Raw genomic sequence first — 48,552 nt, forward strand, 5'->3', positions numbered from 1 at the left:
CTCCTCCGCGCCCAGCACCGAATCCCACAGTCGATTCAGGAAGCCGTGCGGCCCGGTGATGCCCGCCTCGCGGAAGTCCCCTCCCTCCTGGTAGGGGCCCAGGAACATCAGGTAGGTCCGGAAGGTGTCTGCCCCGAACCTTTCGATGTACTCGTCGGGGACCACGACGTTCCCGCGCGACTTCGACATCTTAGCCCCGTCCTTGATGATCAGGCCGTGGGCGCGGAAGCGCTGGAACGGCTCCTCGAAGTCGATCAGACCGAGGTCCTTCAGCGCCATGGTGACGAAGCGCGCGTAGAGCAGGTGCAGCACGGCGTGCTCGTTCCCTCCGATGTAGCTGTGCACCGGCAGCCACATCCGGGTGAGCTCCGGGTCGAATGGCAGCGCGTCGTTGCTCGCGGACGGGTAGCGCAGGAAGTACCAGGCCGAATCCAGGAACGTGTCCGAGACGTCGGTCTCCCGTCGCGCTTTACCCCCACACGAGGGGCACTCCGTTAGATACCACTCACTGTGGCGCGCGAGCGGCGAGATCCCGGACGCGTCGGGCCGGTAATCCTCGACATAGGGGAGCTGCACCGGCAGCTCGTCTTCCGGTACCGGTACGATGCCGCAGGCGTCGCAGTAGAGGATGGGGATCGGCGGCCCCCAGTACCGCTGACGTGAGATGCACCAGTCGTGGAGCCGGTAATTCACCTGCGGTTCGGCCAGCCCCTGACGACCCAGCTCCTCCACGATCGCCCGGGCCCCGTCCTTCCAATCCAGGCCATCGAAGCGACCGGAGTTCACCAGCGTGCCCGGCCCGACGTACGCTTCCTCGAGCGGCGTATCCGCCGTCTCCCCCTCCGCCGCGATCACGCGGCGGATCGGCAGGCCGAACTTGCTTGCGAACTCGAAGTCGCGCTCGTCGTGCCCCGGGACTGCCATGATGGCGCCCGTCCCGTACTCCATCAGCACGTAGTCGGCGATCCAGACCGGGATCTCCTCCCCCGTCGCGGGATTCACCGCCTTGGCGCCGGTGTCTACACCAGTCTTCTCCTTGTCCGTCTTCTTCCGGGTCACCAGATCCATGGAGGCAGCCCGGCTGCGGTACCCCCTCACGGCTTCTTCGCAATCCGGGGTGGTGATCCGGTCGACCAGCGGGTGCTCCGGAGCCAGGACCATGTAGGTGGCGCCGAAGATCGTGTCCGGCCGCGTGGTGAACACCTCGATGACCGGCCGCTCGGGATGGAGCTGCGCCGGTTGGTGCCGATCCTCGGCCACCCGGGGTCGCGCCAGGGGGAAGCGGATTCGCGCCCCCTCGCTGCGACCGATCCAGTTCTCCTGCGCCTTACGGGTGGTCTCCGACCAGTCGATCCAGGACAGGTTGTCGAGCAGCCGTGGGGCGTACTCGGTGATGCGGAAGAACCACTGCGACAGGTTCCGCATCTCCACCGGGGTGCCGCACCGCTCGCAGGCGCCGCCGATCACCTGCTCGTTAGCCAGCACGGTGTTGCAGGAGGGGCACCAGTTCACCGGCGCCTCCTTCTTCACCGCCAGCCCCGCCTTGAAGAGCTGCAGGAAGAGCCACTGCGTCCAGCGGTAGTACTCCGGGCTGGTCGTGTCGACCGTGTGGTTCCAGTCGTACATGAAGCCGACCCGCTTCAGCTGGCGCGTGAACCGCTCGATGTTCTGCGGGATCAGCTCCATCGGGTGGGTGCCGACCTTGAGGGCAAAGTTCTCCGAGTGGATGCCGAAGGCATCGAAACCGATCGGCTCGAAGACGTCGTACCCGCACAGCCGCTTGTACCGGCCGTAGATGTCCGCGCCCGTGAAGGCGTAGATGTTCCCCACGTGCAGGCCTTCAGCCGACGGGTAGGGGAACATCATCAGGTTGTAGAACGGCCGCCCGTTCCTCCCCCGTTCGCGGAGCTCCTCGTCGGTGTAGCTGTTGACCCCGCGCTCGGCCCAGCGCGCCTGCCACTTCCGCTCGACTTCCGCGGGCGAATAGGTAGCCGTCTCCGGATGATCGGTCATGACGATCCGTTCCAACGTGCTCGGCGCACACCTCCCGTACGGAGGGACGCCGCGGGAGAAAAGCAGATAACCCCGCGCCAGCAACCCTGCTGCGCGGCCTGGAAGCTAATCAGTGACGCAACCCGCGTGAAGAACGGGGCCCGTCGTGCGGGACCCTTTCGAGCGGAGCCCTTTTGATACACCGACGTTGAGGCAGTGGTTCGAACCCGGCGATTGGCTGATCGCTCGAGCCACCGATACGCTCCAGCGGGGGGCACCACCGGCGTTCTGCGCAACGTGGCCGGCGGTTCATGCCGGCGATCTGGAGGGTCTAGGGGTCTCCGCCCTCATTTGCGGGTGGATCCGAACTGTCGCCGGCGAGTCCGTCTGAATTGTCGCTGGCGGGCGAATCCGCACCACCAGTCGCGTATGGATCCGTACCGTCGCTCGCAGACGAATCCGCACTATCGCTGGCGGGCGGATCCATCGACCGTATCAGCCGCTCAACCGCGGCGTAGGGGTCGTCCCGCCGTTCCCGAGCGGAGGCCAGGATGACCTCGAGAGTGCGGCGAAGGTCGCCTCCCATCCGCCGGTAGAGCTCCTCGAAGAGGTCGAGGCGGTGATAATATAGCCGGCGTGAGAGTAGCGTGGCGTTGTTGAGCGGGATGCGCAGGAAGCTCTCGTAGCTGAGCAGAGTCAGGCGCGGGCGTACCTCGGTCCGGAACTTCTCTCGCGCACGCTCGAAGATCTCCTCGCGCCGGGCGAGCTTCTCCGGCGTCCCGATATCCGACCGGTTGTAGAGGGAATCGAGCTCCGTCACCAGCCGGTCCAGGAACTCCCCGTATACGAGCTGGTCCCGCCAGGCCGCGCGCGCCTCAGTACACTCCGGGGCCTCCGTCCCCATCCTCGCGCAGAAGAAAGCCACCGCCCCGCGGCTGCCCACGAATTCTGCCAGGCTCTCGTTGAAGGCGGCCTGACCCGGCACGTACATCGTGTTGTGAGTCAGCTCGTGGATCACGGTCCCGGCAAGGGTCACCGAGTCGTAGCGGAGCAGCGGTGAGACCAGGGGATCGTTGAACCACCCCAGCGTACTGAAAGCGGAGGTCGGACGGAGGTAGGTATCCAACCCCTTCCGTTCCAGGTTGCGAATCGCCTCACGGGCCTTGCGTTCGCTGAAGTACCCCTTGTACGGAACGTGCCCGACGATGGGGAACCACCAGGTGTACGGCTCAAAACGGTCGCGGTAGGCGGCGGAGATGATCAGCGCGAGGGTGTCGGAGTCGAGTCGGGAGAAGGTGGTGTAGCTGTCCCCCGCGTCGAGCCCGAGCGAATCTACCGCGAATTGACGCGCCGCGAGCACCAGGCGGAGCTTCTCGCGCGTTTCGGGGGGTGTGGTGGTGTCGCGGACCAGCTTCGCGATCGACTGTCGGCGGCTGAGGATCTTCGCCTCCTCGTACCCCGCGCGCAGCACGTAGAACGGCGAGCAGCCGGCGAAGGTGCATAACCCCACCAGCAGTAGCGCCGTGCTATACCGCCAGAGGGCTCGGCGGAACGGCGTTCCCGCGGTCGCGAACGGCCCGCCAGAACCCGCTGTCCTCGCTTCAGATTTCATCCCCCCATGCCGATCCTGACAGGGTGCATAGAAGTTTGGTCCTGCCCGATCATTCTCGCTGTAATCGACCCATGGCGCGAAAATATCAGAACGCCACTCCCAGCGGCCATACCATCCTGGTGATCGATGACAGCCCGGACATCGTGCAATCGTGCCGGTCGCTGCTCGAGGCCGAGGGCCACCGCGTTCTCACCGCCACGGACGGGCCATCGGGAATCGCCCTGGCGGAGCGCGAGCATCCCCACCTCATCCTCGTCGACTTCTTCATGCCGGGAATGACCGGGGAGGAAGTGGTACGTGCGATCCGCTCCCGCGACCGCCTCGTCCAGATCATCCTGCAGACGGGGTACTCCGGAGAGAAGCCGGCGCGCATGATGCTCCGCCAGCTGGATATCCAGGGATATCACGACAAGGGCGCGGGGGCGGAGCAGCTTCTGCTCTGGGTGGATTCCGCGCTCAAAGCCTATCGTAGCGCTCTTTCTACGGAGAAGCACCGGCTGGGGCTCCAGTACATCCTGGACATCACCCCGGACCTCCATCGCCTGCAGCCGGTCGACGAGCTCCTGCAGGGGCTTCTCTGGCAGGTGGAAGGGCTGGTGGGCGCCGAAAACTGCTTCCTCGCCACCTACTCCTCCCCGGAGCTGGCCAGGGTCGCGGCTACGGCCGCCAAGACGGAGTCGCTCGAGGGCTTCGTGGCGCTCGCCGATCGGGATGAGCAGCGGACGCAGATGGAGATTCGGGTGGGCACCGGCCGCTTTCGGCCGGGAATCTCGACCGAGTCGCTGCCGGAGCCGGAACGCAGGCTCGTGCGAGAGGCGATGGAGACGGGACGGATCAGCTTCAGCGGTGGCGTGAGCGTGCTCCCGCTGCGCCTCGGCTCCCAGATGCTGGGGGCGATCTTCATCGACCGCCGCCCGGACTACGAGCGGGATCGCGAGCTGCTGGAGATCTTCGCCACCCAGGCCGCCTCTGCGCTGCAGAGTGCCTTGCTGTACGGCGAGAACACGATGCTGTACGACCTGGCGACCAAGGACCCCACCTCGGGCGTCTTCCTGCGGGGGTACGCGATGCAGCAGTTCCAGCAGCAGCTCAAGCGGAGCTACCGCAACAGCCTGCCGCTGTCGGTCCTGATGATGGACCTGGACAAGTTCAAGCCCATCAACGACACGTACGGCCACCTCGCGGGTGACCGGGCCCTGCACGTCGTGGGGCAGCTATTGAGCCGCTCCGTCCGGGAAACCGACTGCGTGGCCCGCTATGGCGGCGACGAGTTCATCGCCATCCTGCCCGACACGCCAGCCGAGGGCGCCGAAATCGTCGCGCGGCGGGTCATGGCCGCGGTCAACGGCGCGCTGGTGCGGACGGAGCGCGGGACCTTTACGGTGCACATGAGCGTGGGCGCCGCCACCCTGCTGCCGATGAACGACGGGCCCAGGTACAATCTGCTGCAGCCCGACGTGCTCGACCGGGTCTCGGGCGAGCTGATCGCCCGAGCGGACGCGGCGCTGTACGTGAGGAAGGGGACCGGAGAGCTCGCCGAAGTGGCCCAGATCACCTGGGACGAGGCGGTGCTGGACTGCGCGGCCTGAGCCGCGAAGTGTAAAGACCCCGGGCCCGCCGCAACGCCCGGACGCGGCGCAGACCCCGCCGCACCCCAAGCCGGCCGCAGACAGCCGACGCAGACCGCAGCGAGCTATTCGGGCAAGCCCTCCAGCTCGGCCGTCGCCTCGGTCTGCCGGCGAGCCACCTCCCGCATGAACTCCAGCAACAACTCTAGCTCGCTGTCGTCGTAGCGGGCGTACAGCCCCTCGAGGCGCCGAGCCAGCCCTTCGAAGTAGGCGCCGATAAAGGATCGCGCCGCGGCTTCGTCCAGACGGACCACCACCCGTCTCCCGTCTTCAGGATCCCGCTCCCGCCGCAGCCACCCGCCTCGCTCCAGCCGGTCCAGGATCCCGGTGACCGACGGCCGGGCGAGCCCCGACCGCTCCGCCAGCTCCCCCGCGGTCTGCGGACCGTAACGCTCCAGCAGGCCCAAGGTCTTCCAGTCACTCGGACCCAGACCGAGCTTCGCTGCCATCGCCGTGTGAAACATCACGGCCGCATCGCTCATCGCCCTGCCGGCAGCCGATAGCTCTTTCAGCAGCTCCTCGCGTCGAGACTTCTCGCGAGGCGCCGTTTCGCGACGCGACTTCGGTCGTTCCCCTCTTGACAACTCACCCTCCCGTTAATTAGTTAGTTCGCTCGAACGAAATAAGGTACGAAGCCGTACTCGCAGTCAAGGAGGTTCCCATGCGAGCGATCGTGATTGGAGGCGGCATAGGCGGGCCGGTGGCGGCGGCGGCCCTGCGGCAGGCGGGGCTCGAGGCGGAGGTCTTTGAAGCGGCGGAGGGACCCGCGGAGACGGAGGGGCTCTTCCTCACCATCGCCGTGAACGGCCTGCGCGTGCTGCGGCAACTGGATCTTCTCGATCCCCTGCTGCGGGCGGATTTGATTCCCACGCCCACCCTCGAGTTCATCAGCTCGAACGGGAAGCGCCTGGGAGCAGTCTCTGCCGGGTGGCTCGACGGTGAAGTGCCGAGCCCCACGCTGATGCGCGGCACCCTTCAGAAGGTACTCGCCGACCAGGCGACCGGCCGCGGAATCGAGATCCACTACGGCCGCAGGCTGGTGGATTACCGCGAGAAGCCGGATGGAGTGGTCGCACGCTTCGCCGACGGTAGCGTAGTGGAGGGCGATCTCCTGGTCGGCGCTGACGGGATTCGCAGCCGAGTGCGGGCAGTCATGGATCCCTCTGCGCCCGCTCCGAGCTACACCGGGCTGCTGAACCTGGGAGGCATCGTGCGGAGCTCGGGTCTCGCACCCACGCCGCACACGATGCGGATGATGTGGGGGAGATTCGCCTTCTTCGGCTACACGGTTCGTCCCGACGGCGAGGCCTGGTGGTTCGCCAACGCCAGCCGTGATAGGGAACCCGCCCGCGGCGAGCTGGACGCAATCTCGACGGACGCCTGGAAGGCCCAGCTGCGTGAGCTCTTCGGTAGGGATGCGGCGTTCGTGCTCGAGCTGATCGAGGCGACCCCGCACATCGGGGCCTTCCCCATCCACGACATGCCGAGCCTGTCCACCTGGCACAGCAAGCGGGTCGTGTTGCTGGGAGACGCCGCGCACGCGGTCTCGCCGAGCGCGGGGCAGGGAGCCTCGATGGCGCTGGAGGACGCCCTGATGCTTGCTCACGCCCTGCGCCGCCACGGCAGGATCGACGATGCGCTGGCGGCGTACGAGGCCGCGCGCAGGCCGCGCGCCGAGCGCGTTGTGGCTAGCGGCCGCCGCCGTGGGGCCTACAAGGCGCCGAAGTCCTGGCTTGCCTTGAAGACGCGCGACCTCATCATGCCCGCGGCGCTGCGGCTGTTCGCGCGCGAAGGGGCGATGTCGTGGGTCCACGACTACCGCATCGACTGGGCGGGTCCAGGCGAGTTGGCGCCGGCGGCGGCGTCCAGCACCACCTCCACGCGGTTCCACCCGCGGACCGAATTGACACGGTAGATGGCGGTAGCGCGCTCCAGCTCCTCGGGGCGTAGGATCCTCTCGCGAACGCTGCCCTCCTCCAGCAGCGCGCGACGCATCACCCCGGGGAGCAACCCACAACGAAGCGGCGGAGTCCAGTGCTCGTCCTCGAGCTGGACGACCAGGTTGCCGTTGGCGAACTCGGTGAGCTCACCGCGCTCGTTGACCATCAGCACCTCGTCGAATCCCGGCCGCTCCGAGAGACGACGCTCGTACGGCTCACGCAGGGTCGTCTTGTGGAAGAGGAATACGTCGTCGCTGCGAACCGGCTCGGCCGCGATGCGTGCGAAGAGCGGCTCTGGCTGTGGAGCGAAGGGAGAGCTCTCCACCGACAATGACCCTTCCGACGAGAGGAGCAGCCGCACCCGGCGGGGATCCGGCTGCCCCTCCGTCGCCGCAGCCAGAGCCGCCCGCGCTTCTGCCGGGTCGAAGGGGTAACCGAAGTAGGCGGCGGAGGCGGCCAGGCGGTCCAGGTGCTGCTCCAGCAGACGATACCCGCTCGCCGGATCGTATAGCAGCGTCTCGAGCAGGGAGAATGGGGGGATGCGGTGGGTGGTGAACGCGGCCTTCTGGAGGCACTCCGCGTACTCCGCGGCGGGCGTCGAATCGTAGGTGATGCCGCTCCCCACCCCCATTTCGAGCCGACCGCCCTCGAACATCAGCAGCGTGCGGATCGGCACGTTGAAGACGACCTCCTCCGGCGTCACGAATCCCACCGCGCCCGTGTACACCCCGCGCGGAGTGCCTTCCAACTCTGCGATGATCTCCATGGTCCGCACCTTGGGTGCTCCGGTCACGGAGCCGCTGGGGAACAGCGCCCGGAAGAGGTCGTACAGCGTGAGGTCGGGACGAGTGCGGGCCCGAATCGTCGTGGTGAGCTGGTGAACCGTCGGATAGGATTCGACCTCGAAGAGGCGGGTCACCTGCACCGAGCCGAACTCCGCTACCCGGCCGGCGTCGTTGCGTAGCAGGTCCACGATCATGAGGTTCTCCGCCCGCTCCTTCCCGGAGCGACGGAGCGCTTCCGCCAACCTGCGGTCCTCGGCCGGCCAGCGACCACGCCGGCAGGTGCCCTTCATCGGTCGCAGCTCCAGCTCATCCCCCGACCAGCGGAAGAAGAGCTCCGGCGAGATGGAGAGGACCGAGACGCCGGGGAGCCGCAGCAGGGCGCAATAGGCGGCCCGTTGAGCGTGTCCAAGGGTGGCGTACAGATCGAAATCGGAGCCCCCTTCGGGCGCCGTGCCCTGCAGCTGGAAGGTGAGGTTCACCTGGTAGGTATCGCCCGCCGCGATCCACTCTCGGACGCGCGCGACTCTCCGCGCGTATTCATCGCTCGCCAGGCTCGCCGTCCAGGGTGGTTCTACGGCGGAGAGGGTCGCTGCAGAAGGCGACGGCGGCCTCACCTCGCGGCGCTCACCGAAAAGGCCGAACCAGAGCAGGGGCAGATCGGTCCGCGCGGGCCGCGTCGTGAGCTTTGGATCGATCGCGGAGGCTGCCTCGTAGGTCACGAACCCTCCCGCGTAGGCTCCCCCCGCTACCACGTTCTCCAACGCGCGCAGGGCGGGCTCCACCTCCGTGGACCGCCACGCCTCGATCACCCCCAGGGGTCTCGACAGCTCCCATCCGCGCCCACCTGCATGAAAGGCGTCGAAGCGCGCGTATGGCTCCCTCTGTTGCTGCTTCATCGAAAAACGCTCCGACATCCATGCCACCAGCGAGGGGGGGGAGGAACCAGCTCTCGCCGTTCCGACCTCCGGTAAGTGGCTGATCGGAAGGGTGAAGCGCGCCCTCCCCCGTGCCGATACTGAACACGGTGCGACGCAATTCGCTCGGCCGGAAGGGAAGCTAGCATAGACCGGCTTTCCGCAGTACGCAAACCCTGTCAGCCCGTCGTTCATGACCCCCGCACTGTCCGCTCAGGCGCCCCGCCTTTCGCCCTTGCATGCCATCGAATCCTTCCGGGAGAGAATCGGCGACTGGTCCGACGGCTACGGCGTCGCCGCGGAAGCTACTGCCTTTCTGGCCGACCAGTTGGCCTCCCCGACGGTGCACATCTACCGCATCGAGCCGATCGCCAACGAGCTGGTCCTCCTCGGACGCTCCGGGAACGGGGAGCGTCGAGGCGAAGCCGTCGGGATGCGACGGCGAGCCGGAACCGGTGTGCTCGCGCGCGCCCTCGCGCAGAAGAGCACACAGAAGGTCCTGAACTCGTACGTGGAGGCCGATTTCGTCAGCAGCCTTCCCGGACAGACGCGATCGGAGGTGGCGGTGCCGGTAATCTCCGGGGAGGTGGTGGTGGGTCTCGTCCACCTTGTATACGAGGGCGGTGCACGACCGCAGGGCGAGGATGTCGATCTGGCGGAGATGGTGGCGGTCCAGCTCGTACCGGTGCTGGAAGGGGCCGGCGCCGATGCGGTGCGCGGCCGGGAGGGGATCATTACCTATGCTTCCCGGCTGGCGAGCCTGCTCGCGAGCAGCGAGGACCTTCCCACTGCACTGCAGCTGGTCGCGGAAGGAGTCCTGGAACTGACCTCCGCCGGCGGCGCCCTGCTCCTCTTCCGCCACGGCAGCCGCCAGGCGCTGGAGCTGGCGGCGTCGGCGGGATCGGTACCTTCCCTCCCCGACGGTCTGATCCCGATGGAGGGAACGATCTTCGGCGAGGTGGTGCGCTCCGGCCGCTCCCGCGCCTGGTGCCGCGCGAGCGGTGACGAGGCGCTCTTCGGGGCGGGAGAGGCGGAGGACGAGGTCCAGAATGCGCTGGTCGTGCCGCTGGTCGCCGCGGGCAAGACTTTCGGGGCGCTCGCCGCCATCAATCGACGCGACGGTGGCAGCTATGCTCCCACCGAAGTCGAAAACCTTCACCTGCTGGCGCGCCACGCCGCCCCCATCGAGCCGATGCGGCAGATCGGCCCCCTTCGGCGGATGCTCTCCGACAATTCGTTGATTGCCGAGGTGGGACGGGCGGTCACCGGCACACTCGGTCTGGACGAGGTCCTCGGGCTGGTGGTTCGCGCTGCCGAGATGCTGGTGGGCGCACGCGGAGTGGCGCTGGGTCTGATCACTGAAGACGGTGAGCACCTGAAGCTCGCCGCTACTAGAGGTACCCTGAGCTCCAGCCAGGGCCAGTCGGTTCCGATACAGGGCACGCTCATGGGGTGGAGCGTCGCCACGGCGTCTCCGGCGATCTCCCCCTGCGTCTCCGATGACCCGCGGGGCTTCGTCCACGACATCCGTCACGGGCCAGGCGTGGTGCTGCCGCTCGAGTCCCGAGCGCGCATCTGGGGTGCGCTCATGGTCACCCGCGCCGAGGGCGCTCCGCCCCCTTCGGACGAGGACCTGGACGCGCTAAGAAAGCTGACGGGCTACGCCTCGATCGCGATCGACAACGCCCAGCTCTATCGCGAGCAGACCGACCTCTCCCGCGCGCTGCGGGCGCAGACGGAGGAGCTGAAGCGAGCCTACTCCGAGCTGCGCGAGAGCCAGGAGCGGCTGGTCGTGTCCGAGAAGATGGCGGCGCTCGGTCGCATCACCGCTGGCATCGCCCACGAGATCAATTCGCCGCTGGGCGGCATCCTCAACTGCCTACAGCTCGCAAACTCGTACGCCAGCGAGTACCAGGCGTCCATCGGGGATCCCGAAGTTACCGCCGAGGATCACGCGGCCATCGCGCACGACTTGCTGGAGGCCATCCGCATGGCGGAAGCGGCCACGCGCAAGGTCGCACAGTTCGTGCGCACGATCAAAGGGCAGACCCGCACCGGCGAGGAGACCGTTCACGCCGCCTTCGGCGTGGCCGAAGAGATCGACACAGTGGTGACGCTGCTCGGCCACGAGCTTCGCAATCGCCACGTGCAGGTGCTGACCGAGGTCGAGCCGGACCTTACGCTGGTCGGCGACCGTGGCAAGTTCTCGTTGATTCTCCAGAACCTCATCAGCAACGCGGTCGACGCCTACGAGGGCGAAGCGGGCGACGTGTGGGTGCGAGCCCGTAATGAAGCCGGCTCGGTGGTCCTCGAGATCGATGACAAGGGTTGTGGCATCCCCGAGGCCATTCGGCCGAAGATCTTCGACTATCTGTTCACCACCAAGGACGTGGGCAAAGGGACGGGGCTCGGCCTGTCGATCGTGCACAGCATCGTCACCTCTCACTTCCACGGGGACATCTCGGTGGTCAGTGAACCCGGGGTGGGCACCCGGTTCACCGTGCGCTTTCCTCCCCTCACCCCGGATCAGAAGTAATGGCGCGCAAATACAGCTCGTCTGTCCAGAGCTCGGGTTACACCCTGCTCGTCATCGACGACAGCCCGGACATCCTGGCGTCGACCCGAGCTTTATTGGAGGCTGAGGGGCACCGCGTGATCACCGCGCCGGACGGACCTGCGGGAATCGAGGCCTTCAACCGCGAACCCATTCAGCTCATCCTGGTCGACTACTTCATGCCCGGGATGACGGGCGAGGAGGTGGTGCGGGAGATCAGGAAGCGCGACCAGCTCGTTCAGATCATCCTCCAGACCGGATACTCGGGTGAGAAGCCCGCCCGGGTGATGCTGCGCGAGCTCGATATCCAGGGGTACCACGACAAAGGGGATGGGGCGGAGCGGCTACTGCTCTGGGTGGACTGCGCCCTCAAGACGTATCGCCACGTACTGGCGATGGAGAAGAACCGCAAAGGGCTGCGCTACATCCTGGACCTCACCCCCGAGCTGCACCGCCTGCAGCCGATGGACGACCTCCTCGAGGGGCTCCTGTGGCAGGTCGAGGCGCTGCTCGGCGCCGACAACTCCTTCGTTGCCACGGTCAATCCCGAGGCGTCCACGCCGAGGCTCGCGGGCGGAAGCAGCGAGGGCTTCGTGGCGCTGGTCGACAACACCGACATGCACATCCGCTTCGGCACCGGCCGCTATCACGGCGCCGACAAGACCGCGGCCCTGTCGGACGGTGAGCAGAGGCTGATCCAGGAGGCACTCCAGCGGGGCGCAGCGTGCGTCGAAGATGAGGCCAGCGCCGTACCCCTCATCCTGGGCAGCCGGACCGTCGGCGTCATCTACCTCGATCGCCGCACCGGTCAGGGGCGCGATCGGGAGCTCCTGGAGATCTTCGCCAACCAGGCTGCGGCCGCGGTGCAGAATTCGCTTCTGTACGACATGGCCACGCTGGACTCCCTCACCGGGGCGTACCTGCGCGGCTTCGCCATCCAGCAGCTCCGCCATGCGCTGAAACGTAGCCTCCGACGGGGAGACGAGCTCTCGCTGCTGATGATCGACCTCGACCGGTTCAAGCAGATCAACGACCGGTATGGTCACCCCGCGGGCGACCGGGCTCTTTCCACGGTAGGCCGCTTCCTCTGCGAATGCGTCCGGGAGAGCGATATCGTCGGCCGCTACGGCGGCGACGAGTTCATCGTGATCCTGCCGGATACTACCGCGGCGGGCGCCGCCATGGCGGCCCAGCGCCTGCTGGATCGCGGCGCGGACCTGCGTGTGGAGGTCGAGGGGACTTCGATCCCCATCCATCTGAGCGTCGGCATCGGCACCGTCTCCCTGGCAACCGATGGAGACGAGCCGCTGCTCGGCGACGATACCCTGGTCGAGACGATCGCGGAGGGGCTCATCGCGCACGCGGACCGCGCCCTCTACTCCGCCAAAGGCACCGGCCGCCCCGGCGAGAGCACGCCGATCTCCTGGAAGCAGCTGCTATCGGCGCGAGCCGCCTGAGACAGGCGCAGGTCGGTCCCCGGTACGCCGCTTGCACCTTCGCCGTCCCTCAGCCGGCTCGCACCGATTTCGGACAACCAGAGCCCGGGAGGTTGGTCATGGCCCTCTTCTATGATCGCGACTACGGATACGACCGCGATTACGGACGGCGCTGGGAGCGGGAGCGCCCTCGCGGTTTCCGCGGCTACTCCCCCTGGAGCGACGTACCTGAAAGCCACGAATCCGGCCCGGAATGGGAGCGTTGGCGCTACGACCGCGGCTTCCGCGGGGAGCCCCGCCATCCGCGGATGTGGAGCGGCGAGCGCTACGACGCGGAGTATCGCGGCCGCTGGGAGAGGGATGTCGGTGACCCCTTCAATGACCGCGGCACGCACACTCCGTTTCGTGTGACCCGGGGCCGATTTCGCGGTGCCGATCAGCGGGATTACGGCTGGGACGCCGACTACGATCGCGACTACTCCGCCAACCCGATGGGGTACGATCCCTATGAAGAGCCCCCCGGCCGGCGTGGTCGCAGGTATGGAGGGCGGTGGAGATACGATCGGGGCTTTCGCGGGTACTGAAAGCTAGGCTTCACCGACTCCGAAACCCGCTGCGAAAGAAGTGCCGCCTCCAGTTCACTGAAGGCGGCGCTTTCCTTTGTCGGTACGGCAGCAAACTCGACGGTAAACAGACAACACTGCCCGCTGCGGAGACCAGGCGGACCCGCTCCTCAACTCTTCCCCATCCTCCGCTTCAGCTCCTGCAGCCGGGCCTCAACCTCCTCGGCTGACGGGGCCGAGCTGCCGGGATGCGGAGGAGTGTCATCGAGGTCTTCCAGCGCCTCGGCGTACGCGCTGTTGCCGCCGACCTTCTCGGCCATCCGCTCCCACTCGTCGAAAGAGCGCGCGGCGTCATCCGCGACAGAGCGGATCCGCTCCCCCGCGTAAGCTCGACGTAGCCGAGCGACGAGCTCGTAGCGGTTCGCCTCCGCCTCCTGGTACTGGCGCTTCATGTCCTCGGCTTCCTTGCGACGGAGGGCCAGCTCCGCCTCGGTGGCCGATATCTTCTGCTCCAGTACCACGATGCGCTCGCGGTGGCGGGTCGCGAACTCCTCCGCGACCCGTACCGTCTCCGCGTCGTTGATACGGCTGGCCAGCTGGCCACGCCGCTCCGTCCGCTCCAGCTCCTCCCGCTCGCTCACCAGCCGCGCGCGCATGCGCTCCAGATCCTCCTCCAGACGGGGAATGAGCGCGCGCGCCTCCACCAGCTCCCGCCGCATGGAGCTGAGCAGGTGGGCGACCTCGTCCTCGGGCTCACGCTTGTTGAGCTCGGCACGGAAGGCCGCGAGGCTCTCCTTGAACAGCTTCTGGAGGTCTTCGAACATGGCCACGAACATAGTGTTCGGCGACCCCGCCGGCCAGCCTCACCGATCGCTTCCCGCCGGGCGGGAGTAGGTTGGGGGTCCGACTCTTGCTCGATCGGGCCCTCGGGAACCCTTCTGCGGAGCCACATGACGACCGATAACGCCGCGATACCCGATATGACGCCCAGGGGCGGCCTCACTCGCGAGGAGCAGAAGTCGGTCACCCACGGCGACTTCTGGATTCCCGAAGAGGAGCGCGAGAAGTACAAGCGGGCGCTCGATGCACTGAACCGCGAAGGGATTCCCTACGTGGTGAGCGGAGCGTACGCGATCTACGAGCATACCGGCATCTACCGGGAGACCAAGGATCTCGACCTCTTCCTGGACCCCGGCCACATCGTCGAGGCGGCGCGGGTACTCCGCGCTGCAGGCTTCGTGACCCGCCTGGAGCAGCCTCACTGGTTGGCCAAGGCTACCCTCGGCGAGCATTTCGTCGACCTCATCTTCGGCATGGGGAATGGCCTCGCGCTCATCGACGAGGACTGGTACCGGTACAGCAAGCCCGCCATCCTCGCCGCCCGACCCGTGCGGGTTTCGCCCGTGGAAGAGCTGATCTGGCATCGACTCTTCATCAGCGAGCGTCATCGGCAGGACATGGCGGACATCGTCCACCTCATCCTCTGTCAGGGCACCCACATCGACTGGAATCGACTGGTGCGCAAGACCGGCGAGCACTGGCCGCTGCTGCTCTCCCAGCTGCAGACGTTCACCTACGTGTATCCCGAGGCGCGGGACAGAGTCCCCACGGCGGTGATCGAATCGCTACTCGACCGCGCCCGCGAGGACCTGCGGCGAGAGCGGTCCGGCGAGTCGATGACTCGTGGCCCCCTCATCTCCCGCTTCAGCTTCGCGATCGACGTGAACGAGTGGGGTATGCGGGACCTGCGCGACGAATACGTTCGACGTACCGAGCAGCTGCCGATCATCCAGCAGATCGCGACGGCCGACGTGTGGGACGAGCGGTCGGAGATGTCCGCCGATTACCTGCGACGATACCAGCTATGACGGAGGGTCCGCGCCGAGACGGCCCCGGCGAATCCGGCCGCCCCGCACTTCCTCCCGAGCGCGAGCGGCGCAAGCGGGATCGGCGTCGCGCTGTCGTGCGCGTGGCCGCCGTGGGCGACTTCCATTCCTCGGAGAGTACCGCTGGCGCCTATCGCGACCACTTCGCCCGCGTCAATGCCGAGGCCGACGTGCTCCTGCTGGCGGGGGACCTCACCAACTGGGGCACGCCGGCGGAGATGCGTGTGACCGTGGCAGAGCTCGCCGACGTGGACATCCCGATCGTTGCCGTCCTCGGCAACCACGATCACGAAGCCGGCGAGACCGAAACCGTCTGCGAGATCCTTCGAGACCGGGGCATCCACGTGCTCGACGGGGACACCTATGTACTGAACGATCAGGTCGGAATCGCGGGAGTGAAGGGATACATGGGAGGGTTCGGCCGTCGAGCGCTCACCGCGTTTGGCGAGGCTCTCACCAAGAACTTCGTAGCCTCGTGCCTCGAGGAGGTGCAGAAGCTCGAGCTGGCGCTGCGACGACTGTCCACGCCCACCCGCATTGCCCTGCTGCACTATGCGCCCGTGGTGGATACGGTGATCGGTGAGCCGGAGCAGATCTACCCCTTCCTCGGGACCGATCGCCTGGCGGAGCCGCTCGATCGCTTCGAGGTTTCGGTCGCCTTCCACGGCCATGCGCACCACGGCACCTTCGAGGGCCGCACGGCCGGCGGCGTCCCCGTCTACAACGTCTCCCACCACCTCATCCGCCGAGAGGGCCGGGGGGATATGTATTTCGTTTATGAGATTCCGCTGGGGGAGGGAGTGGGAAGCCAGGAGCCAGAAGCCAGAAGCCAGGAGGAGGGAGTTAAGCGCTAGGAGGTAGAAGTTCCTCAACTCCTAACTCCTCCAGTCCTCCGCTTCCTCCGCGGCCTTACCTCCCCGTCCAGAAGCCTCATCAGCGCCGCCTCCTCCGGGTAGTAGTCCACCGGCGACTCCGCCTCCACCGGCCGTGGCGCCTTCCGCATCACTCGCTCGATCGTCTGTCCCTTCAGGTACCGTTCGACGACCGTGGGATGGATGTAGGCGCTGCGGCACACGGACGGCGTGTTGCCCAGCTCGCTCGAGACGAGCTTGCACATCAGCACCACGTTCTTCTCCGCCTCGCGCTTGGTTCTGGCCGGACCCAGGTCAGCCAGGATGGTGGCCGCGCGCAGCGTCCCGCCCCAGGTCCGGATGTCCTTCGAGGTGTACCGCTCCCCCAGGATCTCCTTCAGATAGCGGTTCACGTCCTGGGCGGTCACATCGCGCACGGTCCCATCCTCGTCCACATACCTGAAGAGCCGCTCACCCGGGAGCTCGAGCAGCTCGCGGATGATCTCCACGAGCGGGGTTGCGGCGACCACCCGCCGCTGATCGATGCTGCGCTTGCCGCGGTAGCTGAAGGAGAGATTGTTGCCCTCGATGGCCAGGTGGCGCTTCTGCAGCGTGGCGATGCCGAAGGTTCGGTTCCGCACCGCGTAGCGCTCGCTGCCCACCCGGAAGAAGGCGCGCACCATCAACCGGACCACTGTCGCGAGCACCTTCTCGCGCCCGAGCCCCTCCTGTTTCAGGTGCTGGTTGGTGACGTCCCGCAGGCGGGGAAGCGCGCGGGCAAAGGAGAGAAGCTTGCGGTATTTGCGCCTCGCGTTCCGGCGCACGAAGGTGGGGTTGTAGATGTACTGCCTCCTCCCGGCGGCGTCGATGCCAATCGCCTGCACCTTCGCGCCCGCGGCGGGCGCGATCCGCACCTCGGTCCAGGCCGGGGGGATCGCCAGCGAGCGGATCCGGGCCAGGGCGTTTTCATCGGCGATCGGTGTGCCGTCGGGGGCGAGGTAGTCGAATCCCTCCTGCTGCGTGCCCACCCGGCGCCACATCTTTCTCTCCCGTGCGGACTCGTTGGGCGCCATGGCTCAGCTCGCCTCCTCGTCCGCCTTCCCCACCCCGCGCAGCAGGTCGGGCGGAGGGAGCCCGTGCTCGCCCCCCTCCATCGCTCCCGCCATGGAGGATTGGCTGTCGTGCAGCCCGCCCCCCGGCTCGCCCCGGCGATGCACCCGGTAGGTGGGATGGGCGAGCTCCACCGAGGGCTCCGCCGCGAAGGCCGCGAGGATTCGACGGCTGACCAGGTCGACCGTACCGCGATGTCGGCGCACGGCAGTCAGGAAGCGCAGCGTCAGCTCGATACCGGTGCCGGAGATGGTGATGTACACGATCGGCGTCAAGGTACCGTACTTGAAGGCGTAACGCTGCTCCAGCCGGCGAAAGCCAGCCTCCAGCTCCGGCCCGAGCTCCTGATGGACCTCATCGCCGATCTCCCGCATCAGCTCCTCGGCGCGCCTCCAGTCGCTCTCGAAGGTGATGGTCACGCGCACCTCCTGCCACGCCCATGGATTCTCGGCACCCTGGAAGTGCACCTGGTCGGAGAGCAGACGATAGTTGGGGATGGAGACCAGCCGGCCGCTCGACTGGCGGCCGTAGACGATCGTCCCCACTTCCAGCACGGTGGTCTTGAGCACGCCGATGTCGACCACATCGCCCAGCACGCCGTTTACTTCGATGCGACTGCCCACGTCGATCCCCGATCGACCGGAGATGTACAGCCAGCCGACCACGGACTTCAGCACGTCCTGCAAGGCGACCGCAATTCCGGCCAGCAGCACCGCGAGGACCGTCCCCAGGCCTTGCAGTGAATCCGCAAAGAGGGCGACGCCGCAGACGACGAGCAGGAAGGCAGCGGCGTAGCTGCTCCACTTCTGCAGGATGTGCCGACGGTTGATGTCCTCGATGTTCTCGCGGATGAGGCGGCGGATCAGGCGGGTCACGGCGTAAACCACGACCACCATCACCACGAACGCCACCAGCTTCTCGCCGAGATCGTGCAGGTATAGGTCCCGCCAGCGCTCGAGGGTCTGCGGGAGGGGGAGGGCCACGCTGTCGGGCTGCGGGATTGGTAAGGTCCCCTGGATCATGGCGGGCGTGGCTCGCGATTCTGGTGCCAGAGGGCGAGTCAGCGCACGGTGAAGGTGCCGCTACGGGCCTCGAGGCGCCGGGTGGGAAGCCCGATCACGCGCACCAGCAGTCGACGGAGGCCGCTCTCCACCGCGCTCTCAGGCGAGGCGCGCCCCTCCACCGCCGGACCCACGTCGCCTTGCAGCCACCGTCGCAACTCCTCGAGGTCGGAGAGCGACAACGTCTCCACCTCCAGGCGCGCAAGGTAGTAGAATCGGCCCCTTCGTGGGGGTCGGAGATTGACGCGAAGTTGTGCCCCTACGGCGGCTTCCGCCTGACTCAGGGTGGCAAAATGACGCTCACCGTTCGGTGCGGTGAGGCTGTAGGTTCGGTCGAGGGGATCCTGGGTCAGGGCGAACGCAACCTCCTGCTCCCCCGCTAGCCGATCGAAGAAGCGATTCTCCCACAGCTCCACTCGCAGGCGAAAACGTAGCGGGAGGCCGGACTCGAGCGCGCGGCGGAGCGCGGGATCCCTCAGCAGCCCGACCGCATCGATCACGGGCACGTAACCCTGCTCGGGCGGCGCCTGCCGGATCTGCAGCCGCGCGGTGGCCTGCGCGGCGGCGTACGAGGTGAGGCAGAGGAGGGCCAGCGCGAGGCCGAAGAGAACCCTACCGGCCCGGTGGAGAGCGATCAAAAGCGCGGGCCGAGTCGGATGAACGCATTCAGACCGCCCGAGCCGGATAGCGGCAACGCCACGAACGCCCCGACGCGGCCGATCATCAGTCCCGCCCCGACGTCGACGGAGAGAGGCTCATCCGTGCTGCTGTCCAGATTCCAGCCCCGCCCCGCGTCGACGAAGACGATCCAGTCGGGTGCGAACTCCCAGGTGGGCTCCGCGGCGACCCCGACTTCCTCATCGTCGTCGTCCATCCACGGCGCCGAATCCCAGCGCATGCGGAAGGTGAAGCGGCCGCGGTACTCCGCCTGGAAGAGGGCAAAGGCATCGCATCCGTAACGCGGGAAGTAGGCGGCAGCCTCGGGATCGTCCACGTCGGCCAGGGAACGATGCACCGTGCGCGACCGCGCGCCGCAATCCAGGCTGAACAGGTCATATCCCGGAAGCGTGCCCTCGCCCCCCATGGCATGCTGGTATTGCGGCGGCAGCGGCTCGCCGCTCAGCGAGCCGCCGAGCAGAAGTCGAAAGTTCAGGCGGGAGCGCGGGTCCACCCGATTGTACCGACGGATGTCGATGAAGCCGGCGGAGAACCGGCCAAAGCTTTCGCCCGCGTCGACCAGCAGATTGGGCCCCTCGGGCTCCGGTCCTTCAGGCGCGAAGGATTCCGGGTAGATCAGGTCCCCGGTCAGCCCCTGATCGATATGGCCGCGCAGGTACCAGCCGGTGGATGGCTCGAGCGGATCGCTGCGGGTATCGAAGGCGCCGGAGAGGCGTGCAATCGTGACCTTTCCCTCTCCGACCAGCGGCTCGGGGCGCCACTCCTCGGCGTTACGGAAGATGGACCAGGGGCTTCCGGAGGCAAGCGACCGATGGCGCTCGTAGCGAAGCGCTGCAGTGAGGGAGAAGGGTGTCCGGTCGCTGCTCCAGGTCGTGAACAGGCTCACGCCCTCACGCTCGAAATGGTCTCGGAAGTCCCGGTGCAGAAAGAAGGTGGAGAGTCCGCTCTCCAGGTCGGTCATCTGCCAGGCCTCGATCGGCTCCACCAGCGAGTGGGCGGTCGCTCCGATACGCAGCTCCTGTCGCCCGCCTAGGAACTGCTCCGCCTGGACGTAATAGCCCAGGTCGTCGGTGTCGATGCGGATCCCCGTTTCGGTGCGGTAGATGGCCAGGGCGTGCACGCGCAGCGGGTTCGATCCCTCGGTCCGCACCCTTGGACCGAAGGTGATCGGCAGCCCCTCCACGCGGTTGTAGCTATCCCCGGTCGCGATCAGAAAGTCGCTCCGCCCCCACTCGAACGCATTGGAGAAGCCAATTCCCCCTCGGGGACGCTCGGCGCGGACCAGATCACCGTTGCTGCGGCGGTACCGGAGCCTCTCCGCGTACGTGGTGACTGCACCACTGATCGTCGCGTTCTCGAGACCGCCGACCCGTCCTCCCACGACCGTCACATTCCCACCCACCGACGCTCCCTGCTCCAGCTGCAGGTCACCGTTCACCACGAGCACGTCTCCGGTGATCCGACCCGCCAACGTCAAGGGTCCCTCCAGCACGGATACACTTCCCACAATGGTATCGCCGGCGGACACGGTGGCCGTGCCGATCAAGCGCAGGCGGAGGGGGTCGTTGAAGACGGCCACCACCGAGTCCGCCACCTGGTCGGGCAGCTCCAGCGTGCTGATGGAGTCTGCTCCGACCGGCTCGACGGGCTCCTGCGCTCGCAGGACAGCGGGGAGCAACAGCACGAGCGCGAGGCCAAGCGGCGCAACCTTCCGCATACGGCCTCCAGAATGGGGTACGAGGCGGGACAACCGCCCGCCCGGGTGGGCACGCCCCATGCCGGGCGACCTGCGATCGCAAGCCCTTGTCGATACCATATTTGCATCTGCCAAAGGAAGGGTCCGTGCTTCCTCCGCGTGTCGATGGGACACGGAACTTAGCGGTCGATCCGGAGTCTGCGCATCCTGCGATAGAGGTTACCGCGGTCGGTGTGGAGCTGGCGGGCCGCCTCGGCGACGTTCCCCCCGGCGCGATCGAGGGCGCGCTGGATCACCTGCCGTTCGAAGGCGTCGAGCCTGTCGGTGAGGCTCAGAGACTCGTCGTCCGCGTACCCCGCACCATCCGACGAGGTCGTGGGGCTCGGGTCCAGGAGAGCACGCACCTCGTCCGCGCCGACTTCGGCTCCGGAATGAAGAATGGTGAGCCGCTCGACAATGTTGGCAAGCTCGCGAACGTTCCCCGGCCAAGAGTGACGCTGCAGGGCGTTCAGCGCAGCGGGAGTGAGGCGAGGAGGGCGCAGGGCTATGCGGCTTCGCTGGCGCTCGAGCAGATGGCTCACGAGCTCCGGGACATCCTCGCGCCGTTCCCGCAGGGGCGGTAGGTGAAGGGGGATGACGTGCAGGCGGAAAAAGAGGTCTTCCCGGAAGCGTCCGGCAGCCACGTCCGCCCGCAGATCGCGGTTGGTGGCGGCGAGCGTACGGACGTCGACGCGCAGCGGTGTGCTCCCTCCCACCCGCTCGAACTCGCCCGTCTCGAGCACCCGCAGTAGCTTCGCCTGCGCCTCGGCTCCGAGATCCCCCACCTCGTCCAGCAGGAGGGTCCCACCGTCGGCGAGCTCGAAACGACCGCGTCGGCGCTCCGTAGCGCCGGTGAACGCCCCCCGCTCGTGCCCGAAGAGCTCCGACTCCACCAGGTCCCGCGGGATGGCGGCGCAGTTGACGCGGATGAAAGGCTTTGCTGCCCGCGGGCTGAGTCGATGGATAGCGGACGCCGCCAGCTCCTTGCCGGTCCCGCTTTCCCCGGTGATGAGCACCCGAGCATCGGTTGCGGCCACCCGCTCGATCAGCTCGCGTACTTGCTGCATCGTCTCGCTGCTGCCCACCAGCTCGTCGTCCGCACCGAGCTCCTCGCGCAGGGCCTCGTTCAGCGCCCTCGCCTGGCGCAGCTCCAGCGCCGAGCGGACCGTCAACAGCAAGGCGTCGGGCGAGAGCGGCTTCTCCAGAAAGTGGAAGGCCCCGAGCTTGGTGGCGCGCACGGCGTCCGAGAGCGAGGCCTTGCCGCTCATCATGATAATGGGCAGGTCGGGTGCCGCCGATCTCAGGTCAGGGAGTGTCTCCAGCCCTGTCCCGCCGGGCATCACCAGATCCAGGAGCATCACGTCCGGCGCTTCGGCCTGAACTGCCGCCAGCCCCGCCCTCCCGGAATCCGCCTCCCGCACGACGTACCCCTCCGCCCGCAGCACGCTGGCGATCATCCGCCGCAGGTTCGCTTCGTCGTCGACGATCAGGATGGAGGGCATTCTGAAGAAGCTAGAATCCGCGCCGCCGTTCTTCTCCCTTCTCACGACCCCGAATCGGAATCTCCACCACAAACTCCGCCCCTCCCTCCGGCCGATTGCGCGCTTCGATCCACCCTCCGTGGGCCTGCACCGTCCGGCGCACGAGGGCGAGGCCGAGGCCAGTGCCCCGGGACTTGGTGGTGAAGTCCGGATCCCAGATGCGGTCGAGCTGCTCCTCCGGAATCCCTGGCCCCGTGTCCATCACCCGCACGCTCACGATGCCGTTGTCGCTGGAGAGGGCGACGCTCACCCGCCCGGGTCCGCCGCCCAGCGCCTCCACCGAGTTCAGCAGCAGGTTCGCGAAGGCGCGGGACAGCGCGTCGTGATGGGCCTGCACTCGGGGAATGTCGGGCGGGGCCATCAGCTCGTGATCGATCTCTGAGGGCAGATGGGTGCGTAGCAAATAGTCGAGCTGCTCGACCAGGTCCACCTCGCTGGTCGGCCCCTCCGGAAGGTGGCCGAAGTGCGTGAAGGTTCGGGCCAGCTCCTCGAGGCGAGCCGATTCCGCGGTAGCCACCTCGAGCGGCTCTCGGAGCGCTGGCTCGTCCGCCGCCCCGCGCTCGATGGCGCGCAGAGCGAGCTGGAGCGGCGTGAGAGAGTTCTTCAACTCGTGCGCGACGCTGCGCGCCATGGTGACCCAGGTGCGCGCGCGCTCCGCCTCCAACGCCCGGGCGCGGGAGAGCTTCAGCTCCTCCACCATGTTCCGGAAGGCATCCCGCAGCACCGCGAACTCACCCGGAGCGTCGCTTCCTGAAGCCGGGGGTGGCAGCGGCTCCTCCCGAGCGACCAGCTGTGACCAGCCGACCAGCTCTCGGATCGGACGGGAGAGCAGGCGCGCCATGCGACGCGAGGAGCGGAGGGCGAGCAGGACCAGCAGAACGGCGAAGAGGAACGCCACCACCGGAATGATCCGCAGCACGCGGGCGTTCAGGTAATCCCACAGCCGGGACTGCTGCAATGAGAAATCGAGCACCGCCCGATGCTCGCTCGCCGCCTCCGCCAGCGCCGGGTCGCCGCTCGACTCCGCCAGGTCGAGAAGCCGCTGGCCGCTGGCCCGCACCTGCTCCCACGCCGCCGGCGACGTGTGCAGCTCCACTACCTGCGAAAGTACGTACGTCCCCAACCCCAGCAGGATCAGCGAGGGGAGTAGCGAGAAGAGCAGCAGCGCCAGCAGCAGCCGGCGCTCGAACGAGCCGCGAGGGGAAGGCACGAGTCCAGGGCAATCGGCTGTCAGCTATTGGCGATCGGTCATTCGGTATCCGTTGTCCGCTTTTCGCTATCCGTTTTTCGGTTGTCAGGTACCAGGTGTTGGGTGTCGGGATCAGATGACAGAAACTAGAAGTTACCTGAGCCGGGCGTCAGTCGTTTGTCGATAGGAGTCGCGCACTGGGTGTGGCGAGGCTGCGCTCGCGCTGTGAAGTTCGGGCGGATGATAGCGCGATCCCCCGAGGTCGTCACAAGCGACTGCTCGCAAATCGGGGTAGAACCGCTTCAACATCTCTAATCTGTTTGATGTCTTCTTCCCTGTCGTCTCGCTATCCGCTGCGGCGGCACCGCTTCGAGCACGGCGACTTCCGGGTCGAGCTGGTCGGACCGGAGTCGCCGGAAGCGCTCATCGACGAGTCCGCCTTCAACGTGGACGAGCGGTTGCCATACTGGGCAGAACTCTGGCCGTCGGCGCGGGCGCTGGCCGAGGAGCTGCTCGATCGGCCCACACCGCGGGGGCCGGTACTCGAGCTAGGGTGCGGTCTCGCGCTTCCCTCGCTCACCCTCGCCTGGCGCGGCGTCCAGGTGGTGGCCTCGGATTACTACCCCGAGGCGCTCGAGTTCGCCACCGAGAACGCGCGCCGGAACCAGCTTCCGCCACCGGAAACACTGCTGCTCGACTGGCGTGACCCCCCGCCCGACCTGCCCCAGTTCGACCTCGTGATCGCGGCGGACGTCCTCTACGAGGCCCGCAACATCGAGATGATCATCAACCTCCTGCCGAGAGTCCTCTCGCCTGCGGGCTCCTTTCTGCTGGCGGACCCTGGTCGTGCGCACTTCCCTCGATTCCGCAAGCGCCTGGGCCCGGCCGGGTGGACCATTGGCGCGGAGGCCACCCGCTTCGTGCCCGGACCCACCGAGCGGCCGATGCAGATCCACCTGCTCACCATTCGTCGCGGCTGACCGGTTCGCCACCACCCTCGCTTCACAACCTGGCACCCGCCTTCCTGACCGGCTTTCCTGCACGGTTCCTTTACCGACCTTCCCACTCGGCTCTCTTGCAGGACCTACCTACCTCGTCCGAGGCCTCCACCACGCCTCCTGGATCTCGACTCGAACCCCCACCGGATGTTAACTTTTATTCTTTCTTGCACTTCGTGCGACTTCAGAGCATCACTGCGGAATGATCGAGCGGCGACAGAGCGTAACCGTTGAGGTCGGCGGTGTTCCGGTCGGCGGCGGGCACCCCGTGGTCGTGCAGTCGATGACCAACACCGACACCGCGGACGTCGAGGGGACGATTCGGCAGGTCGCCGCCCTGTGGCGTGCCGGGAGCCAGATCGTGCGGGTCACCGTCAACAACGACGAGGCTGCGCGTGCGGTTCCCCACATCGTCGAGGGGCTCGACAAGCGCGGCGTGAGTGTCCCCATCGTGGGCGACTTTCACTACAACGGCCACCTGCTGCTCACCCGCTACCCGGATACCGCCGCGGCGCTCGCCAAGTACCGCATCAACCCCGGTAACGTGGGGGCCAAGCGGCGCGACGAGAACTTCGCCACCATCATCGAGCAGGCACTGCGGCACGACAAGCCGGTCCGGATCGGCGTCAACTGGGGCTCCCTCGACCAGGCGCTCCTGACCGACATGATGGACGCGAATGCCGCTCGACCGGAAGCCGAGCGGCTGGACGCGCAGGAGGTGCTTCGCGCCGCGATGATCGAGAGCGCACTGCGCTCGGCGCGGCTGGCCGAGGAGATCGGCCTGGGGCACGATCGCATCATCCTGTCCGCCAAGGTGAGCGGAGTGCAGGACCTGATCAGGGTCTACCAGCGTCTCGCGGCCCTCTGCGACTACCCGCTGCACCTCGGGCTGACGGAGGCGGGGATGGGAACCAAGGGCATCGTGGCCTCCACGGCCGCCCTCGCCATCCTGCTGCAGCAGGGCATCGGCGATACCATCCGCGTCAGCCTGACGCCCAGACCGGGAGGCGACCGCACCGAGGAGGTGCACGTCGCACAGCAGATCCTCCAGTCTCTCGAGATCCGCAGCTTTGCCCCGCAGGTAACTTCCTGTCCGGGCTGCGGCCGCACCACCTCGACCTACTTCCAGAAGCTGGCGGAGGACATCCAGACCTATCTGCGCGATCAGATGCCGGTCTGGCGGCAGACGCACCCCGGCGTGGAGGAGATGAAGGTCGCGGTGATGGGGTGCGTGGTGAACGGTCCGGGCGAGTCGCGCCACGCGAACATTGGCATCTCCCTGCCGGGCACCTTTGAGGAGCCCAAGGCTCCCGTCTACGTGGACGGAGAGCACGTCACCACCCTCCGGGGCGACCACATCGCCGAGGAGTTCCAGCGCATCCTCGACGAGTACGTCGAGACCCATTACCCCGCCCGGAAGGCCGCCTCGGCGAGCTGAGGCGCGCCGGCGCACGCGGGCACTGCATCAGTCAGCCCGCGCCGGCGCTCCACCGCGCGCCCCTCCACCCTGCACGGGCGCCCCTCCATCCGCGCGGGCACGGCGCTCCCGAACTTCCAGCTACATCCGCATCCACGCAGATACACCCACGCCACCCGCGCGGCGGTGGGGAGCCCGTCACGCACGAGCTCGCTGGAGCTCGCCATCGTTCCGACTGGCCCTCGAAGAGCTGCCAACGCCTAACTGGCGTTGAAGATGCATTGCCACCGCCCGGCATCCCCCCTTCCTACCACCGCCAGCATGACACCACAGAACAAGAAGGAAGCGGAGCTCCGCGAGCGGATCATCGCAACGATCCGGGAGGCCGGCGCGGAGGCCGCGTCGGTCGTCTTCCACGACTACCAGACGGGCCGGCACTTCAGTTACGACGGCGATCGCTGGATGCACGCCGCAAGCACCATCAAGGTGCCGGTACTGGTCGGCGTCTTTGCGGCAATCGAACACCAGGACCTCACCCTGAGCTCCCGGATCCACGTCCGCAACCGCTTCTACAGCGTGGTCGACGGCTCGGCTTATCGCGTGGAAGCCGGCCGCGATGCCAATTCGGAGGTGCACGCTTACATCGGCAAGACGATGCGGCTGGTGGACCTGGCCCGGCACATGATCGTCACCAGCAGCAATCTCGCCACGAACCTCCTGCTGGACGCGGTGGGGATCGACCAGGTGCGCAAGACCCTGGACGACTTAGGGGTGGAGGGGGTCGAGCTGCGGAGGGGAGTGGAAGACGAGCGAGCTTTCCAGGAAGGGATCAACAACCGGGTCACAGCGGAGGGTCTGGTGCAGGTCCTGCGCCTCATCGAGGAGCGCCGCGCTCTCTCTGCCGAGGCCTGTGACCAGATGCTGGAGATCCTGCACGCCCAGGAATTCCGCAGCGGCATCCCCGCGGGTCTCCCCGACGACGCCCGGGTGGCGAACAAGACCGGAGAGATCTCGACCGTGGCGCACGATACCGGGCTGGTCTACCTGCCGGACCGGAAGCCGTATGCCCTGGCCATCCTCACCGAATGGTCGCCCAACCGCACCTCCGGGCGACGGGAAACGCTCGCGAACATCTCGCGCGCGATCTACGAGCACCTCACCGAAGGAGAGGACTGATGGCGCTGCTTCCTTCCCTTCCTCTCCCGATTGTGGATGGGTTCGACCTGGACCGTCGGCAACGGGAGGTGCTGCGCCCCTCGGAGTGCGTGCACGATCGCGCCGGTCGTTCCCGGCGGCTCCCACGCTACTTCTATGAGGTGGCCCGCTGGGAGGAGGCGCTGAAGACGCAACTCACTCCGCACTTCGGGCTGTGGGAGCTGATCGACGTCGACTTCCGCGAACACCCCGCAGCAGCGAGCTTCCCCCGCTACATCCCCTGCGCGATTACGCTGCTGGCAGCCCACCTGGAGCTCTTCCGCCTCCGCGTCGGCACCATCGTGCGGGTGGCGGCGAACGGCGGGTACCGGTCGCCCGGGCACGCTCTCTCAACGGTCGCCTCACCGCACATGTGGGGGACCGCGGCCGACATCTACCGGATCGGCGACGAGCTGATGGACTCGCGTGAACGCATCGAAAAGTACACGCGCCTGGCTCGCGACGTGCTTCCCGGGGTGTGGACTCGCCCGTACGGCGAGGCGCCAGGCCATGCTTTCGATCATGTTCACGTGGACCTGGGGTTCGTCACGGTCGTACCGCACGACGCCCCGGATGCAGTCGAGATGGATGTATGAGCGCTCCGCGGGACGGATCGGGGGGGAGCGGGGAGAGCGAACCTAACCGCGCGGGAAGCCACGCTGGAGAGTCGACGAAAAAGGCAGGAAAGGACGAGCTCCCTCCGGGACGACTCCAGCTTGCCGCAATCGGGCTAGAGGCCGAGTTCTCCCTGGTGGTGGATGGTCGTCCGGCGAGGCCGGAGCGGGTTTTCGGTGACCCTCGCTCCTTCCTGGGCGGGGGGCGGATGCACCGCGTCGGAACCTCTTACCACCTCAACACCGGCGGAGCGGTCTACTTTGATACCGGGGTGATCGAGGTCGCCACGCCGGTGATCGAGATCGCGCGCGGGTGCGCTGCCCGGGCTGGTCGGTCGCTATGGGAGGGGGTGCTCGAGGTGCGGAGCGCGCTGGATCGGTGGGAGCGTTCGACGCGGCACGACGCACGGCTGGTCGGCTTCAGCACCCACTACAACATCTCCTTCGAGCTTCCGCGCGCCCTGCGCGCCAACGGACGCTCGGTCGAAGACCTGGCGCTGGTCCTCACCTACCTCCTCCCGCCCCCGGTTATGCTGCTGGCCGCCAACCCTCGCTCTACCGGGATCGGGGTTCGACCGCGCGGCGACCGCATCGAGGTCACCGCCGACTTCACCCCCAGCCCCTCGTTGATGATCGCCACCGCGACCCTCATCACCGGCATCGTGCGGAGCGTGATGAGATGGCCGTCGTTCGAGCTCGTGCAGCTCGAACAGCGCGGCCTTCCGGTCATGCGGGATTTCAAGCCGATCCCGCATACCTCACGGCAGGGTTGGCTCGCGCGAAAGGACTGTTATCCCCGCAACCCCTTTCGCGCGGACATCGACGAACCGTCCTGGGCGGTCACCAGCGGGGAGACGTTGAGCCTGCGTCAGATCGCCCGTCGCACTGTCCGCTACTTCTGGCGTGTCATCCAACAGCTGTCCGACCCTTTCACCTTCCGCCTGATCGGCTCGGTGATCGGCAGTCGCGCTCCTTCACTCCTGGAACTGCCCGACCGCCCGGTAGGGTACGAGGACGTCGGCCGCCTGTGCACCTGGGACAATCTCTTCCCGGAGCACAAGCTCTCCCGCTCCCTCTACGAGCGCGTGCTCATCCGAGCCATCTCCGGCCAGAAGCTGCGCATGCATAGCCACTACTACACCCCGGTGCGCATGCAGGGGTGGACGCAGGTCGTCTTCCGCCGAGACGACAACGGCTCTCTCCACACCTTTCCCATCGACTACCTGATCCGACACCTGGAGAGCTGGGAGCGGGTTTCTTGAGGTTTCGCTGGGTGGTGCGTGCAAGCTGATCCGCGCGACGAGAGGCAACAGTTCCGAGGACCGCGGACCCGGTCGCACGATATACGTGGCCATGTGCGGGCCGCGGACGACCCGAGACAAGCGGTCAACCCCGTCGTCAGGCGACAGAAGCGCCCAGCGCCTGCAGCAACTTATCGTGAATCCCTCCGAATCCTCCGTTCGACATGATCAGAACCACCTCATTCCCCTGTCGCTCCGCGACCAGGCGATCCACGATGGCGTCGACTTCGGGAATGTAGTCGGCGGGGGTGCCGGAAGAGCGCAGCGCCTCCACCACCGCGTGTGGGTTCAGCGCGCTGCCGTCGGCGTAGCGCTCCGGGTGGAAGAGGCCTGCCAGGATGACCCGGGAGGCTCCGGTAAAGGAACGAATGTAGGGCTCCTCGAACTCCTTGCGCTGCGCGGTATAGCTCCGAGGCTCGAAGACGGCGATCACCGGCCTGCCCATGAAGCGCTGCCGCGTTGCTTCGATCGTCTCGCGCACAGCGGTCGGGTGGTGGGCGAAGTCGTCGATCACCGTCACCCCTCCCACCTCTCCGCGCACCTCCATCCTCCTCCGCACGCTGCGGAAGGTCCTCAGGCCCTCGATGATCCTCTCGGCAGGCGCGCCTGCGGTAGTGGCCGCCGCGATGACCGCCAGGCAGTTCCGCACGTTGAAAGCGCCGGCCAACGGCGTCTCCACCTGCCCCCAGTCCTCGCCATCACGGAGCACCCGGAACCGGGTGGCCGTGGTCCCGAACTCGACGTCGGCGGCGGTCCACCGCGGCTGCGGACCGAGCGGGGGACGCTGCAGGGTCGAGCTCGTGCCCACCACGTCCCTGCGCCGTAGCGCGGGCTGCGCCGGTGGTGTCGAGGCGGTCTCCCCGGTCGCAAAGGCGAAGCCCTCCACCGGCGCCCAGGATGCTTCAGCCAGCTCCCTCACCAGCGGAGAATCCCACCCGGCGATCAGCCGTCCATTGCCGGGGATCAAGTTGACGAAACGGGCAAAGGCCCAGACGTACGCCTCCTCGTCCCGGTAGATGTCGGCGTGATCGAATTCGAGATTGTTGACGATCGCGATCTCCGGCAGGTAGTGCCACATCTTCGGACCCTTGTCGAAGTAGGCGGTATCGTACTCGTCCGCCTCGATCACGAAGATGTCGGAGTCGGTGAGCCGGAAAGAGGCGCCGAAGTTCTCGGCGATACCCCCGATCAGAAACGACGGGCGCATCCCGGCGACGTCGAGAACCCAGGCCAGGACGGAGGTGGTAGTGGTCTTGCCGTGGGTGCCGGCCACCGCCAGCACGCGCCGCCGGCGCAGAAACTCTTCCTTGATTGTCGCCGCCGCCGACGTGTATGGTATCTTGTGATTGAGCACCGCCTCCAGCTCTGGATTCCCGCGGGAGATGGCGTTGCCCACGATCACCATGTCGGGAACCGGGCGCAGGTTTTCAGGGCGGTACCCTTCCGCATACTCGATCCCCAATTCCTGGAGCTGCGTGGACATCGGGGGATAGACCTGGGAGTCGGAACCGGTCACCCGGTGCCCCGCCGCACGCAGCAGTCCCGCCAGCGAAGCCATGGCAGTTCCGCCGATTCCAATGAGGTGGTAGTGCACCGGTGCGGTAGTTGCTATCATTTTTGTCTTCCAATCGTTCTTACCAAGAGGTGTCAGGCGGGCGACTGTTCAGACTCCCCCCCGGCACGCGCTTCTTCCACAACCCTATTACTGCCGAGGAGTACGATGTTGAAGAAATCGCTCGCCGCGACCGCGTTGTTGGCGATAGGAATGTCGGCCCTCACCGCCTGTCTGGACGATGCGACGGGTGTCGATTGCCAGCCGTTCAGCAACCAGGTCACCGGCACTTCGGGCGACACGGTCGAGACCCAGATCGGGCTTCGCTACCTGCAGCTCGCGCAGGGGGCGTCTCAGCAGGAGTCACGCTGGTGCTCCACCCTGCAGGTCGAGTACACCGGCATGCTCGAGGACGAAACCGAATTCGATTCGGGCACCCTGACCTTCACCCCGGGAGTCGAGAACCTCATTCCCGGCTTCGTATTCGGCGTGGTCGGGATGCGCGTCGGCGAGCAGCGGCGGCTGTTCATTCCGCCGAACCTCGCCTACGGGAACCAGGACGTCCGGGATCCGCAGACCGGCGACGTTGTGATTCCCGCCAATTCGGACCTCATCTTCGACGTGGAGCTGATCGCAACTCAGTGACGCGCCGGTCGTGACCGACCCGCCGCTGCGTATCACCGAATCGGTCTCCATCCCTCGATCTGAGCTGTCTTTCCGGGCCTCGCGGGCAGGAGGCCCGGGTGGGCAGCACGTGAACACGTCCTCCACCCGCGTCGAGCTGGTGTGGGACGTACTCGACTCGCCCAGTCTTACCGAGCAACAGCGAAAAAGGGTGCTGGATAAGCTGGCCAATCGGATCAACTCCGAGGGGCAGCTCCTGCTCGCGGAGGGCGGAAGTCGTAGCCAGCTACAGAATCGCCAGAGGGTCACCGAGCGATTCGTGGAGCTGCTGGCCGAAGCGCTCCAAGTTCCCAAGGTTCGCCGCAAGACCAAACCGCCAAGGTCCGCACGCGAGGAGCGGTTGAAGGCCAAAAAGCGCCGTTCGGAAATCAAGCGTTTGCGCGGACCGGTAGACAGCGAGTGAGCGGGCATTGCTCTTGCTTGCGGTCTGAGGTAGGGCGTTTGGTCCTGTTCACCTATCCCTGGAGGGTGGTATGTCGATCTTGTGGTGGATCATCATCGGCGGAATCGCGGGCGCAATCGCGAAGTTCATCATGCCGGGGAAGGATCCGGGCGGCATTATCGTCACCATCCTGCTCGGAATTGCCGGCGCGGTCGTAGGTGGGTGGATCCTGGGCCTGATCGTGCCGGGACGTGACATGGGCCCGACGGGCTTCATCGGGGCGATTCTCGGCGCCCTGCTGCTCCTCTGGATCTACCGGATGTTCGTGGGGCGACGCCGGCCGGCCTAGCCGCTGCTCTACGATAAGCGCCCCAGATCAGCAAAGCGCGAGGACCCCGTCTGATCTCTTTATCATCTCGAGCGACGCGAGGGATCGTAGACGCACGCGATCCCTTCGCTGGCACTTCAGAATGACAGGCTGTCACACGGGGCCTTCGCGCTTTCCTTTTTTCAGCCACCCGCCTCTCCTACCGCCGCCGGCGCGACGCTCGATTCCCGCAGCATCTCCTCCATCCGCGACAGGCACCGCGACAGCTTCTTCCCATAGGGTCCCGCCAGAGCGTCAGGACTGAACAACGAGCCCAGCGGGGTGGAGCCGCTTGCGACGAACGGGACGGCGCTGTCGTAGAGGGTATCCACGAAGTGCACCCAGCGCAGCGCGTCGGAGAGTCGCGGAATCGCACGCACGTCGCGCACGAACAGCGCCTCGATCCGGTCGACCATACCCTTGAAGCGGATCGGATGCACGCGTCCGAGGGCAGCGAGCAGCTCGCCGAAGTCCGCGAGGAGCGCGCGCGGGCCGGCGCCCGCCGCCAGCTCCTCCAACCTCTCAGCGCTCAGGAAGTAATCCGTGCCGGGCGAGGCATCGAACCGCCTGTGGCGATAATCCTCTCCCTCGATGCGCACGACCTCAAAGACGGAAGCGAGCTCCTCCACCTCTGCCAGGAAGTCTTTCTGGCTGAAGCGGCCGGCCCCCAGCTCCAGCGGCAGGGTGTTGGAGGTCACCACCACCCTCACCCCGTCGGCGATTGCGCCGCGCAAGAAGGCGAGCGCGAGCTTGAGGTTCCCGGGATCGTCCAGCTCCCACTCGTCAACCGCCGCTAGCCGCTGCGTGGAGAATGCCCGCCGCGCCTCGTCGACACCCGCCAGCCCGATAAAGTAGACCAGCTCGTCGAAGGTGAGGTACGCCTTAGGGTAGGGTGCCTCGTGCCACAGGGCCGCCAGCAAGTGCGTTTTGCCTACGCCGAAACCGCCGTCGAGGTAGACGCCGTAGCCAGACCCCGGCCGTCGTCGCCGGAGGCCAAGTCGCCCGAACAGACCTGAAGGAGCGGCCAAGTCGCGCAGCTCCTGCGCCAGTCGCTCGAGCCGTTGCGCGGCAGACGTCTGAGAGGGATGGAGGGGTGCGTAGTTGCCGAAAAGCTTATCGCTGAAGCGCGCGGAGGGAACGAAGCTCCCCAGTAGCTCCTCCAGACCGGGGCGCGGCGGGAGCGAGCCGACCAACTGATCGAGATCCAGCACAGAGCTACACCCGCCGGCTCCGCCAGAGATAGAAGGAGGCGATGGAGCGCCAGGGACGCCAGCGCTCCCCCAGCGCCTCGAGCTCCTTCCGGCCAGGCCGTTCCGCCAACCCGTATGCCTGCTGAACGGCAATCCGCAACCCGAGATCGTCGACGGGGAGAACGTCAGGCCGGCGCAGGGTGAACATCAGGACCATCTCTGCCGTCCAGCGGCCAATCCCCTTCACGCGAACCAGGTGCTCGATGACCTCGTCATCCGTGAAGGAGTCGAAGCGATGGGGCTCCAGGGTGCCGTCCAGCCAGCGGGTAGCGAGGTCGCGGAGGTAGACCACCTTGGCGCGAGACAGGCCGCACGCCCGCAAGGTCTCGTCGGGGAAGGCGAGGATCTCCGCCGGCGTAGGACGACGGCCGTCCGGCCCCAGCGCTTCGATACGCCCGAGAATGGTCGCGGCCGCCTTGATCGAGAGCTGCTGACTCGCGATCGCGTCCACCAGCGACCACCAGAGGTCGGGCTCGTGCGAGGGCTCGAACGGCCCGATCCGGTCGATCAGGTCGCGCAGCACCGGGTCGGACGCGCGCAGCGCTTCGACCGCCTCCGGCGGCATGCTGGTTCGCTCCGGACGCCGTGTGCTCAATGCGAGTTCTCCCTGCTCAGCTCGATCATGCGCTCACGCGTCAATCGATAGGTGTACCATTCCTCCAGCCGGCGACCCCCCAACCGCTCGTAGAAATCAATCGCCGGCTCGTTCCAGTCCAGGACCATCCATTCCATGCGGCCGCACCCCTCCTCCACCGCCCGCGCCGCAAGATAGCGAAAGAAAGCCCGTCCCACTCCACGTCCTCGCGCCTCGGGAAGGACGAAGATGTCCTCCAGGAACAAGGTGGGCCTGGCCAGGAACGAAGAATAGGTGTGGTAGGTGATCGCATACCCCACCGCTTTCCCGTCCAGCTCGGCCAGGTAGGCGTGGAAGCGCGGCTGCTCCCCGAAGCCGTCGCGGCGTAGCCGCTCGCGGGCTTCCGCGTCAGGGGGCTCCAGCTTCTCGTACTCGGCCAGCGCATCGACGAGAGAGATGAAGCGTTCGAAATCGGCGGCCGTGGCCGGACGAATAGAGGTCATTCCGTCCGCTCGAAGGGAGTCTGGAAATCGAATTACGAATTACGAATTACGAATTACCAATTTTGAATTTCGAATTTTGAACTGAAGATTCCCATTCGCGGCGAATCGTGTTCTAACAGCGGAGCCGGACGCGAGCTCGAATCCGTAATTCGTAATCCGTAATTCGTAATTCGTAATTCAAAACTCAAAATACAAAATTCAAAATTCTTTGTCGGCCGCCCATGCCCGCCACGTGTCCTCTGCCAATCCCACCGTCACCTCGGTGCCGCGGCGGACCAGAGGGGTGCGGAGGAGGAGTGGATCTTCCACGAGGAGAGGGAGGATCCGGGATTCGGGGAGGTGGGCGACGTGCAGCCCTCGATTGCGGAACTGCTTGGAGTCGCGATCGAGCAGCGCCTCCGGCCCGAATCGGCGCGCGAAGCGCTCCAGCTCCCGCAGAGAGGCGGCCTTCCGCGTCAGGTCGACGTAGTGGATCTCGGCCCGTCGCTCCTTGAAGAAGCGCAGCGCCTTCTGAGTATTCCTGCACTTCGGGGTTCCGAAGATCTGGACGTTCATGCGCGCAAGCCCTCCCTGACCGGACCGACTCGAGCCATCCGCGCGACTACGCCTTCCACTGCTCCCCAACAACGCTCCAGGCCAGGATCACGTTGACCGGAAGGATCAGTGCGATGACCTCACCGTTGACCTGGTCGATGCCGGGAAGCAGTTGGAGGACGAAGCCCAGCAGCGAGAATCCGGCCAGGGCGATGGCCGCGTACTTCGTCGGACGCCGGGCCCAGCCAACCCCGTACACCGCGGCAGGAATCAGCACGGTCAACAGCAGTGCGATCGGGTCGAACTGGAACAGATTCTCGTTCCGGTGTGCCGCCACGTGGTTGGTGAACGCCCAGAGCCCGACCAGTAGAGCACCCCCGACCCCCACCAGCAACGACCAGAGGCTGCCCAGCGCGGCGAAGCCAAAGCGCCCGATGGCGCTACGCCGGCCCAGCAGCGCCAGGCCCCCGATCACCGCGGCCACCACCAGCCCGATCGCCAGGAAGCCGAGCGTCCAGGCAGGCGGCGCCTGTCGATCCGGCCCACGCCCGACCGCCTCGTAAAGAACTCGCTCCGAGCGGACCAGGGGACGCGGATTCCCCTGCTCGTCGGCCACGGTGAGCTCGCTCACGCGTTCGCGCACCTTCTCCGGCAGGAACATCTCCTCCCAGGCGTCGATCGGTCGGTCCGCGGCCGGGCCGAGACCGGCATTCAGCGCCGCGTAGACGATCGGTAGCCCGGCCATCAAACGCCGACTGTGCCAGCGGTAGGTGGTACCGGTCTCCACGCCTTCGGTCGCTTGGCGAAGCCGGCCCCCGAGTACCCGGTCGAGTGCATCGCGGATGCGCGTGGAGCAGTTGTCCCGGAAGTAGTCGTACAGGTACTCCCTGTTCTCCGGAAGGGCGTTCCACTCCAGGAACCGCGCCAGCTCCGCCTTCTGCGGTCCGGTGAGCGCCAGCTCCTGCGCGACCACCGTGCGGTTGAGGTAGCCGTACTGGTACAGCGTCAGCTCCATGTCGGAAACCGCGAGCTGGTACAGCCAGTTGCCCTTGATGAAGCGGCTCCAGTACCCCGGCGAATTGAAGTCGAAGACGCCGTAGTTGTAGACCCGGTCGATCCCGCGCAGCTCGTCTCGGATCCAGAGCGCGTTGTGCCCGTACTTTTCCCACACCGCGTCCCCCGTCCCCATGGTCAGGAGGTAGACGGTGAGGTGGTCCCCTTCTGTCTGGGCAGCCAGTTCGGCGCGCCCCCCGGCGCCGAGCAGCGCGAACAGCAGGGCAATGAGGATGGGAAGTTTTTTCGCCACGGGAGCAACGGGCTGGGTTGAAGCCGATTGTTCGGGGCGACAAGGTAGGGTGTTAGGGCGGAAGGCGCTAATGGAGGCAGGGAGTCAGGAGTCAGGAGTTAGAAGGTAGGAGGTAGGAGTTGAGGCGTCAGAGGGTGAAGAATGGAAGTTAGAAGCCAGGAGCCAGGAGCCAGAAGCAAGAAGCCAGGCACCAGAACTCGCATCTTCTGGCACCCGGCTTCTCCCTCCTGACTCCTAACTTCTAACTCCTAACTCCCTGCTTCTGGCTTCTGGCTCCTGGCTTCTTGCTCCCTGCCCCGTCTCCACCAGCCAGCCTCAGCCGTCAAACCCTCCCTTCCTCATCATATCCTCGAACAACCCGAAGAGCTGCGGATCGAACATCTTCTCCGCGTCGCGCTGCATCAGCGCCAGCGCCTCTTCGCGGCTGTACGCGGGGCGGAAGCTGCGAGGGCTCGTGAGGGCATCGTAGACGTCCGCCAGGCTCACGATGCGGGCCGAGAAGGGGATCTCCTCTCCCGCCAGCCGATCCGGATAGCCCGTGCCAGCCCACTGCTCGTGGTGGCTGCGCACGATCGGCCGCACCTCGTCGGGGAAGTCCAGCTGCTTCGCCATCGAGTCGCCCATGATGGTGTGCACCTTCATGAGCTCCCTCTCCTGCTCGTTGAGGTCGTCCGCCTTGCGGAGAACTTCCTCCGGGACCGCCATGTTACCCAGATCGTGGATGAACGCCCCGACCCGCAGCCAGGTCAGATCCCAACCGGTCATCCCCACTTCGCGCGCCAGCTTGGTGGCGTAGTCGGCCACTCGCTGGGCGTGGCCCACCTGATACGGATCCTTTGCTTCCGCCAGGTTAGCGCCCCACCCCTTCACTGCCGGCAGATACAGCTCCTTCAGACGCTCGAGGCGGCGCTCGATGTCCAACACCTCCCGTTCGGCTTTCAGCTGCCGGAAGAGCTGCAGGGAACGGTTGAGATAGAGCACGCCCTCCTGCTTGCGCTCTTCCTCCAGGTGCAGCAGCGCCCACTCCAGCTGCGTTTCCGCCTGCAGCAGTCGGTTCTGGCAGGCCTCCGCCATCCCCAACGACAGGGCAAAGTGGGTGTCCGACTGCTCCGGCTTACCCGTCTCGCGGTACAGGATCCCGTAGAACTTGTACGCTTCCGCGATCGCGCTCTTCGTGCGCAGCCGATGGAAGATGTGCAGCGATCGATCTACGCTTTCCTGCGCCGCCTGAAAGCGACGCCGCTTCAGGTGCAGCTCCGCCCGGTTCAGCTCGATCCGGCCGGTCATCACCGCATCGCCGGTGCGGCTGGCGATGTCGCTCGCCTCCCCGAAGCAACTGTCCGCCGCGTCCCACTCTGCCAGGTCCACGTGCGCCATCCCCATGTTCATCAGCGCACGCGTGGCCGAGAAATCATCTCCCAGCCGGCGGTACCGATCCAGGCTCGACCGGTAGCTCAGCAGGGCCATCGCCACGTTCCCCTGAATGTTGGCGATGATCCCCAGGTTCATGTCGATGAGAGCCACCAACCGCTCCTGACCTACGTCCTCCGCGATCCCGCGGGCTTGCAGAAAGAGATCCGCTGCCAGCTCGAGGTTGCCTCGCAACAGCTCCACCCCGGCCTGGCTCACCAGCGCCGAGCCTACCTGCTCGCGCAGACCGGCAGCCTCCGCCACCGTTCGGCTCGCCTCGAATCTTTCCCACGCCCCTTCGAGATTGCCGCGCTCGGCCTGCACGGTGCCCATCCACCGCAGCAGGTCGGCTCGCGTTTTCTCCTCGCCCTCGGAGGGCAGCATCTGGAGCGCGGATTCGAAGTGCGCCAACGCCTCGTCCCACGCCCCGGTCCGCTGGGCTTCCCTCCCGGACTCGATCAGGGCTTGCAACATCTAACGCTCCTCGTCAGAGGCAGTGCAAGGAAGTACAGCGGTGGTCTAGAACAGCCCGCCCAGCAGTCCTCCAAGCAAGCCGGTGACGGTCCGCGTCAGGTTGGGCCAGCCGATCCCGTACTCCGAGAAGTGCCGCAGATCGGTGCCCACCCAGCGATCGTAGTAATTCACCATCGAGGGGAGCGGCTCGACCTTCTGATCGGGCCGGATGTACATCACCTGCAGCCCGTTGACCTGGCTCGACGAGACGTTGCGCGCCCCCTCGTAGCTGAGCATCAGCCGCACGGGACGCCGGAAGCCGAGACGACCGACGTCGTTGTCCCCGTGGCGCGAAGCGGTCAGGTGGAGACGCACGTGATCGCCGTCCTCCTTCACGATCCGGAACTTCGTATCGGCGGTAACGGCGCCCTGCGGGACGAGCAGCAGGTGCTTGCCCAGCGCCAGCGTCCCGCCCGCCGGGCCGATGATCGCTTCCACCGAGCCAACCGACTCCTCGGTCTCGGCCACGACCGTGTAGCCGTTACCGAACTTCCAGCTCAGAAGGATCTGCTCCTCCTCGTGCTTCGGCTCGAGCGTCAGGCCGGAGTCGGCTTGCTCGCACCCTCCCAGGATCGCCGCCAGGGCCAACACGGCCAGCGAGGATCGGCGCATCCACTTCGATGCTTTCATCTTGTCTCCCTGTCTCTGAAAATGTCGACCAGCGTTTCGGCGAAGGAGGAGAGAACGTGCCGTGCTCGTCAATGAAATCGCCCCGGGAAGTGCAACCCCGGCATGACCTTCGGGAAGCTCGGCGGTGAACGGCCAAAGTTTCCCTGCATGCGATTATCGGCAGCGGCTCTGAAAACTTTAGTGAGGGGATACCGTGGGAAGGGCGGTCAGCGCTGTGCCTCAGCGGGGGTACCGAGGACCTCGCGGACGCGGCGGAGCAGGATGTCCGGCGTGAAGGGTTTCTCCAGGAAGGCCACACCCGATACCAGCACGCCATGCTGGCTGATTGCTTCATCGGTGTAGCCCGACATGAAGAGAACACGGAGGTCGGGATGTGTCTTCTGCAGCGCGTCGGCGAGCTCGCGGCCGCTCATCCCCGGCATGATGACGTCGGTCAGGAGCAGGTCCACGGGTTCCGAGCGGTTGGCCATGATCTCCAGCGCCTCCTGCCCGTTCTCCGCCTCGAGCACCGTATAGCCCATCCGGTCGAGCACGCGACGGACCAGCACGCGAACCGCCTTCTCGTCTTCCACCAGCAGGACCGTCTCGGTGCCTTCCACCAGGCTCGATTCGAGGCGCCGCTCCGGTACCGGGACCTCCTCGTCCACCAGAGGAAGGTGGATCCGGAACTCCGCCCCCTCTCCCGGCTCGCTCTCCACCGTGACGAATCCACCGCTCTGCTGCACGATGCCGTAGACGGTCGAGAGGCCGAGGCCGGTCCCCCGCCCCTGGTCCTTGGTGGTGAAGAACGGCTCGAAGATCCGTTGCTGGATCTCGCGCGTCATTCCCGACCCCGTGTCCCGCACGGAGAGAACGGCGTACCGGCCGGGTGCCGCCTCGCCGTGGCGCTGTGCCTGCTCGGGAGTGATCTCCTCGTTCCAGGTGCGGATCGATAGCCGCCCGCCGCTCGGCATCGCATCGCGGGCGTTCACCACCAGGTTGAGAAGGATCTGCTCGATCTGTCCGGGGTCGGCGCGGACCTGCCCGAGGTCGGGCGCACGCTCCGTGATCAGCTCCACGTCCTCCCCGATCAGGCGCCGGAGCATCTTCTCCATGTCCTTGACCGAGGAGTTCAGATCCATCACCCGCGGCTGGAGCACCTGCTTGCGGCTGAAGGCCAGGAGCTGGCGCGTGAGGGAGGCGGCGCGATTGGCCGCGGCCTGGATCTCGTGGGCGAAGGGATAGCGTGGATCGCGCTGATCGAAATCGAGCAGCAACAGCTCCGTGAACCCTTTGATCGCGGTGAGCAGGTTGTTGAAGTCGTGAGCGACGCCGCCGGCGAGCCTGCCGACCGCCTCCATCTTCTGCGCCTGCAGCAGCTGCTCGCGGCTCTCGTGCAACTCCTCCTCCGCCTGACGGCGCTCGGTGACGTCACGGGAGTTCACCACCACACCGGCCACCGCCGGGTCGTCCAGCAGATTCTCGCTCACCGACTCCAGCACCCGCCAGGAGCCATCCCGATGCCGCACCCGGGCTTCGACGGGCTGCGTGAGGTTGCCGCTGCGGATCGCCGCGTTGAAAGCCTCCCGCACCCGCGCGACGTCTTCCGGATGGATCAGGTCGAAGTAGTTGCGGCCCAGCAGCTCGTTCGGCTCGTAACCGAGCAGGCGGCGAACGGAAGGGCTGTCGAAGAGGATGGCGCCTTCCGCGTCGAGCACAGTAATGATGTCGAGGGCGTTCTCGATCAGGGACCGGAAGTGTGCTTCGCTGCGGCGGAGCGCCGCCTCGGCCTGCTTCTGCTGCGTGATGTCGCGCGCCAGGGTGGAGAGGAACTCCACCGTCCCCCCGGGCGATTTGTGCGCGAGCATTACCTGCGAGGTGGGGATCTCCCGGCCATCGGGCGCTATCAGCATCGTCTCGCCCGACCAGACCCCATCGCGGATCGCGGTGGGGATCCCTTCGCGTAGAAGCAGATCGGTGACCGGTTGCGGGAAGAGGTCGGTCACCGTGACGGAGGAGAGGTCGTCCTCGGGCTCCAGTCCCGCGACGCGGCGGAAGGCGCTGTTCACCGCCAGCGCCCGACCGCGCGGGTCGAAAAGGGCGATGAAGTCGGGAGTCGCTTCCAGGAAGGTCTGCAGCCGCCGCTGCGACTCCATGGCGTCGCGCACGGCGGTGATGTCGCGGGCGTTCACCAGGATCCCGTCGACCGCCGGGTCGTCCAGGAGGTTCCGCGCAGTGACCTCGAAGGTGCGCCACGAGCCGTCGTGGTGGCGCAGGCGGCACTCGATCGGCTCGCGACATTCCTGGCCGCGCAGCACGCGCGCCAGACCCTCCATCACGCGCGGGGCATCCGTGGGATGGGTCAGTGAGAAGGTGTTCTGTCCGACCAGGTGTTCGGGGTCGTACCCGAGCACCCGCTCCACGGAGGGCGTGACGTAGACGAGGGTGGCCCCCGGCGACAGGATCGCCAGGAGATCAGTGGAGTTCTCGACCAGCGAGCGGAAGCGGACCTGCCGCTCCTTCTCGTCGTCGCGGTGCCGACCACGCTCGGCCAGGGTGGGCTCCGCCAGGAGAGCCAGGTCATGGAGCAGCTCGATCTCGTCCGGATCCCACTCCCGCCGCTGCCGATCGGCCACGCCGAGCACGCCGAGCCTTTCGCCGACGGCGTCCAGGATCATCACGGCAGCGGCGGAGGCGACCTCGATGCCTGCGTCCGCCAGCTTCTCTTGCAGGCCACGCGAGATCAGGTCCTCAGGGTGGACCTGACCGTTCGCGGACGCGGCGGTACTGCCCAGAAGTTGGACGAGCGTGCTCTTGGCTTTTCGGCCCAGCGGCTCCTCCAACCCCCAGCAGGAGGCCAGCGACAGCCTCTCCCCCTCCTGCACCGCCAGCAGACCGACCGGCGCGGAGAGAGCGCGCGCGGCCGAGCGCGCCAGTCCGTGCAGCACGGGCGCACCGGGACCGCCGTCCGCAACGCGGCTGGTCGATGAGCGTCTGTGCTCGCGGTCGGAGGAGTCTATCGGTGGCACTGCCCCTGGCAGTAATGGTGTAACAAACTCGCGCCAGTCCGCTCCCGACATAGACGCCTACCGGAGTCTCGGCAGAAACCCCTTCTCTCTGCAACGATTCGAGTTACGTCGTTTCGGGGCCACGCACGGCGGGAACCGGGAGGGGTTCTGCTGCGGAGGACGGCTAGCGCAAGGTAATCCCCGCCGCCAGGCGAAGCAATCCTCGACGTGACTGTGATTTGCGCGTCCTGGACACGAACTGCTCCCCTTCCCTCGAGGTCGCGCCGATGCTTCAGTGACGCAGCCCTACAAGTGCGGTGCATGCGGTCAATTCGGGGCTCCGGCCCTGGCGAGGTGGCCTCCTGTGTGCGAGACTGGCAGGAGCACGGCCGTACCACGACCCGATCCAATCTCAGCATGTCCCAGTTTTTTCGTGGACGTAGCGATTCCGACACCAACTCGAAGCTGGAGCGGGAGCTCGCCTCGCTCGAGGAGCAAGCGCGAAGCGCCTCACCGGGGTACGAGACGCAGTTCCTGAATCGCGCCGGGAACCTCTGTGTCGAGGCCGGGATGCCGCAGCGGGCGCTGGCGTACTTCGGCCGCGCGATCGACGCCTACCTCGAGTCGGGTCGCTTCAGCGCCGCGGAGGTGCTCTGCCGCAAGGTCCTCCGCATCTCGCCGGAGGCGGTGCGCGCGCGCTGCACGCTGGCCTGGCTCGCCATTGGCAAGGGAATGCGGACCGAGACGGAGGAGGAGATCGCCGACTACGTGCGCGCGGCTCAACGCGCCGGCAAGGAAGGGCTCGCCGCCCGCCAGCTGGTGATGATGGCCGAGGCCGCGACCCGTATTGAGCTGCGGGAGCGGCTGGCCGAGCACCTGGTGGAGCTCGGCGCGGACGTGGACGCCGACCGCGTGCTGGGCCTGGTTTACGCCGAGCGGAACGGACTGCGGCCCCCTCCGGCCCAGGACGAGGGGAAGCTGTGGGCCAAGCTGCTGCGTGCCGCGCTGATGGGGCCGCAGGAGCTCAAGGAGCAGCAGACCGGCCCGGCGGAAGACGGGGAGGACGCTGGCGAACCGGGCGCCACGTACCTTCCGGCGCTCGGAAAGGGCGAGGGCGAGCAGAGCTGACCACCGGTAGCAGGAGCGATCATCGTGGCGCGTCAGACGTTGGCTTCCGACCTGCTGCAGAACCGGGTGCTGCTGGTCACGGGTGGCGGCTCGGGGCTCGGGTTTTCGATGGCCCGGCGCTTCCTGGAGCTCGGCGCCCGCGTGGCACTGGTCGGCCGGAGCGAAGATCGGCTGCGCGAGGCCGCAGAAAAGCTCGGGGGTAGCCCGGAGCGTGTGCACGTCCAGCCCGCCGACGTGCGTGAGCCGGATGCGGTCGAGGCGGCGGTGGGGGCGATCGAGTCTGCTCTCGGCGCCATCGACGGAGTGGTCAACAACGCGGCCGGCAACTTCCTCGCCGCCACCGAGGATCTCTCTCCCCGCGCCTTCGACGCGGTCGTTCGCACCGTGCTCCACGGGACCTTTCACGTCACCCTGGCGGTCGGCCGCCGCATGATCGAGCGGCAAAGCGGCGGAGTGATGCTGAACATCACCACCACCTACGCGTGGACCGGGTCCGCCTTCGTGGTCCCCTCCGCGGCCGCCAAGGCCGGCGTCCTCGCTCTGACTCGATCGCTCGCGGTGGAATGGGCAACCTACGGCATCCGCGTGAACGCCATCGCCCCGGGGCCGTTCCCCACCGAAGGGGCCTGGCAGGCCCTCATGCCCACGCCCGAAGTGGAGGAACAGGCCCGGGCGCGGATTCCCATGGGGCGCTTCGGAGAGCACCACGAGCTGGCCGACCTGGCCGCGTTTCTGCTCTCCGACGCCGCGCCGTTCATCAACGGTGAGTGCGTGACCATTGACGGTGGGGAGTGGCTCGCCGCCGGCGGCGAGTTCAACCACCTGACTCGATTGCCGCGCGACCAGGTGAAAGCGGTCGCCAGACGGATGCGCAGGTGATGGTAAGGACGGCGGCCATTCTCGCCATCGGCGACGAGATCGTTACCGGAACCACGATCGATACCAACTCGCCGTTTCTGGCGGATGTTCTTCGCCAGATCGGCATCGACCCGATCGGCGGCTTCTCGGTGGCTGACGACGAGCAGCGCCTCGCACGCGCACTGGAGCGCGCCCTCGAGGACGCGGACGTGGTGTTGAGCACCGGCGGGCTGGGGCCCACGGTAGACGACCTCACCACTCAGGTGGTCGCACGCGTCGCGGGGCAGGAGCTCCGCACGCACGCACCCTCCCTGCGGCGGATCGAGGAGCGCTTCCGCGATCGCGGCCTGGAGATGCCCGCCAACAACGCCAAGCAGGCGCTTCTGCCGGAACGGGCGACGGTCATCCCCAATCCGATCGGCACCGCCCCCGGCTTCATCTGCCCGGTCGAGCGCGGGGCCGGCACGCGGTACGTGATCTCGCTGCCCGGGGTTCCCGCCGAGATGCGCGCGATGGTCACAGAGACGGTCATCCCGTGGCTACGGGAGCGCGCCGGTGAAGTGCGCTTCGCCAGCCGGACCTTCAGCACCTTCGGGCTCTCCGAATCCAAGCTGGACGAGTTGCTCGCCGGAGTGGTCTCTCCAGAGGAGGCGCGCCTCTCCTTCCGGGCCGCCTTTCCCCGCGTCCAGGCGCGCCTCACGGTCTCGGGCACGGACGAGCGCGCGCTGGAGGAAAGGCTCGACGCCCTGGAGCAGCGAGTGCGGGAGCGGCTGGGCCCGGCGATCTACGCGGTGGGAGACGTGGGCATGGAAGAGGTCGTCATCCGCCTCCTGACCGAGCACGGGCTCACGCTGGCCGTGGCCGAGTCGTGCACGGGCGGACTGATCGGTCACCGACTCACCGACGTGCCGGGCAGTTCGGCGGCCTTTCTGCTCGGGGTGGTGGCCTACGCGAACGAGGCGAAGGTGCAGCTGCTTGGCGTCCGCGAGGAGACGTTGCGGCAGCACGGGGCGGTCAGCACCGCCACCGCGGAGGAGATGGCGGCCGGCGCGCGGGGCGCGGCAGGCTCCTCCCTGGGGCTGGCGACCACCGGCATCGCGGGCCCCAGCGGTGGCACGCCGGAGAAGCCGGTGGGGACCGTGTGCGTGGCCCTCGCGTGGGAAGGCGGACGCTGGTCCCGGCGATTCGATCTGGGCGCGCGGGACCGCAGCTGGATCAAGCAGATGACCGCCCAGCTCGCCCTGGACCGGGTTCGCCGTTGGATTCTGGGGGAGCGTTCCCCCGGCGAGTGAGACGGTCCGGCTTGCCTCCGCTCGATTGGACGGAGGCGCCGCCCTCGCCTATCTTCCGGGCGAAATCGACCGCTCACTCAATGCTTCCGCCATGACAGCGTTCCAGGGAACCGTACTCGTCACCGGCGCCAGCTCCGGGATCGGGGAGGCCACCGCTCGCGCCTTCGCTGCCGCTGGCGCCCGCCTGATCCTGTCCGCCCGCCGGGTGGACCGCCTCCAGACTCTCGCCACCGAGTTCGCCGAGCGCCACGGCACCGAAACCCACATCGTGAAGCTGGACGTGCGCGATGCCGGCGTGGTCACCCGCAAGCTCGAGGATCTCCCGCCTGAATGGGCCGCGATCGACGTGCTGGTCAACAATGCCGGCCTGAGCCGCGGCCTGGACAGGATTCACGAGGGGAGCATTGCGGACTGGGACGAGATGATCGACACCAACGTGAAGGGGCTCCTCTACGTTACGCGCGCGGTGGTCCCGGGGATGGTCGAGCGCGGCAAGGGCCACGTCATCAACATCGGGTCGATCGCGGGGCATGAAGTCTACCCCGGAGGGGCCGTCTACTGTGCCACCAAGCACGCGGTCCGCGCCATCACGCAGGGGCTGCGAATCGACCTCCTCGGTACCGGAGTTCGCGTGACCTCGATCGACCCGGGCATGGTCGAGACCGAGTTCAGCATCGTTCGTTTCCACGGCGATCGCGAGCGCGCGGCCCGCGTCTACGAGGGGATGCAGCCGCTCACCGCCGAAGACATCGCCGACGCGATCGTCTACGCCGCTACCCGCCCCGCCCATGTCAACGTGGATGAGGTAATGGTAATGGCCACCGCGCAGGCAGGGGCGACGAGAGTCCATCGCAGGAGCACCGGTGAGTGATGGGTCGAGGGGATAGGTAGCCGAAAGCCCATTGCCGATGTTCTACCTGCGCGTCGCGCTGTCCCTGCTCGGCTTCGTCGGCGCCTCGATCTACGCCGTCTTCATCGCCCTGGTTCGGCGCGACCGCTCCCGCGTGGCCTACGACTACGCGCGGGCCATGGTAAAGCTGATGCGACCGCCGCTCGGCGTGAAGGTGCAGGTCGAGGGGCGAGAAAACATGACCCGCCAGCGGCCCTGCATCTACATCGCGAACCACCAGAGTGCCTTCGACGTCCCCGTGCTCGCCGAGCTCCACCTCCCTGACACGGTGGTGGTTGGCAAGAAGGAGCTCGCGCGGATACCCCTCTTCGGCTGGCTCTACAAGGTGACGGGGAACGTGCTCATCGATCGGTCCAACACGACTCACGCGGTCGGGCGGCTGCGGGAGGCGGAGGTGGCGATCCGCGAGCGAGGCGTCTCGGTGTGGATCTTTCCCGAGGGCACGCGCGGCCGGCTGCCCGGTCAACTCCTACCGTTCAAGAAGGGGGCGTTCTACATGGCGGTGGCGACCGGCGCGCCGCTGGTTCCCGTGGTCGTGGGGCCGGTCAGCGAGGTGTTCGACCTGCATCGCCGGATCGCCCGGCCGGGGACGGTGTCGGTACGCGTGCTGGCGCCGATTCCCACGGAGGGGCTGGGGGATGCGGACGTGGGCGAGTTGATGCGGGTGGCACGCGAGCGCATGGAGAAGGCCCTCACGGAGCTCTCGAGCGGGCTCGCACCCCGGACCGTCCCCGCCAAAGGTGTGAGGCCGGAGCTTCCGGGCTGAGAGCCGGCCGGTAAGCGCCGGCGCAGTCCCCGCTCCAAGGACACTCCGGGGGTCGGCGGTGACTATTCCGAGGACGGGGAGATGCGATCCGGTTCGCCAGACTCGAGGCGCCGTTGCCCCGCACGGGAGAAGGCCTCCTGGATCGCCATCTCCATGACCGGGGGGACGGGGCCGCCGGTATACGCCGGGAGCGCGGCGACCTCGCGCGCGGATAGGCCCTCGACCCAGGCGTCGTTTCCGCGCTCGCGCAAGTCGATCATCTCCAGCGGCACGAGCACGTGGCGGTCGTCGCGCAGCCGGTAGAGATCCTCGTGCACGTCGACGTCCACGTAGCGCACCTTGAGCGCGGTGGGATCGACCAGGAGCTGCGAGATCACTCCCACCCGCTCCCCGTCGGCTCCGAAGACATTCCAGCCCTTCAGGTTCGGCGCGCCCTTCTCCAGCTTGAACTCCTTCGCGTCGGAGAGCGGTACGACCCGGCTTTCACCCGCCGGGGCACGCCAATCGTGCGCATCGGCGTCGTACACCGCCGGGAAGGCGCGCGCCAGCTCGCTGACCATCTGGCCGTCGAGCGGTCGCGAAGGATCGTAAGGGGGCAGCGAGCTCAGCCCGCCCCGCGCCCAGGAGTCGAGCAGCAGCCGCCGCTCCCCCCATTCCAGCCGCTCCTGGGGGATGAGCACATGCTTGCGCGGAAAGCCGAACTCCACATCCACAAAGCGGACCCTGCCGGTCGCGTCGATCAACAGGTCGGCTACCGTCCCGGCCTTCTCCCCCGAGCTGTCCACCACATCCCAACCGACGAACTCCCGCGTCCGGAAGATCTCCGGCAGGCCAGCGCTACCCTCGTTCATAGGGATGTCTCCTAGTCCGGGATCACCAGGGTTCGACCCAGCCTGACGAGGTCGTCTTCCATTTCGTTTGCCTTCCGGATCGCATCGGCGCTGACGCCATAGCGGCGGGCGATCCCGAAGAGGGTATCCCCGGGACCGACCGTATGGGTTCGTAGGCCGGGAATGCGTAGCACCGTTCCTGCGCGCAGACGCTCCGGGTCGACATCGGGATTGGCGGCCGCCAGCTCGCGCGAGGAGACGCCGTAGCGCCGCGCCAGCCCGTACCAGGTCTCGCCGTACACTACGCGATGCGTGCGCATCTCGGCGCGCCGAGGCTGCGTCGGCGTCTCCTCGCCGGCGTTTGCATCAGACGGCTCGTCGGCCTCATCGGCTGGGTCGGCCGCGTCGCCGTCGGTCTTGTCCCCGCCGTCGGTCGCTGACCCTGTGTCGCCTGCCTCGGCCCTGTAGGCAGCATCACCCTCGTCTCCGCCGGCGGCCTCCTCCTCGTCCTCACGCCCCTCCTCCGCACCACCCGCATCCTCCGCCGCCGCACCGCTTGGCTCGTCGGCGGCGACAACGACGGAGCTGTCGGAGGTCCGCTCCGTCACGCCGCGCGCCAACACGGTCATGCGGGAACGGATCCCTTCGCCCTCCTCCACCTCCACCACCGCCGCTGTCTCGCCCGAATCGGCGGCCACCTCGAGCTGGCTCCTCCGCACGACCACCGCGCGCTCCTCCCGCTCGGCCGGCCGGCCGCGGCTCTCTACCGCGAAGGGCGTGGCCCAGCGCTCCTCCAGGTCAGACGCGCTCGGGGATCCACTTCTCTCGCCGGGCTCAAAGTCCCAATCGATGGCGTCGTCCGCCGTGGGGCGCGCCGGGGCCTCCCTTACCCCCGACGAGCTCTGCCCGGCCAGCGTAGCTGGCGACGACAGTCCAAGCACGAGCACGGACGCCAACCCGGCGATCCAGCCAGCCATCGGCCGCTCTGACAACAGACGAATTCTCCCCACCAGCGGCTCCTTCATGGACTGCGATTCCACCTCTGCGGAGTAACGAACAACCTCGAACCCGAATAAT

The 48,552-nt window shown here is 67.0% G+C and carries 42 protein-coding genes and 1 pseudogene; 20 read left to right on the top strand and 23 right to left on the bottom strand.

All coding sequences use genetic code 11. The features are described from left to right. On the bottom strand, positions 1-2,013 hold a 2,013-nt coding region (leuS, locus tag VF167_02655), incomplete at its 3' end, for a leucine--tRNA ligase (GenBank protein HEX6924298.1). A 310-nt stretch (positions 2,014-2,323) separates the two neighbouring features. Then, positions 2,324-3,604 carry an aminopeptidase gene (locus VF167_02660; protein ID HEX6924299.1) on the bottom strand — a complete coding sequence of 427 codons (1,281 nt, stop codon included), beginning with the start codon at positions 3,602-3,604 and terminating at the stop codon, positions 2,324-2,326. A 71-nt stretch (positions 3,605-3,675) separates the two neighbouring features. On the opposite strand from VF167_02660, the gene VF167_02665 reads away from it, so the two are divergent. Beyond that, positions 3,676-5,193, top strand: coding sequence for a diguanylate cyclase (locus VF167_02665; protein ID HEX6924300.1), 1,518 nt, complete (start codon positions 3,676-3,678; stop codon positions 5,191-5,193). Between the two features lie 104 nt (positions 5,194-5,297). On the opposite strand, the gene VF167_02670 is transcribed toward VF167_02665, so the two are convergent. After that, a complete protein-coding gene (locus tag VF167_02670; protein HEX6924301.1) occupies positions 5,298-5,714 on the bottom strand; it encodes a MarR family transcriptional regulator in 417 nt (138 codons plus the stop codon). 179 nt (positions 5,715-5,893) lie between these two features. Here VF167_02670 and VF167_02675 point away from each other — a divergent pair, with 179 nt between their 5' ends. Further along, positions 5,894-7,147 (top strand): FAD-dependent monooxygenase, encoded by a 1,254-nt coding sequence (locus tag VF167_02675; protein HEX6924302.1) that lies wholly within the window; start codon positions 5,894-5,896, stop codon positions 7,145-7,147. Here VF167_02675 and pabB read toward each other — a convergent pair. After that, positions 7,048-8,853 carry an aminodeoxychorismate synthase component I gene (gene pabB / locus VF167_02680; GenBank protein ID HEX6924303.1) on the bottom strand — a complete coding sequence of 602 codons (1,806 nt, stop codon included), beginning with the start codon at positions 8,851-8,853 and terminating at the stop codon, positions 7,048-7,050. The genes VF167_02675 and pabB overlap by 100 nt on opposite strands. Positions 8,854-9,106: 253 nt before the next feature. Between pabB and VF167_02685 the strand changes: the two genes are divergently transcribed. From VF167_02685 to VF167_02695, 3 genes are all read left to right on the top strand, one after another. Continuing rightward, complete coding sequence (locus VF167_02685) at positions 9,107-11,407, top strand: GAF domain-containing protein (protein ID HEX6924304.1); 2,301 nt, start codon at positions 9,107-9,109, stop codon at positions 11,405-11,407. Further along, a complete protein-coding gene (locus VF167_02690; protein ID HEX6924305.1) occupies positions 11,407-12,882 on the top strand; it encodes a diguanylate cyclase in 1,476 nt (491 codons plus the stop codon). Before VF167_02685 ends, VF167_02690 begins: the two co-directional genes overlap by 1 nt. Positions 12,883-12,980: 98 nt before the next feature. Beyond that, positions 12,981-13,445, top strand: coding sequence for a hypothetical protein (locus VF167_02695; GenBank protein ID HEX6924306.1), 465 nt, complete (start codon positions 12,981-12,983; stop codon positions 13,443-13,445). Positions 13,446-13,594: 149 nt separating this feature from the next. Here VF167_02695 and VF167_02700 read toward each other — a convergent pair whose 3' ends face one another. After that, entirely contained in the window at positions 13,595-14,248 is a 654-nt protein-coding gene (locus VF167_02700) for a hypothetical protein (protein HEX6924307.1), read from the bottom strand. A gap of 126 nt (positions 14,249-14,374) precedes the next feature. On the opposite strand from VF167_02700, the gene VF167_02705 reads away from it, so the two are divergent. Next, the gene (locus VF167_02705; GenBank protein HEX6924308.1) at positions 14,375-15,292 is read left to right on the top strand and encodes a hypothetical protein; all 918 of its coding nucleotides are present in this window, start codon (positions 14,375-14,377) and stop codon (positions 15,290-15,292) included. Continuing rightward, positions 15,289-16,164 carry a metallophosphoesterase gene (locus VF167_02710; GenBank protein ID HEX6924309.1) on the top strand — a complete coding sequence of 292 codons (876 nt, stop codon included), beginning with the start codon at positions 15,289-15,291 and terminating at the stop codon, positions 16,162-16,164. Before VF167_02705 ends, VF167_02710 begins: the two co-directional genes overlap by 4 nt. Positions 16,165-16,178: 14 nt before the next feature. On the opposite strand, the gene VF167_02715 is transcribed toward VF167_02710, so the two are convergent. The 6 genes from VF167_02715 to VF167_02740 form a co-directional block, all read right to left on the bottom strand. Next, positions 16,179-17,234, bottom strand: a complete 1,056-nt coding sequence (locus VF167_02715) for a hypothetical protein (GenBank protein HEX6924310.1) — start codon at positions 17,232-17,234, stop codon at positions 16,179-16,181. A gap of 3 nt (positions 17,235-17,237) precedes the next feature. Next, the gene (locus VF167_02720; protein HEX6924311.1) at positions 17,238-18,293 is read right to left on the bottom strand and encodes a mechanosensitive ion channel domain-containing protein; all 1,056 of its coding nucleotides are present in this window, start codon (positions 18,291-18,293) and stop codon (positions 17,238-17,240) included. 38 nt (positions 18,294-18,331) lie between these two features. Next, a complete protein-coding gene (locus VF167_02725; GenBank protein HEX6924312.1) occupies positions 18,332-18,970 on the bottom strand; it encodes a DUF4390 domain-containing protein in 639 nt (212 codons plus the stop codon). After that, positions 18,967-20,727 (bottom strand): hypothetical protein, encoded by a 1,761-nt coding sequence (locus VF167_02730; protein HEX6924313.1) that lies wholly within the window; start codon positions 20,725-20,727, stop codon positions 18,967-18,969. Before VF167_02730 ends, VF167_02725 begins: the two co-directional genes overlap by 4 nt. Positions 20,728-20,885: 158 nt before the next feature. Then, positions 20,886-22,247, bottom strand: a complete 1,362-nt coding sequence (locus tag VF167_02735) for a sigma-54 dependent transcriptional regulator (GenBank protein HEX6924314.1) — start codon at positions 22,245-22,247, stop codon at positions 20,886-20,888. 10 nt (positions 22,248-22,257) lie between these two features. Then, positions 22,258-23,496, bottom strand: coding sequence for a HAMP domain-containing sensor histidine kinase (locus VF167_02740; GenBank protein HEX6924315.1), 1,239 nt, complete (start codon positions 23,494-23,496; stop codon positions 22,258-22,260). 302 nt (positions 23,497-23,798) lie between these two features. On the opposite strand from VF167_02740, the gene VF167_02745 reads away from it, so the two are divergent. After that, positions 23,799-24,455 carry a methyltransferase domain-containing protein gene (locus tag VF167_02745; protein ID HEX6924316.1) on the top strand — a complete coding sequence of 219 codons (657 nt, stop codon included), beginning with the start codon at positions 23,799-23,801 and terminating at the stop codon, positions 24,453-24,455. 217 nt (positions 24,456-24,672) lie between these two features. Beyond that, positions 24,673-25,911 (top strand): annotated as a pseudogene (gene ispG, locus VF167_02750) (flavodoxin-dependent (E)-4-hydroxy-3-methylbut-2-enyl-diphosphate synthase). Here ispG and VF167_02755 read toward each other — a convergent pair. Then, entirely contained in the window at positions 25,878-26,117 is a 240-nt protein-coding gene (locus VF167_02755) for a hypothetical protein (protein HEX6924317.1), read from the bottom strand. The pseudogene ispG and the gene VF167_02755 sit on opposite strands and share 34 nt — an antisense overlap. 94 nt (positions 26,118-26,211) lie before the next feature. Between VF167_02755 and VF167_02760 the strand changes: the two genes are divergently transcribed. Genes VF167_02760 through VF167_02770 form a run of 3 tightly spaced genes read left to right on the top strand, consistent with a single transcriptional unit; the run spans position 26,212 to position 28,960 of the window. Then, the gene (locus tag VF167_02760; GenBank protein ID HEX6924318.1) at positions 26,212-27,066 is read left to right on the top strand and encodes a serine hydrolase; all 855 of its coding nucleotides are present in this window, start codon (positions 26,212-26,214) and stop codon (positions 27,064-27,066) included. After that, positions 27,066-27,680 carry a hypothetical protein gene (locus tag VF167_02765; GenBank protein HEX6924319.1) on the top strand — a complete coding sequence of 205 codons (615 nt, stop codon included), beginning with the start codon at positions 27,066-27,068 and terminating at the stop codon, positions 27,678-27,680. Before VF167_02760 ends, VF167_02765 begins: the two co-directional genes overlap by 1 nt. Then, complete coding sequence (locus VF167_02770) at positions 27,677-28,960, top strand: hypothetical protein (GenBank protein ID HEX6924320.1); 1,284 nt, start codon at positions 27,677-27,679, stop codon at positions 28,958-28,960. Before VF167_02765 ends, VF167_02770 begins: the two co-directional genes overlap by 4 nt. A gap of 136 nt (positions 28,961-29,096) precedes the next feature. On the opposite strand, the gene VF167_02775 is transcribed toward VF167_02770, so the two are convergent. Further along, positions 29,097-30,614: a Mur ligase domain-containing protein gene (locus tag VF167_02775; protein HEX6924321.1), complete on the bottom strand. Its 1,518-nt coding sequence runs from the start codon at positions 30,612-30,614 to the stop codon at positions 29,097-29,099. A 105-nt stretch (positions 30,615-30,719) separates the two neighbouring features. Here VF167_02775 and VF167_02780 point away from each other — a divergent pair, with 105 nt between their 5' ends. From VF167_02780 to VF167_02790, 3 genes are all read left to right on the top strand, one after another. Then, a complete protein-coding gene (locus VF167_02780; GenBank protein HEX6924322.1) occupies positions 30,720-31,196 on the top strand; it encodes an FKBP-type peptidyl-prolyl cis-trans isomerase in 477 nt (158 codons plus the stop codon). Positions 31,197-31,206: 10 nt separating this feature from the next. Beyond that, complete coding sequence (arfB, locus tag VF167_02785; protein HEX6924323.1) at positions 31,207-31,638, top strand: alternative ribosome rescue aminoacyl-tRNA hydrolase ArfB; 432 nt, start codon at positions 31,207-31,209, stop codon at positions 31,636-31,638. A 70-nt stretch (positions 31,639-31,708) separates the two neighbouring features. After that, positions 31,709-31,966, top strand: a complete 258-nt coding sequence (locus VF167_02790) for a GlsB/YeaQ/YmgE family stress response membrane protein (GenBank protein ID HEX6924324.1) — start codon at positions 31,709-31,711, stop codon at positions 31,964-31,966. A gap of 161 nt (positions 31,967-32,127) precedes the next feature. On the opposite strand, the gene zapE is transcribed toward VF167_02790, so the two are convergent. From zapE to VF167_02830, 8 genes are all read right to left on the bottom strand, one after another. Next, complete coding sequence (gene zapE / locus VF167_02795) at positions 32,128-33,195, bottom strand: cell division protein ZapE (protein HEX6924325.1); 1,068 nt, start codon at positions 33,193-33,195, stop codon at positions 32,128-32,130. 4 nt (positions 33,196-33,199) lie between these two features. Beyond that, entirely contained in the window at positions 33,200-33,829 is a 630-nt protein-coding gene (locus VF167_02800) for a DNA-3-methyladenine glycosylase (GenBank protein ID HEX6924326.1), read from the bottom strand. Then, positions 33,826-34,311, bottom strand: coding sequence for a GNAT family N-acetyltransferase (locus VF167_02805; GenBank protein ID HEX6924327.1), 486 nt, complete (start codon positions 34,309-34,311; stop codon positions 33,826-33,828). Before VF167_02805 ends, VF167_02800 begins: the two co-directional genes overlap by 4 nt. A gap of 198 nt (positions 34,312-34,509) precedes the next feature. Then, entirely contained in the window at positions 34,510-34,866 is a 357-nt protein-coding gene (locus VF167_02810) for an ArsC/Spx/MgsR family protein (GenBank protein ID HEX6924328.1), read from the bottom strand. Between the two features lie 46 nt (positions 34,867-34,912). Next, the gene (locus VF167_02815) at positions 34,913-36,151 is read right to left on the bottom strand and encodes a DUF4105 domain-containing protein (GenBank protein ID HEX6924329.1); all 1,239 of its coding nucleotides are present in this window, start codon (positions 36,149-36,151) and stop codon (positions 34,913-34,915) included. Between the two features lie 315 nt (positions 36,152-36,466). After that, a complete protein-coding gene (locus tag VF167_02820) occupies positions 36,467-38,035 on the bottom strand; it encodes an HD-GYP domain-containing protein (protein ID HEX6924330.1) in 1,569 nt (522 codons plus the stop codon). A gap of 45 nt (positions 38,036-38,080) precedes the next feature. Continuing rightward, positions 38,081-38,704, bottom strand: coding sequence for a hypothetical protein (locus VF167_02825; protein ID HEX6924331.1), 624 nt, complete (start codon positions 38,702-38,704; stop codon positions 38,081-38,083). Between the two features lie 206 nt (positions 38,705-38,910). After that, a complete protein-coding gene (locus VF167_02830) occupies positions 38,911-41,712 on the bottom strand; it encodes a PAS domain S-box protein (GenBank protein ID HEX6924332.1) in 2,802 nt (933 codons plus the stop codon). A 396-nt stretch (positions 41,713-42,108) separates the two neighbouring features. Between VF167_02830 and VF167_02835 the strand changes: the two genes are divergently transcribed. The 5 genes from VF167_02835 to VF167_02855 all read left to right on the top strand — a co-directional run bounded on the left by VF167_02835 (position 42,109) and on the right by VF167_02855 (position 46,645). Then, positions 42,109-42,819, top strand: a complete 711-nt coding sequence (locus VF167_02835; GenBank protein ID HEX6924333.1) for a hypothetical protein — start codon at positions 42,109-42,111, stop codon at positions 42,817-42,819. A 24-nt stretch (positions 42,820-42,843) separates the two neighbouring features. Beyond that, entirely contained in the window at positions 42,844-43,698 is an 855-nt protein-coding gene (locus VF167_02840; protein ID HEX6924334.1) for an SDR family oxidoreductase, read from the top strand. Next, positions 43,698-44,969 (top strand): competence/damage-inducible protein A, encoded by a 1,272-nt coding sequence (locus VF167_02845; protein HEX6924335.1) that lies wholly within the window; start codon positions 43,698-43,700, stop codon positions 44,967-44,969. The genes VF167_02840 and VF167_02845 overlap by 1 nt, the downstream gene beginning before the upstream one ends. A 91-nt stretch (positions 44,970-45,060) precedes the next feature. Next, complete coding sequence (locus VF167_02850) at positions 45,061-45,840, top strand: SDR family oxidoreductase (protein ID HEX6924336.1); 780 nt, start codon at positions 45,061-45,063, stop codon at positions 45,838-45,840. Positions 45,841-45,877: 37 nt separating this feature from the next. Then, entirely contained in the window at positions 45,878-46,645 is a 768-nt protein-coding gene (locus tag VF167_02855; protein HEX6924337.1) for a lysophospholipid acyltransferase family protein, read from the top strand. Between the two features lie 62 nt (positions 46,646-46,707). On the opposite strand, the gene VF167_02860 is transcribed toward VF167_02855, so the two are convergent. Together VF167_02860 and VF167_02865 are read right to left on the bottom strand one after the other, a co-directional pair. Continuing rightward, positions 46,708-47,496, bottom strand: coding sequence for a PRC-barrel domain-containing protein (locus tag VF167_02860; GenBank protein ID HEX6924338.1), 789 nt, complete (start codon positions 47,494-47,496; stop codon positions 46,708-46,710). 11 nt (positions 47,497-47,507) lie between these two features. After that, positions 47,508-48,552: LysM peptidoglycan-binding domain-containing protein (locus tag VF167_02865; GenBank protein HEX6924339.1), on the bottom strand; the 1,045-nt coding region annotated here is incomplete at its 5' end.

It is taken from the genome of Longimicrobiaceae bacterium (assembly GCA_036375715.1).
Lineage (GTDB): Bacteria > Gemmatimonadota > Gemmatimonadetes > Longimicrobiales > Longimicrobiaceae > DASVBS01.

Bases quoted from the DNA above. Each gene is read 5' to 3' on its own strand.
- VF167_02715 (HEX6924310.1), bottom strand. From the start codon at position 17,234: ATGGCGCCCAACGAGTCCGCACGGGAGAGAAAGATGTGGCGCCGGGTG.
- VF167_02860 (HEX6924338.1), bottom strand. From the start codon at position 47,496: ATGAACGAGGGTAGCGCTGGCCTGCCGGAGATCTTCCGGACGCGGGAG.
- VF167_02780 (HEX6924322.1), top strand. From the start codon at position 30,720: ATGTTGAAGAAATCGCTCGCCGCGACCGCGTTGTTGGCGATAGGAATG.
- VF167_02850 (HEX6924336.1), top strand. From the start codon at position 45,061: ATGACAGCGTTCCAGGGAACCGTACTCGTCACCGGCGCCAGCTCCGGG.
- VF167_02745 (HEX6924316.1), top strand. From the start codon at position 23,799: ATGTCTTCTTCCCTGTCGTCTCGCTATCCGCTGCGGCGGCACCGCTTC.
- VF167_02845 (HEX6924335.1), top strand. From the start codon at position 43,698: ATGGTAAGGACGGCGGCCATTCTCGCCATCGGCGACGAGATCGTTACC.
- VF167_02760 (HEX6924318.1), top strand. From the start codon at position 26,212: ATGACACCACAGAACAAGAAGGAAGCGGAGCTCCGCGAGCGGATCATC.
- VF167_02775 (HEX6924321.1), bottom strand. From the start codon at position 30,614: ATGATAGCAACTACCGCACCGGTGCACTACCACCTCATTGGAATCGGC.
- VF167_02690 (HEX6924305.1), top strand. From the start codon at position 11,407: ATGGCGCGCAAATACAGCTCGTCTGTCCAGAGCTCGGGTTACACCCTG.
- pabB (HEX6924303.1), bottom strand. From the start codon at position 8,853: ATGAAGCAGCAACAGAGGGAGCCATACGCGCGCTTCGACGCCTTTCAT.
- VF167_02835 (HEX6924333.1), top strand. From the start codon at position 42,109: ATGTCCCAGTTTTTTCGTGGACGTAGCGATTCCGACACCAACTCGAAG.
- VF167_02720 (HEX6924311.1), bottom strand. From the start codon at position 18,293: ATGATCCAGGGGACCTTACCAATCCCGCAGCCCGACAGCGTGGCCCTC.
- VF167_02705 (HEX6924308.1), top strand. From the start codon at position 14,375: ATGACGACCGATAACGCCGCGATACCCGATATGACGCCCAGGGGCGGC.
- VF167_02665 (HEX6924300.1), top strand. From the start codon at position 3,676: ATGGCGCGAAAATATCAGAACGCCACTCCCAGCGGCCATACCATCCTG.
- VF167_02735 (HEX6924314.1), bottom strand. From the start codon at position 22,247: ATGCCCTCCATCCTGATCGTCGACGACGAAGCGAACCTGCGGCGGATG.
- VF167_02790 (HEX6924324.1), top strand. From the start codon at position 31,709: ATGTCGATCTTGTGGTGGATCATCATCGGCGGAATCGCGGGCGCAATC.
- VF167_02670 (HEX6924301.1), bottom strand. From the start codon at position 5,714: ATGAGCGATGCGGCCGTGATGTTTCACACGGCGATGGCAGCGAAGCTC.
- VF167_02700 (HEX6924307.1), bottom strand. From the start codon at position 14,248: ATGTTCGAAGACCTCCAGAAGCTGTTCAAGGAGAGCCTCGCGGCCTTC.
- VF167_02660 (HEX6924299.1), bottom strand. From the start codon at position 3,604: ATGAAATCTGAAGCGAGGACAGCGGGTTCTGGCGGGCCGTTCGCGACC.
- VF167_02825 (HEX6924331.1), bottom strand. From the start codon at position 38,704: ATGAAAGCATCGAAGTGGATGCGCCGATCCTCGCTGGCCGTGTTGGCC.
- VF167_02755 (HEX6924317.1), bottom strand. From the start codon at position 26,117: ATGGCGAGCTCCAGCGAGCTCGTGCGTGACGGGCTCCCCACCGCCGCG.
- VF167_02820 (HEX6924330.1), bottom strand. From the start codon at position 38,035: ATGTTGCAAGCCCTGATCGAGTCCGGGAGGGAAGCCCAGCGGACCGGG.
- VF167_02805 (HEX6924327.1), bottom strand. From the start codon at position 34,311: ATGACCTCTATTCGTCCGGCCACGGCCGCCGATTTCGAACGCTTCATC.
- VF167_02855 (HEX6924337.1), top strand. From the start codon at position 45,878: ATGTTCTACCTGCGCGTCGCGCTGTCCCTGCTCGGCTTCGTCGGCGCC.
- VF167_02730 (HEX6924313.1), bottom strand. From the start codon at position 20,727: ATGCGGAAGGTTGCGCCGCTTGGCCTCGCGCTCGTGCTGTTGCTCCCC.
- VF167_02810 (HEX6924328.1), bottom strand. From the start codon at position 34,866: ATGAACGTCCAGATCTTCGGAACCCCGAAGTGCAGGAATACTCAGAAG.
- VF167_02675 (HEX6924302.1), top strand. From the start codon at position 5,894: ATGCGAGCGATCGTGATTGGAGGCGGCATAGGCGGGCCGGTGGCGGCG.
- VF167_02765 (HEX6924319.1), top strand. From the start codon at position 27,066: ATGGCGCTGCTTCCTTCCCTTCCTCTCCCGATTGTGGATGGGTTCGAC.
- VF167_02770 (HEX6924320.1), top strand. From the start codon at position 27,677: ATGAGCGCTCCGCGGGACGGATCGGGGGGGAGCGGGGAGAGCGAACCT.
- VF167_02710 (HEX6924309.1), top strand. From the start codon at position 15,289: ATGACGGAGGGTCCGCGCCGAGACGGCCCCGGCGAATCCGGCCGCCCC.
- VF167_02695 (HEX6924306.1), top strand. From the start codon at position 12,981: ATGGCCCTCTTCTATGATCGCGACTACGGATACGACCGCGATTACGGA.